This window comes from Methanosphaera sp. BMS, assembly GCF_003268005.1.
In the GTDB taxonomy this organism is placed as follows: Archaea; Methanobacteriota; Methanobacteria; order Methanobacteriales; family Methanobacteriaceae; genus Methanosphaera.
Genome location: NZ_CP014213.1, coordinates 922,740 through 980,410 on the forward strand (window position 1 = coordinate 922,740; position 57,671 = coordinate 980,410).

At 35.5% G+C, this 57,671-nt stretch carries 31 protein-coding genes (1 of these 31 only partly in view); 23 read left to right on the plus strand and 8 right to left on the minus strand.

Going from position 1 to position 57,671, the window contains the following annotated elements:
- Positions 1–227 precede the first annotated feature (227 nt).
- Complete coding sequence (locus AW729_RS03375) at positions 228–2,039, minus strand: DUF2070 family protein (RefSeq protein ID WP_112123775.1); 1,812 nt, start codon at positions 2,037–2,039, stop codon at positions 228–230.
- Positions 2,040–2,494: 455 nt separating this feature from the next.
- On the opposite strand from AW729_RS03375, the gene AW729_RS03380 reads away from it, so the two are divergent.
- From AW729_RS03380 to AW729_RS03425, 11 genes are all read left to right on the plus strand, one after another.
- Entirely contained in the window at positions 2,495–3,037 is a 543-nt protein-coding gene (locus tag AW729_RS03380; RefSeq protein ID WP_112123776.1) for a FumA C-terminus/TtdB family hydratase beta subunit, read from the plus strand.
- A complete protein-coding gene (locus AW729_RS03385; protein ID WP_112123777.1) occupies positions 3,034–3,675 on the plus strand; it encodes a hypothetical protein in 642 nt (213 codons plus the stop codon). The genes AW729_RS03380 and AW729_RS03385 overlap by 4 nt, the downstream gene beginning before the upstream one ends.
- A 152-nt stretch (positions 3,676–3,827) precedes the next feature.
- Positions 3,828–4,109 (plus strand): hypothetical protein, encoded by a 282-nt coding sequence (locus tag AW729_RS03390; protein ID WP_112123778.1) that lies wholly within the window; start codon positions 3,828–3,830, stop codon positions 4,107–4,109.
- Positions 4,102–4,296, plus strand: coding sequence for a hypothetical protein (locus AW729_RS03395; protein ID WP_112123779.1), 195 nt, complete (start codon positions 4,102–4,104; stop codon positions 4,294–4,296). The genes AW729_RS03390 and AW729_RS03395 overlap by 8 nt, the downstream gene beginning before the upstream one ends.
- Positions 4,297–5,062: 766 nt before the next feature.
- Positions 5,063–5,923 (plus strand): DUF3100 domain-containing protein, encoded by an 861-nt coding sequence (locus tag AW729_RS11490; protein ID WP_236951256.1) that lies wholly within the window; start codon positions 5,063–5,065, stop codon positions 5,921–5,923.
- Between the two features lie 3 nt (positions 5,924–5,926).
- Positions 5,927–6,394, plus strand: coding sequence for a hypothetical protein (locus AW729_RS11495; protein ID WP_236951257.1), 468 nt, complete (start codon positions 5,927–5,929; stop codon positions 6,392–6,394).
- A 117-nt stretch (positions 6,395–6,511) separates the two neighbouring features.
- On the plus strand, positions 6,512–7,315 hold the full coding sequence (locus AW729_RS03405; RefSeq protein ID WP_112123780.1) for a DUF3100 domain-containing protein: 804 nt from the start codon (positions 6,512–6,514) through the stop codon (positions 7,313–7,315).
- A gap of 150 nt (positions 7,316–7,465) precedes the next feature.
- Positions 7,466–11,446: an SAP domain-containing protein gene (locus tag AW729_RS03410; RefSeq protein WP_112123781.1), complete on the plus strand. Its 3,981-nt coding sequence runs from the start codon at positions 7,466–7,468 to the stop codon at positions 11,444–11,446.
- A 447-nt stretch (positions 11,447–11,893) separates the two neighbouring features.
- Complete coding sequence (gene thiM / locus AW729_RS03415) at positions 11,894–12,745, plus strand: hydroxyethylthiazole kinase (RefSeq protein ID WP_112123782.1); 852 nt, start codon at positions 11,894–11,896, stop codon at positions 12,743–12,745.
- Positions 12,746–12,799: 54 nt separating this feature from the next.
- Positions 12,800–13,426: a thiamine phosphate synthase gene (thiE, locus tag AW729_RS03420; protein ID WP_236951258.1), complete on the plus strand. Its 627-nt coding sequence runs from the start codon at positions 12,800–12,802 to the stop codon at positions 13,424–13,426.
- A 24-nt stretch (positions 13,427–13,450) separates the two neighbouring features.
- A complete protein-coding gene (locus AW729_RS03425) occupies positions 13,451–14,392 on the plus strand; it encodes an ADP-ribosylglycohydrolase family protein (protein WP_112123783.1) in 942 nt (313 codons plus the stop codon).
- Between the two features lie 508 nt (positions 14,393–14,900).
- On the opposite strand, the gene AW729_RS03430 is transcribed toward AW729_RS03425, so the two are convergent.
- Positions 14,901–16,352, minus strand: coding sequence for an ATP-binding protein (locus AW729_RS03430; RefSeq protein WP_162685764.1), 1,452 nt, complete (start codon positions 16,350–16,352; stop codon positions 14,901–14,903).
- Positions 16,353–17,000: 648 nt separating this feature from the next.
- Here AW729_RS03430 and AW729_RS03435 point away from each other — a divergent pair.
- From AW729_RS03435 to AW729_RS03445, 3 genes are read left to right on the plus strand one after another with little or no spacing between them, the layout of a single operon-like run.
- Positions 17,001–17,798, plus strand: a complete 798-nt coding sequence (locus AW729_RS03435) for a hypothetical protein (RefSeq protein ID WP_112123785.1) — start codon at positions 17,001–17,003, stop codon at positions 17,796–17,798.
- Positions 17,799–17,851: 53 nt separating this feature from the next.
- Positions 17,852–18,313 carry a ribonuclease domain-containing protein gene (locus tag AW729_RS03440; RefSeq protein WP_112123786.1) on the plus strand — a complete coding sequence of 154 codons (462 nt, stop codon included), beginning with the start codon at positions 17,852–17,854 and terminating at the stop codon, positions 18,311–18,313.
- A 16-nt stretch (positions 18,314–18,329) separates the two neighbouring features.
- Positions 18,330–18,575 carry a barstar family protein gene (locus AW729_RS03445; protein WP_112125223.1) on the plus strand — a complete coding sequence of 82 codons (246 nt, stop codon included), beginning with the start codon at positions 18,330–18,332 and terminating at the stop codon, positions 18,573–18,575.
- 281 nt (positions 18,576–18,856) lie between these two features.
- Here the strand turns inward: AW729_RS03445 and AW729_RS03450 are convergent, their stop codons facing one another.
- Entirely contained in the window at positions 18,857–19,393 is a 537-nt protein-coding gene (locus tag AW729_RS03450; protein ID WP_112123787.1) for a universal stress protein, read from the minus strand.
- A 119-nt stretch (positions 19,394–19,512) separates the two neighbouring features.
- Here AW729_RS03450 and AW729_RS03455 point away from each other — a divergent pair, with 119 nt between their 5' ends.
- The 4 genes from AW729_RS03455 (at position 19,513) to AW729_RS03470 (ending at position 30,807) form a co-directional block, all read left to right on the plus strand.
- Complete coding sequence (locus tag AW729_RS03455; RefSeq protein WP_112123788.1) at positions 19,513–19,908, plus strand: hypothetical protein; 396 nt, start codon at positions 19,513–19,515, stop codon at positions 19,906–19,908.
- Between the two features lie 395 nt (positions 19,909–20,303).
- Positions 20,304–28,925, plus strand: coding sequence for an Ig-like domain repeat protein (locus AW729_RS03460; protein WP_112123789.1), 8,622 nt, complete (start codon positions 20,304–20,306; stop codon positions 28,923–28,925).
- Positions 28,926–29,208: 283 nt separating this feature from the next.
- On the plus strand, positions 29,209–30,324 hold the full coding sequence (locus AW729_RS03465) for a zinc ribbon domain-containing protein (protein WP_112123790.1): 1,116 nt from the start codon (positions 29,209–29,211) through the stop codon (positions 30,322–30,324).
- Positions 30,325–30,618: 294 nt separating this feature from the next.
- Entirely contained in the window at positions 30,619–30,807 is a 189-nt protein-coding gene (locus tag AW729_RS03470) for a hypothetical protein (RefSeq protein WP_112123791.1), read from the plus strand.
- 263 nt (positions 30,808–31,070) lie between these two features.
- Here the strand turns inward: AW729_RS03470 and AW729_RS03475 are convergent, their stop codons facing one another.
- Positions 31,071–44,192: a carboxypeptidase regulatory-like domain-containing protein gene (locus tag AW729_RS03475; protein WP_112123792.1), complete on the minus strand. Its 13,122-nt coding sequence runs from the start codon at positions 44,190–44,192 to the stop codon at positions 31,071–31,073.
- 1,104 nt (positions 44,193–45,296) lie between these two features.
- Between AW729_RS03475 and AW729_RS03480 the strand changes: the two genes are divergently transcribed.
- On the plus strand, positions 45,297–46,682 hold the full coding sequence (locus tag AW729_RS03480; protein WP_112123793.1) for a methyltransferase MtaB domain-containing protein: 1,386 nt from the start codon (positions 45,297–45,299) through the stop codon (positions 46,680–46,682).
- 49 nt (positions 46,683–46,731) lie between these two features.
- A complete protein-coding gene (mtaC, locus tag AW729_RS03485; protein WP_112123794.1) occupies positions 46,732–47,565 on the plus strand; it encodes a methanol--corrinoid protein MtaC in 834 nt (277 codons plus the stop codon).
- 342 nt (positions 47,566–47,907) lie between these two features.
- Here mtaC and AW729_RS03490 read toward each other — a convergent pair whose 3' ends face one another.
- Both AW729_RS03490 and AW729_RS03495 read right to left on the minus strand, forming a co-directional pair.
- A complete protein-coding gene (locus AW729_RS03490) occupies positions 47,908–48,207 on the minus strand; it encodes a hypothetical protein (protein ID WP_112123795.1) in 300 nt (99 codons plus the stop codon).
- Between the two features lie 13 nt (positions 48,208–48,220).
- Positions 48,221–48,565 (minus strand): DUF2085 domain-containing protein, encoded by a 345-nt coding sequence (locus AW729_RS03495; protein WP_112123796.1) that lies wholly within the window; start codon positions 48,563–48,565, stop codon positions 48,221–48,223.
- Between the two features lie 123 nt (positions 48,566–48,688).
- Here AW729_RS03495 and AW729_RS03500 point away from each other — a divergent pair, with 123 nt between their 5' ends.
- The 3 genes from AW729_RS03500 (at position 48,689) to AW729_RS03510 (ending at position 52,275) form a co-directional block, all read left to right on the plus strand.
- Positions 48,689–50,008, plus strand: a complete 1,320-nt coding sequence (locus AW729_RS03500) for a glycosyltransferase family 2 protein (RefSeq protein WP_162685765.1) — start codon at positions 48,689–48,691, stop codon at positions 50,006–50,008.
- Between the two features lie 55 nt (positions 50,009–50,063).
- Positions 50,064–51,206, plus strand: coding sequence for an aldo/keto reductase (locus AW729_RS03505; RefSeq protein ID WP_112123798.1), 1,143 nt, complete (start codon positions 50,064–50,066; stop codon positions 51,204–51,206).
- A 214-nt stretch (positions 51,207–51,420) separates the two neighbouring features.
- Positions 51,421–52,275: a hypothetical protein gene (locus AW729_RS03510; protein WP_112123799.1), complete on the plus strand. Its 855-nt coding sequence runs from the start codon at positions 51,421–51,423 to the stop codon at positions 52,273–52,275.
- A 158-nt stretch (positions 52,276–52,433) separates the two neighbouring features.
- Here the strand turns inward: AW729_RS03510 and AW729_RS03515 are convergent, their stop codons facing one another.
- A complete protein-coding gene (locus AW729_RS03515; RefSeq protein WP_112123800.1) occupies positions 52,434–55,343 on the minus strand; it encodes a hypothetical protein in 2,910 nt (969 codons plus the stop codon).
- A gap of 224 nt (positions 55,344–55,567) precedes the next feature.
- Positions 55,568–57,671 carry the 3' portion of an Ig-like domain repeat protein gene (locus tag AW729_RS03520; protein ID WP_112123801.1) on the minus strand. The gene runs 512 nt beyond the window's last position, so only the last 2,104 of its 2,616 coding nucleotides appear in the window; the start codon falls outside the window, past its right edge — the gene reads right to left on this strand; the stop codon is at positions 55,568–55,570.

A 57,671-nucleotide genomic window follows, 5' to 3' on the forward strand; every position in this document is an offset into this window, starting at 1 on the left:
ATATCACCTATTATATGTATAAATATATTATTATGAAAAATTTCTAATATATTATTTTGTTAATTCTATTATATTTTTATTAGAATATATAATTATAGTATTTTAGTTTCGACAAAAAATAATCATAGGATATACTTATCAATTTCAGTATTAAGCAAAGAATAAAGAATAAAATTAAATTAAAGAACAATACTTTATTAAAAAAAAAATTAAATGGGGATTAAATTCTAGAATACCCAGAATACAGTTATTATAGCCGCGATGATAAATACCAATGGTGCCAATATCTTACTTACGGATAGTATGGATGAAATTGTATTTACAAGTTCTATTGACTTGTTTGGACCGAATGTTTTGATGTTTAATCTTTGTGTAGCTGATGCAACACTGACATCCTCCATGTCATCAAGTGCCTGTGGAATCAATTCCAGTATCGTGTCAATTAAAAGCTCTTTGTGTTTTGTACCGACTGTTAATCCTCCACCGGATATTGTGTTTACAAGGTGTGTGTCGGTAGTCATAACCTCTATCATGTCTATATCGGGATATTTGTCCTGAACGGCTTCTATGATTTCTTCACGTACTCCCTGTTTCATATTGTTTCCGTCAAAGACCACATAGAGCATCTTCTGGTCATCAACTTCGGTTATCATTATCTTGACACCGCAGTCTCCTATACCATCCTTGACGTCTATTTCATCAAGCAGGTCATATGCATATCCCATCCTTATAGGATACATGTCCTGTTTTTCAAGTTTCTTTATGGCCTCCTCGATTTGAACTACCCTGTAGTGACCCGGCATTAATCGATCGACGTTTCCTTCCAGACAGTTATGGCAGTCGACGACCACTACATTTTCTATACCGGTTACCTGTTTTGCCTGGTATTGCATTGCCAGACCTACTCCATAGTCTATATCATCCCCTGGTACCGGTGCAAATGTACTTAGGAGTACTACTCCATCATTGAAGAATTGTGCTCCTATCTTTGCATCCTCATATTGTACCCTCTGGAATTTACTTGCCTTATCGGAGTACTCCAAGTTTTCTAAGGCCAAGTTTACGGCATCGGTTATTTTATTTATCTCCTTGGCCGCAACTGGGTTGAAGTCATGTGTTGCCGCTCCATGCACCACTATTGAGAAGTCATCCAATTGCTGAGTGAGTATGCTTGGAAGGTTTCCTCCACCAAGTGAACCGACAGGCCCGGGGTGTACGTGTGGTGAGATGTAGTTTAACTTAACATTCCCATCCCTGTTTTTAAAGCTTATTAAGCTAACGGTTGTATCTATTGATTCACCCATGTTACTGAATACTTCTTCCATGGAGTTTGATCCTTCGGTTATGTGACCGATAAAGAGGCTTAATAGTTCAAGTCCATTTACTCCCAGGTTATTTCTCATAGGACTTTCAAGTATTGATACGAATGAGAAGATTGCAATTGCAAGTACTATTGCCCCTATTATAGCCTTAAGGTATAGACTTACTACAGAGTTCAGACTGGTTATCGCCATTGTTATGTAACTGATAAGTACAAACATACTTAAAATCAGTATCGGATGTATTAATCCTATTATAAGTCCCTGTATGAATTTTATATTGGATGTACTCCAGATGATAAGTGTCTCTATTGCAAATCCAAAGAGTATGCCTAATAACAATGAATTTACAAATATGTCCGTGTTGAATAGGAATCCGATTACGTCTCCTCCTACCAGTACAAGACATGTGATAAACATGCTTACAAAGGATAGGAAGAGTGCCTGTTTCTGCTTCATGTGTCTTTTCTTAAGAAGATTTACTGCAGAATGCACCAATCCTCCGGAAGCCATGGTGGTTAAACCTAATAGGAAGAATATCGTTGCTCCTCCACTTAAAAATGAATACACCACTTCCTCCATGTTTAATCCAATATCCAAACATCCCATTATTCCCCCGGCAAGGAAACTGAAGGTGAATATAAGAAATATTGAAATTTTAGATTCAGGTAGAGTAATCATGTATTTACTTAATTTCATCACTCTTTGTGTTACCGTCATAGTCTCATAGTTCCTATAAATTTTTTTAGATTATACAATTCATAAAATCTACATATAATATTATGTTTTACATTTGTTGATATTAATTATTATGGTGAGTGAAATTGTATGGGTCATCTGTAAAAATTAATTGTTTAGGGGCTATCCACAAAGCCCATATTTTTTAACATCTTTTTATTTAAAGGAGGGGTGAGGAAGGATTCTTTAATAATCTGTTATAATTGAAAGGGGATAAATATAATATTCCCCTTAAATGCAAGTTTAAATCGTATTTCATTAAAATTGTGATAATCTGATTAACAAGAATAAAGTGGGGTTTTTTATTATGAAAATTTGTGGCATCATTTTATGCCGATTAGTAGTGCATGTAATGGATAAAATACTATAATATGGTTATACATAAATAATTAATATATATTATATTTTTGTTTAAAAAAAATAAATGGGGAATTAATTTGGAATATGAATTAAATACACCATTAGATGATAGTGATATTAATAAATTAAAAGCTGGTGACACTGTATATCTGACAGGTAAGATATTTACTGCTCGTGATAGTGCTCACAAGAGAATTATAGAATCAAATGCTCCTATAGACTTAGAAGGTGTTGTTTTATTCCATGCCGGACCTATCATCAGGGAAAATGATGATGAATATGAAATTGTTGCCGTAGGTCCTACAACCAGTATGAGAATGAATCCATATGAAGCGGACGTACTTGATATGGGAGTCAAGGCCATAATAGGTAAGGGTGGAATGGATGAAAAAACCCATGAAGCTTTGGTACGTAACAATGCAGTATTCTTAACTGCCGTTGGTGGATGTGCAGCTTTATATGTAAGTAGCATTAACAAGGTTGACTGCGTATACTGGCTGGACTTGGGAATGCCGGAGGCCATATGGCAATTGGATGTGGAACGATTTGGTCCTTTAATAGTTACTATGGATTCCAATAACGTTAATTTATATAAAAAAGATAAAGAGGATTCAAAATGAATAGCAAAATACTTTCAATACTGTTAATTATATGTTCAGCGGCATTGATTGCTGGATTTTTCATTTTTACACCTACATATATTCAATCAAACGGTGATGTTAAACATTTTAGTGATAATGATATGTCCTTTGACATACCTAATACATGGACTGTATATGAATATGATGATCCTACCAAAACGCCGTTTTTATCAAGTAGACCATCATCACTCATAGTTGAACCGGCAAGTAAGTCAACCTACTCATATTATGACGGAAACATATCTGAGCTGGAACAAGATGGAGTCTTGAATACAAGTGCTACCAGTGCTACCGACGTTGCAATCGTTACATGTGAAATTACCAAAATGGATTCACTTCCAGAGGGCGTTACATTGGATAACGCTTATCAGTCTGACAGCATCTACGGCATTATGGAGTCATCAGGCAAGTTCAATCTGGACTCAGCTACTGTCATCCAGGTAGACGGTAAGGATGCACGTCAATTTGTATATACCGTTAGTTATACCAAGTATAAGGACACATGGATAAACGCCGACGGACATTACTATAGAATACTATGTCAAGCACCTACTACTTTCTTTGATGATGCCGGAAGTGTATTTGATAATATCATTAATACAATGAAGTTGAAATAAATCAACTTCCACTTTTTAATATTTTTTATTGATAAACTCTTTTTTAATTAAATATTATTTTTATATTTAAAATTATTACATTGCTTCTTTTTAACAAATATTATATAATACTGATTTTAATATATTATATAGAAATCGATTTTAGTGATAACATGTCAGATAGATTAGAGAATATTTTTATTAATTTTGCAAATTCACAGGAAGAATTGCTCAGTCAGATGAATTTAAGTAAGGAAGAATTCGTTGAGAACGCCAAGAAATGGTCGCAGACAGAGGATGGGAAACTTGAAATTCAGAAGTTTATATTGAATCAGGAAATTGATGATTTGAAAAGTGAAATTGCCGAGATTGAAAAGAATATTGCTAAAAAGGAAGAGTCTATCAAAGAAATTGATGCTGAATTAGCCAAGTTAAGTGGTGATAATAATGGTTGAAATGTCATTTAAAATGAAAGTTAAGCGTGAAGATCATGATGAAGAAAAACCTATGTATGTTGAAATTCCGGATTTAATTGTTGATGCATATTATCTTCGAGATGGTGATGAGGTAGAGTGGACTTACTTTGTTAACTGTAAGAATCAGAAGGAAGTTAAACTTAAAAGGGAATATACCGGTTTATAACCTTCTTTTTTCTCATTTTTTTGAATGTGTTGAAATTTTTTGTTTTGTGTTTTTTTAACTTTCTGATGTTGTGCCTTAATTATGTATTCTTGTTCACATTTTAGGAATAAGTACCCCTAACTGTTCACATATAGTGAACGAATTTTGCTATTTTTATTCATGTTTTAGGAACAAAAAGTCATTTAAAGACACTTTTTTGGAACATTTTTAAGTCTTTAAATTAGATAAAATACTTTAAAAAATTTTATTTTCAATAAAAACCATTTTTACTTTGTTATTTCTATTTTAAGTATTTTTCAATCACTTAATATTTATTTATCAAAAATGGATATTAAAGCATATTTATGGATTTTAAGTTATATTAATATGTCAATTTTCCACAAAAAACATGAACAATCATTTTTTACACATCACATCATTGATAAATCATATTACTTGAAATAATCAAGTATCTTCGGATAATTTTTTCAAAGATATTTTTCCAAATAAATTTTTTATTATTATTTTTGAAAATTTTTAGAAATATTCCAATAAATAATTAGTATATACCAAAAAAATTATAAATAATATAAAAATATAAATAAAATATAAACAATGTTTAAATTTACCGTGAAAAATAATGATTTAACATTTTTATATTAGAAATGATTATATAATATTAATTAAATTTTTAACATTTCAACATTGATGCAGTCATATGATTTTTATGGAAAGAATTGGTTATTAATTATTTATAAAATTGTATTACTGTATTGGAGATGCAATAATGGATATCAAAAACAAATATACTTCAGATACTGAAGATTTGATAAAATCCGTAAAGGATTACAAGTTACACTTAACTGTTTTGATAGCTGTAGTAATCTCAGAATACATCGGAATTATAACACTGGATTTGATGGGCATATCAATAATATTGATGCCACTGTTGTATTCATTAATACTTGCCGTGGCATTCTACCTGGCAAAGCCCGTTACATGGATAAAGGGAAAGCAATCCGAAAGATCCAGTGCCATAATGATGTTGCTGATAGGTCCACTTCTAGCAAAACTGGCAATAGCCAGTGGTCAAAACATTGGTATAATATTTAATGCAGGCCCGGCAATTCTTTTACAGGAAGTTGGAAACCTAGGTACTATCTTCGCAGCATTGCCTATTGCATTATTATTAGGATTTAAACGTGAATCAATTGGAATGACAAGTTCAATATGCCGTGAACCACAAATGGCAGTGGTAATAGACAAGTATGGTTTTACCTCTCCTGAAACAAGGGGATTTTTCACAGTATTCTTAATAGGTACTGTACTTGGAACACCATTTATCAGCCTATTAGTAAGCATACTTGCATATGTACTACCGTTACATCCGTTTGCCTTTGGAATGGCATGCGGTATAGGAAGTGCAAGTATGAATGCGGCGGCAGTGGCATCACTGTCAACCATATTCCCACAATATGCCACTCAAATGGAGGCATTCAGTGGAATGGCCAACCTGATTGCAATGGTTACAGGTATGTACGTATACATATTCGTTGCAATGCCACTCACGGAAGGATTATATAAAAGACTTGAACCACCAATAAATTCAATGTTAGAACGTAGAAAGGCCAAGAAGGAGAGTTGTTAGATATTGAATGACAAGATAACAATTAAAATACTAATCGAATGGATAGGTATACTGGTAATATTTTCCATCATATCCGCAATAGGTAATGTAATCGGATATCATTATCCCTTCATAGAATCCCTTATAGGAATGCTCATGCTATGCGGAATATCACTTGCCGGGCTTATCATCGAAAGATACGTGCCATGGGACATACCTTCAATCCTATACATCAGCCTTATAGGTTTAATACTGGCTTTACCGATATCACCAGTTTCCGGTACATTAATCTATTATACATCTCGTGTTGAATTGATATCATTGACAACCGTACTGCTTGCATATGCGGGTATTTCAATGGGTAAAGACCTGGGTGACTTCAAAAAGGTAGGAGTTAAGGGTGTTGTCGTAACATTCTTCGTAATATTCGGTACCTACGTAGGATCTGCATTGATTGCACAGGTTGTGTTAATGTTTACAGGAATGATTTAGATTTCGATTTAAATCATGCAAAACCTTTTTTTGTAATTCTAATTTTTTTTTGACTATAAATTATATTTGAGGAATAATTCCATATTAATAATATAACAATTAGATTGGCGTATTCATATGAATGATAAGATAACCAACATGAATATCAAGGATATTTTTAATTATAAACTACACATAACAGTCCTGATAATATTCCTGATATCTACATATATAGGAGTTATTAAATTTTCAATATTTAATACAATTACAATAATCATCCTACCACTCGTATTTTCACTTGCATTATCAATCATTGCATACACGTCAAAAGCCATAAAATGGATAGGCAAAAAAGAATCACAGACTGCCACCGCCATATTTATCATCATATTATGCCCACTAGTAGCAAAACTTGCCATTATAAGCGGGGCAAACATACATCTTCTATACCAGACAGGTCCGCTTATCATACTGGAGCAACTGGGAGATATAATGTGCGTTTTAATAGCACTACCCGTAGCAATACTATTGGGCTTTAAAAGAAAATCAATAGGCATGGCAAGCTCAATATGCAGAGAACCACAGATGGCGGTTATGGCAAACAAGTATAGTCTGGATTCCGAGGAAATGAAGGGTTTCATGATTGTATATCTATTTGGAATAGTGCTTGGAACTGTATTCATGAGCCTGATAGTCAACATATTATCATACATCATGCCATTACATCCATATGCATATGCAATTGGCTGTGGAATAGGAAGTACAAGCATGAACGTAGCCGGCCTATCGGCATTATGCGTAATGTATCCCGGTATCAGCAATCAACTGATAGCATTCAGTGCCATAGCAAATCTAATATCCGCACTTCTAAGCGTTTACATGTTCATGTTCATACTGCTGCCACTGGCAGAAAAACTTTATTCCATATTTGAAAAAAAATGATAATATACTCACTTCCTTTTAAAGTTCTTTTTTATAATAATATTTTGTTAGTGCAATGTTCAAAATAATGAAAAAATATTTAAAAAACTCAAAATATAAATATAGTATATATCCCAATACATTTTATTATATAAATGGGGAAATGATATCATGACTAAGACTAAAAAAACTTTAAAAGAGAATAAAAAAAGTCCCGAAGGTGAATCTAATAAACCTTCAAGTAATAAAGCATTAACAGCCGAAGAGGTATCTGAAAAATACACAGTCAAAGAATTAAAAGAGATTTTAAGAGAAAACAATTTAAAGGTTTCAGGTAAAAAACAAGAACTTGTTGAAAGAGTTTTACCTATCCTAAATGATGATTCAAACGATACAACCGATGAAGATGTCTCCAATAATCAAGAATTAACAGAAGAAGAAGATAACAAAAGCAAAGAAGTTAACGATGAGGCATTAAGTTCTTCACTTAATACATTTGGAATAAACTATGATAATTTAACCATTAAACATGACATCGTTAAGGTAGAAACCACCAACATAGATATTCAAGGAACTACCCAAAATGGATTATGCATGTCCGATTCTGAAATGTCAATAATAACCGATTCAGAGTCTTCCAATGTAAACTTGAAAATGAATCTTCCAGAAGTTTCTTACAGTAACTTCGAAAATACAACATTTACACTTAACAATCTGAATTTATCCATCTTACCTAGTTCAAATCCAAAAAGTCTTGAATTTTCAGCACTTGTAGATAATTTAGAGGTAATAACCGACAAACATTATGTGAATTTAGATAATCTTAATCTGTTTTCAAAAGCGTTCCCTGATAAAAATGCCATGCTTTTAGATGTTGACATAAGTAAATTCATATATCCAAACTTTAATGGTACAAGCTTTAACTTTGAAAATCTTGATTTCAATTTGGCAATAGGATTGGACGGAGAAAACCTTAACATATCAGTTAAACTACCTAAATTAAATCTTATAAGCAAAAATTACAAGGTTGACCTATCCGATTTAAATCTGAATATTGTAGTGCCTGATTTGGAATTATCAAATCTTGGTTTATCCATACTCATGTCAGATTTCCGTTACACAAACTATGATGATGTTAATATTGACATGGAGAATGTGGATGTATCACTTGAACCTATTTTAAATTCAAATCAGTTTGACGTACTTATTGATATGGATAACATTAATGCAACCGGGGTAACCTTCGAGGAAATGTTCCCAATGTTAAATATTGAGGATACAGACTTTGAAAATATTACTTCCGACTCAAAAACACCGGTTAACCTGATTGGTTGTATATCCCCTCTAGATATTTATAGAATGGACCTATCACGCATTGCCTCACTCTTGAATTCCGGATTTGACATTGACAGTTACACCCGTAGCTTGCCTGATTATGAAAGTACCATAAACGTTAGTTCTGAGGATGCAATAGATCTGGATGATTCAAGCTTTGATATAGCAGGTATATTTGAAAACTTCGATTATTCAAGTCTAAACTCAATTGTACTTAATCTATCCGGACTGATTGATGCAATAGGTATTGATTTAGGCGAACTGGGTATTGACCTGTCAGATTATGACTTATCCGCTATCAGCATATCCGATATTATTGATATAATGAATAACTCCGATTTCGACATGAGTCCTATCAATTCCATGTTAAAATTATTCTCCCTTGATGAGGATAATCTTGAAATGTCCGAAGTAATTTCCAGTTTCGACTCCGAAAAATTCGACATATCCACACTACTATCAAGCCTTAACATATCCGTCGATGATATCTCCAGTATCATAAACGCATTCAACAATTCAGACCTTGATTTAGCTAAAATATTTGAAAACTTCGACTACTCAAGTTTAGATGCAATTGTACTGGACTTAACAGGAGTAATTGATTCAGCAGGTATTGATTTAACACAGATAGGTACTGTTTTATACGAACTGGGTATTGACCTTTCAGACTATGACTTATCTGCTATCAGATTGTCAGAGATTATGGACATCATAAGTAACATTGACTTTGACATGAACTTGCTAACAAACCTGTTAAAATCATTCGGTATTGACCTGGATGAAATTGATTTATCAGGATTAATAGCAAGCTTCGATTCTGAAAACTTCGACATGTCCTCATTGCTGGCAAGTCTTAACATATCTACCGAGGACATCTCAGGAATAATGGATATATTCAACGATTCAGACCTTGATTTAGGTAAAATATTTGAAGACTTCGACTGGTCATGTCTGGATGCAATTGAACTGGACTTAACAGGACTTATCGATTCAATAGGCATAGATTTAACAGAGCTAGGTATTGACCTGTCAGATTATGACTTATCATCAATTAAAATATCCGATTTAGTAGGCATCTTTAGCAACTTTGACTTTGACATGAATTCCCTCTCATCCATGCTAAAATTAGCCGGCCTTGACGTTGAAAAACTTGACCTATCAGGATTAATAGCAAGTTTCGATTCTGAAAACTTCGACTTGTCCACCTTACTTGCAAGCCTTAATTTACCTGAGGATGGTTTATCAGGTATAATAGAACTATTCAATAATCCGGACATGAATTTAGGTGGCATATTTGAAAATTGTGATTATTCATGTTTAAATGCTATTGAACTGGACTTAACAGGACTGATTGATTCATCCGGTATGGATTTATCCACGTTAGATGTGGACCTGTCAGACTATGACTTATCATCAATCAGCTTATCCGACGTTATCGATATCATAAATAAATCCGATTATGATATGTCCGAGTGGGACTTATCCGATGTTGACTTTGAGGAACTTGACCTTTCCGGATTAATAGCCAATATTGACTCTGAAAACTTCGACCCATCCACATTACTGGCAAGCCTTAATTTACCGGCTGAGGATATCCCAGGTATCCTAGAATTGTTTAATAACCCTGACCTTGATTTAGGTGGCATATTTGAAAACTGCGACTATTCATGCCTAAACGCGATAAAACTAGATTTAACCAGACTGATTGATTCATCCGGTATAGATTTATCCACGTTAGATGTGGACCTGTCAGACTATGACTTATCATCAATCAGCCTAGCTGATGTTGTAGGCATCATGAGTAACTTAGACTTAGACATGAACTCCATTCCATCCATGCTAAAATTAACCGGCCTTGACGTTGAAAAACTTGACCTGTCAGGTTTAATAGCAAGTTTTGACACGGAAAACTTCGACCCATCCACATTACTGGAAAACCTCAACATATCTACCGACGACATCTCAGGCATAATAAAATTATTAACCAACCCTGACTTCGATTTAGGCAAAATATTTGAAAACTGCGACTACTCATGCCTGGATGCAATAAAACTAAACTTAACAGGACTAATCGATTCAATAGGCATAGATTTAACAGAGTTAGGTATTGACCTGTCAGACTATGACTTATCATCAATCAGTCTATCTGAGCTTGTAGACATCATAAATAGCTTAGACATAGACATGGACTTGTTAACAAGCCTACTAAAATCATTCGGTATAAACCTGGATGAAATTGACTTATCAGGATTAATAGCCACTTTCGATTCTGAAAACTTCGACTTGTCCGCATTACTGTCAAGCCTTAATTTACCTGTCGAGGATATTTCAAGCATCATTGATATGTTTACTAACTCTGACCTTGACTTAGAAGGCATATTTGAAAACTGCGACTACTCATGCCTTGATGCAATAAAACTGGATTTAACAGGAATAGTAGATTCAAACGACCTGGACTTATCATCATTAGGCATTGACCTGTCAGAATATGACTTATCATCAATCAGCCTATCCGAAGTTATTGATATCATAAATAATTCTGAATTTATCAAGTCCGCATCTTCAACCATGATAAAATTATTCAGTCTTGACTTTGATGACTTTGATTGGTCTGGATTAGTTGTCAGTTATGATTTAGACGAGCTTGACATATCCGCTTTATTGACTAGCCTGAACATACCTGGCGTTGATATTTCAGCTACTTTAGAAACGTTCAACAACAATGGTCTGGATTTAGTCGAACTTATTAATCAAATGTTAAGCATGTTCCTGGAAAAACCTGCACTTGAAGCTCCAGGTGCTGATGAAGCTGAATAAGAAAATAAGCGTAATATTTATCAGAGAAATAAATCTGAAAAAAGTATAAAAGAAAAAAAAGTGATAGTGGAATGATTTTCACTATCAACACTTACTTTTTTTTAAGGATTTGTTCATAATTGCCCATTTTCACCGTCTAAATGTATTCATTATTATATATCACCCACCATTTTCCAAATCTTTGTTTTTATTATTGTCCATTGAGATATCATTTTACAATCAACATATCCAATCAAAACCCCCTGATATCCATAATCACCATTCAATGCTATTACTATTTAGATGAATGAATAAACATATTTACATTAAAATATGTATATAATAAACAATTATCATTTATTGGATTAAATTTAACCCTTAGCTTAAACAATAACTATAATAAAACCAAAATTCAATATAATAACATAAAAACAACAATTCAATAAAAAAGATAAGGAGTGCTAATCAATGAATGAAGTAATAAACAACATATGTGATTGTGTTACAAAACTTAGAAAAGAAAGTCCGCTAGTTCACTGCATAACAAATACCGTAACGGTAAACGACTGTGCAAATGCAGTGCTGGCAGTAGGGGCATCCCCCATAATGGCAAATGAACCACTTGAAGCAGAAGAGATGGTCACAATCGTAAACTCCTTATTGATAAATATAGGAACATTAAACCAGAAACAGATAGAAGCCATGAAAATAGCAGCAGAAACGGCAGACAAACTTGAAAAGGCATACGTATTGGATCCTGTGGGAATAGGTGTAAGCAATATAAGAAATCAGACATCACTTGATTTGATAAAGTCAAATCCTACAATCATAAGGGGAAACCTATCAGAGATAAAAACACTTGCAAACCTGATAGGAATTCTAGAGGAATGTACACAGGCAAAAGGTGTGGATGTAGCAGACAGTGATGTCATAAACAATGATACCCTTGAATCCAATGCAATAATAGTCAAGAATATAGCAGAAAAGTTAAATACGACAATAGCAGTATCCGGTCCAATAGACATAATATCAGACGGCGTTGAGATATATGCAATAGAAAACGGCCATAGCATGATGAGCCGGATAACCGGCAGCGGATGTATGCTTGGCTGTATACTGGCAGCATACAATGCCATAACAACACCATTATATGCGGCTATAACCGCAACGGCCGTACTCGGAATAGCAGGTGAAATAGCAGCACAAACAACAAAGGTAAACAATAAAGGTACAGGTACATTCAGAAGCGAACTTTTAGATGAATTATCCAACATGGATGACCAGACCGTACAGGATTACATTAAAATCAGCAGATTATAATCCGGCATTATATTATAATAGAGTATTTTGAATAAATCTAAGGAGCAAATTTATATGATTGATTATAGTGTCTATCTGGTAACAGACCAGTTCAATTTAAATGAGGATGAGTTTTTAAATGTAATAGAAGAGGCCGTAAAGGGCAAAACCACGATGGTTCAACTAAGGGAAAAAGACTCCGATACACGTGAGTTTTATGAACTTGCATTAAAGGTCAAGGCCATAACCGACAAATACGACGTACCCCTTATAATAAATGACCGACTGGACATAGCACAGGCGGTAGGCTGTGCAGGTGTACATCTTGGCCAGAGTGACATGCCATGTACGGTGGCAAGAGAGATACTTGGCGATGATAAGATTATAGGAATAAGTGCCACCACATATGATGAGGCAATACAGGCCCAATCTGATGGGGCTGACTATCTTGGAGTAGGTGGAATATATCCTACCAATACAAAGAAAGATGCGGGCATATCAACACATGATGATCTATTGAAAATAAAAGAGGACATTAACATACCCACAGTTGCTATCGGTGGAATAAAAGAGGACAATGCGGGTGAAATAGTAAAAAGATATGGCTTTGATGGTGTGGCCGTCGTATCTGCCATAATGCTTAGTGAAAATCCTAAAAAGACATCAGAGAACTTCTCAAGAATAGTTAAAGAATTAGAATAAATCCAAAAAATTAAGGTAATATTTATGAAAATAGATGACATTAAAGCTGCAATAATGGGATCGGTTGTAGCCGACGCTCTCGGCGTTCCATATGAATTTCATCATAAGGAGGAGATGACTGCCAACCCTGCCGTCGGTATGACCGGTTATGGTACATACAATCAGGAGCCAGGCACATGGTCTGATGACTCATCACTTATGCTTGCATGTATGGACAGCCTACTTAACGGCCTGGACTATGAGGATATGATGAGAAAATTTGCATTATACTACTTTGAGGCAGCATATACCCCAGATAACCACCTATTTGATATTGGCAATACTACACGGGATGCAATCAACAACTATGCAAACGGCAGAAGTGCATTGGAATCAGGCTGTGACGGTCTGCGCTCAAACGGCAACGGGTCACTCATGAGGATAATGCCAATCATATTATACCTGTATGATAAGGACTTATCCGTTGATGAGAAAAAAGAGATAATATACAACGTATCCGCGTTAACCCATGCTCATATCATCAGTAAGGCATCATGTTATATCTATAACATCATAATAGAGGAGATACTCAAGTATAGGGATGAATTGGATTTCAAATCAATATTGGAGAATGCTATTAGCAGGTGTCATGACTATATTGAAAGCGTAAAGCTAACCAAAGAGCTTTACATGATATATGATGGAAGCATATTTTCATGGGATGATGAAGCCATCCGCGGCAAGGGCTATGTCGTAAATTCATTGAATATTGCAATACATACATGTTACACTACCGACAGCTATGAAGAATCCGTTCTCAAGGCAGTTAATATCGGCGGTGATACCGATACCAATGCAATCATAACAGCAGGACTCTCGGCATTATACTATGGCCATGAATCAATACCCACCGAATGGATTGACGTGATAAAAAGAAGGGAATACATCTATAAATTATGTGACAAATTCTATGAATCACTAGAATAATAGGTAATTAAGCCAATTAATCATAGTCGAGAAGATGATGCAATATCAGGGGATTTACTTTTTATTTTTACAGTTTGATTTTACGTGGAAAGTCTCTAACCAAATTATACAGTCATTTATGATTGGATTTCCACTTACTTTTTCTTATTATGTTACGTGCTGCATTTATACATATTCCCTTTTTATGATTCATATAATCCCCTATTTATTCATATTCCTATGAATTAATTAGAACTTGAAGAAAGATTATGAAATTATTACATTGATGATTATCATACTTTCAGTAAATACTATACTACTACAATAACACTACAAAATTAAGGGTAATAAGAAGCAATACCTGATGGGTCTTAAGAATTAATAATTAAACATAAAAATAACATAACTTCAAAAAATTATTAAGTATTACCCATATATAACAATATACAAAAATTAATATTGCAAAACACTATAATTAGGTTTTTAACTATATTGTGAAAAAATAGATAAATAATAGATTAATTAATTTCTATATAAATGAAAATGTTTTTGGTGGAACATAGATTATATCATCATTTTTCTCAATTTTATTTGTTTTATTAGAGATTATTATAGCATAAGGACTATCATATTTATTCATGAATTTCTTTACTTGCCTGTTATTTTTTTTACCAATTCCCACCTCTATTGGAATAGGTTGATGAAACTCTTTTTGTATGATAAAATCAGGTCCTCCACTAGTTTTATCATAGAATATGTTAAATATTTTATCCGGCTGGTAACTTAGCCTATTTTTTAAATTAAATAATAATGAAGCTACTAAATTTTCAAGTAATATGCCTTCATAATCCTGTTTTTTTGTTATGCTATGACCAAACTTCTTATTAATCCCATTTTTCAGACTTGGAGTTGCAATATAATACTTCCATGATCTTCTAGATTGAGTTTCAGATCCACCATATGCTTGATAATGAAACATTATACGTGTCTGTTCTAAAATGTTGAATATCCTATTAATAGTGCTTGTACTATTGTTTAAATTAGCTGCCACTTTATTTTGACTGATTTGACCTGGTTTTTGTGAAGATATCAAAACAAGTACCCTATATACATTATCCTGTGCATTTTTATTTAAATTATATTCAGGAGTAATATCTTGTGTAATTATCTTAGATACTATTGACCATAATTCTTCTGTCATATCAGTAAGATACTTTTTATTTAATACAGAACAAAAGCCACCATACTTAAAATAAGTTTCCCAATCATTTAGAACATAACCATCAATATTTATTAAATCTTGAAAAGTTTTAAACTCCTGTTTTTGTGCATTTTTCACATTACCCTCAAACAATAATTCAACCAAATCATTAGAAATAGGAGTACTATAATCATATTTTAGTTTCAAATGTTGAGTATAATTTAATGGTAAAATCTCATGCATCTTTAATCGTCTAGCAACATCTGCATTAAAATTCAGATGTAATGAAGATGATCCAGATAACATCATAAATATATTGAAAGTTTTATCATATATTAATTTAACATGTAAATCCCAATTTTTATCATAATGTGCTTCATCAATGAATATGAATAACTGTTTATCAAGCAATGCAGGCGTAGTATTATGGACCGTTTGCAAGTAATCTTCAATAACATCTTTTAAGTTAACTTCACCAAGAGCATTTATTTCATCACAAGAGATATATAATATATCACTAGAAGAAATATCTTTTTGCTTTAACAGATATTCATATGCCTGATATAATAAAGTGGTTTTTCCAACACCTCTAAGACCAGGTAAAATAAATAATCTTTCATCACTTTCATGTTGTAAATAATCATCAATTCTTCTTTTGATAATGTCAAATTCATGACGTTTATTATATTTTATACCATTAAATGAAAATAATTTGTTATTTAAAGATGAAGGAACTTCTGTTAATTGTTTATTAATATAATTAGATAGTGCATTATCCATAAAAATCACCATTAATATATAATATGTTTATAGTTATATAAAAATCATTCGCAAATACCGAACAAAAAATACATAAAATTATTCGCAAATACCGAACAAAAAACATATATTATTATTAGCAAATAGCAAACAATATACTATTAATTGAATTAAGAGAGTGTGCAACAATTCATTTTAAGGACTTTTAAACAAAAATTTGTTTGTACTGTTTATAATATCTAATATATCCCTGTTGACGTTTTGTTTAATATATTTGTTTATAAGAATACGATTTCTATGGCAAAATAATTGTCGCAAACCCTCATAATAGTTAAAAAAAAAGTATCAGTGGGAAATCAAATCACCCCCATGACTATAAATATAATTATAATTAATTGACAGTTTAAGTTTTACTATCTTCTAGGCGTTCATAGTCTGGTGATATTAAAGTAGCTGTGAAACATATTATATTAAATATAATGGGTGTTGGTTAAATGGGTCATGTTATCTTTTCGTGAATGTGATTGGATATTTTTATATTATTTGTCGTGAATTTTTTACTTCGTTATAGGTTGGAATAACGAAGATAAAAATAAAAATTTCTTTGTCATCAGCCTACAAGAAGTTAATTAATAATGATATACTAAAATAGTATCATGGAGATTAAATATGCAGAATAAATATCAAAGCTTTGAAAATCCGGATGATAACAAGAAATTTTATCTGGCGATAGATGAGGAGAATATTCCCAATACGATTCGGTTGAATGATTTTCTTAATGAAAAATATGATTCCCTTTATCAGACAATTGAATTGGATGACGAATTAGCAGACAGTGAAGATACGTTCTTTTTATTTAAGGAACTTGTATATGAAAAAGAGGTTATAGGATATATCGCTTACAATCTTTTAGATGAATTTGAAGACAATAACCTGCTGGTACTGGATAATTATTATCTGCCAAAAGACTATGACTACTCATTAATAATCGATGACATGATAGAAACAGGTTTCTGGATGGGCTTTCAGATAATTGTCAAGTATCCTGCGAGAAGATTCATCGAGGCACTCATAGACACGGAATTTGCATACCGTATAGATAATAAGCTCATATTCTCTGAAATAGCATTTATGACCGATACGGTATCGTTGGATACCAGTATCAATAAGCTAATCGATGAGGTGGACTTGTCAAAAGAATCAGGTTCATATACCATATCGTCACTCTATGATCTTGACTTGTGTGCTGTTGTCACTTTAACCAAAAAGCCGCAGCTAATATATACCAATCAAAAGTTAAATGATGAGAATATGGATGACTACTGTAGTATCAGCCTTGCCTTAAGGGAGGATGATGAAGAATACTCCTGTATTAACAAGAGAAGAAAAAACAAGCTGCTTAAAAATAGGAAGTACTTTGTTAATGTTGATGACATACTTTCAAAGTATGAACAGCGACACAACTAAGCACATATAGCATATTTACTCTATCAAATAAATTATTATAGGAAAGATGAGTTATGAACAAACAGTTATTATCCATCATAGCCGTATTGATAATGATAGCCATTGGAGTGTTATTTGGTTTTAATTCATTTGACACCTCGTCAAATGACACTAATGTTACTGCTAATAATACCCAGCTTAACATTACGGAAGATGGAGAGTATGTCAGTGTAGGGGAAGTAGCGGCATACATTAAAACATATCATAAGCTACCGAATAATTACATTACCAAAAAGGAAGCTCAGAAATTGGGCTGGACGGGCGGTCCTCTTAAAAGCTATGCTCCCGGAAAAAGTATTGGTGGAGACGTATTTACCAACAGGCAAGGTGTGCTGCCGCATAGCCAGAAAAAGTACATTGAATGTGATATTGACGCTAACGGTACCTCACGTGGAGCAAAAAGAATAGTGTATTCAACCAATGACTACAAGGTATATTATACCGATGATCATTACAATACATTTAAAGAAGTATAGAGATGAGGTTGTTAAATTGAAGATTATAACACTTGACGGAAAGAAAATTAATAAGAAATCCCATAGTTATCTCAAGAAGGTATTTGACTTTCCGGATTATTATGGTAAAAATCTTGATGCATTATATGATTGTTTGACAGATATTGGCGTTGAGACCGAGATTCACTTGATAAATAGTGAATATGTATCCCTGGATATGATTGACACCTTCTTTGATGCGTCAATTGAAAGTGATTATCTCACATTTGTATGTGATGATTAATCATATGCTCCTTTTTTTAAAATTTACCCGCTAATTTTACATATACCGTTAATATTTTAAATGGAAATAGATTATATAAAAGGCAATATCTATGTCTTTATCGATTTTTAAAAGAAAAACGTTTTGATGCTTAAAAAGAGCGTATTTTAATTTTTATCCGAAAGGTATTCGGTATAACCTTTACAATATATTTTGAATAAAATGAGTAGGAATTATTATAAGGATAAGAATTAATTATTATAATGATAAAAAAAATGGTTAAAAAAAAAGATTAATAATGTTTAATCCTCAAGTGGTGGAACAACAAGTACAGGTATTTTGGATTGTCTGATAATCTTTTCAGTAACACTTCCCAATAGGAATCTGTTAATCATGTGTTTACCACTAGTAGCTATTGCAATCACATCTGCTTCCTTAATTGTAGCTACCTTAAGTATTGTTTCGGATGGATGACCATCAACGGTTATTGTTGAAATTCTAATGTCATCAGTATATTCATCTTTTTCTTCAATTAATTTTCTGACTCTATTTACAATTCTATTACCTTCACTTTCAGCATCTACTTCCTCATCTTTTTCAAAGGACTGATCAGGAAGACTGGTTAATCTTTTAGAATCTGATACGTGCAATATGATTAATTCCGCTTTTTCTTTTGCTGCAATACTTAAAGCATAATCAATTGTTTGCTCAGAATTTACACTTCCATCTACCGGTAATAAAATTTTCCTAAACTTCATATATACTACTCCACACTTACTGGTTATATTATAGTTTGTAATAATTTTATTAAATAGTTTTCTTTTTAATTCTTTTTTCATGGGGACCACCTGTTTTATTAAAACTTCATCAAGGGTGAAATTATGAATTTAGTATAACCAAAAAATTTATAGTTGATGATGACAATATATACATCCATGAACAAAGGAAGTGAAAAAACTTGGACATAATAAATAGCATAAGTACTTATGTAATAATGTTATCTGTAGCATATAGCCTATTTGGAATGCCAAGAGCAATATCCGAGTACAGGGGACTGCAAAAAACCGAGGGAAACCCCGGACTGGGAATACCCAAACCAAACGAAAGATACAGACACGGCATAAACGAATGGATATTCATCATATCAACAGTCACCCTCCTACCACTGCTTGTATTTCTAGAACAGGCCATACAAAACAGTCTTGGATTAGCACCTGCCGCAATATTCACGTTTATAATAGCGGCAATTTGCCTTATATATTCAAGAAAAAAAGGAAAGGAAAATCAAGAAATAATAGAATCCATGACCAAAGAAGAAAGATACAGATACCCTGACGAAATAAAAGACAAATAACCTAAACACCACCCCCTCTTTTAAACAACATTTTTTTTAAGTGAAAAATCCAATGTGAATTATAGCAAAAAACACTTCAAATAATAAAAATCTTATAATACAAAAACCATACACCAAAATACCAATAATTCAATTATAAAATCACAAAACAATATAAAATTTTATAATTTTAAAAAATATATGAATATAAACTGCTTTTTTTTAAAAAAAAATACTAGTGGAAATAAAATCATTTATTTATAACTAATTTTCCAAAAATAATAAAAAATATATACTTATTACAAACATATTAAATATCATTCAATGATAATACCTATTCAACTATCATAACAATTTAAAAATAGTTAAGACAGGGTATTTTCATTGATGTAATTATAATTATAATGTGATTTAAAATGAATAAAAAGAATGTAAAAATTTTTACATTTATTTCATTAATCTTTGTAGCATTACTAATTATAGGAGGAGTCTCAGCGGCAGTTGATGACAGTCCAGCTGCAACAGTAGACGATGATACCATAACAGCCGATGCTGTAACAGCATCGAGTGATGTTCAAAGTAATAATGAGATAATAACGAACGAAGCAATTAAAGAAGAACGCTCTGTTAAAGGAGCACAACAACAATTGCCGGCAAATGACTACTCTGAGTTAAAGACGGCTGTAAATACAGCTAAAATGGATGATAATGACGCAAACTCATACGTCATCTCATTAAGTCAGAGCGGAACATACGAAGTGGATGCTCCAATCAAATGGACTTCAATGGGTAATCCGACGTTAACAATTGAAGGAAACGGTGCAACAATTACCGGAAACTCCAATCAGTTTTTCACGATTAACTCAGGAAGAACCTTGATAATTAACAATATAATCATTGATGGAACATCTGCTGACGACGGTGGAGCAATAAACAATAATGGAACAATTACATTAACGAATTCCATTATTAAAAACAGTATAGCAACAAATGGTGGAGCAATCTACTCAATCGGAACAGTTAACCTTGAAAACGTTACATTACAGGCAAACGAAGCCACTAAAAAAGGTGGAGCAATCTACTCAACCGGAACAGTTAACGCCAAAAACGTAACATTCAAAGACAACCTTGTAACAGATGGTAGTCACGGTGACAATGACGGTGGAGCTGGTATCTATACTACCGGTGCTATATACATAGAAGATTCCACATTTGACTCAAACATTGGTCAATATACAGATACATCTTCATCAAGTAACGGTGCTGACGGTGGAGCAATTCGTGTTAAGGATAGTATAAGTGATATGATAATAACTAATACAACTTTCACAAACAACAAAGGTAGACACGGTGGAGCATTATTAATCTGTGATGATGAAGGAAGAAACCAAGGTATAAAGAAAATTACCGGTTCAACATTTACCGGAAACCAGGCTATCTATGGTGGAGCTATAGAAGTATACAATGATCTAATCATTGAAGACTCTGTATTTGAAGAAAACTCCGTAAAAGGTATAGGTTCTGGTAATAGAAACCCATTAGGTGGAGCTATCTGTGTAAATGATTTAGTAGATAATGGAGCACCAGGTAGTTTATCTGTTAAAAACACTACCTTTGAAAAAAATACCGCTTCAACAACTTTCGAAGAGGGTACAACCAATTATGGTTCCGGTGGAGCTATATATAATAGCGGACCAGGAGCAACCATAGAAAACTGTACATTTACAGAAAATGAAGCATATGATGGTGGAGCAATAGAAGATGAAGCTACCTCCTCAACAATCAAAGATTCCGTATTTGAACAAAATACGGCAGTTGAAACTGGTGGTGCAATATTCACAATAAACAATGGTACTGGAACCACTGCAAATATAAACAATTGTACGTTTACAGAAAACTCTGCAAATAATGGTGGAGCCATAGCCACTATTGGAAATACCACGATGAATATTGATGAATGTTCATTTGACCAGAATACGGCTACCAGTAATGGTGGTGCATATTACTCAACTTGGGATACATATAATCTACCAAGATTATTCAAACATGCTTCAATAACAAACAGTAACTTTACTGACAATACTGCAAATGACTATCCTGCTATCTATGATAGTAATAGTGGTCCTTTCAATGGAGGATCTAGTTCAACAGTAATCGATAATTGTAAATTTGAAGATAATGTCGCTACATCAGCTAGCGGTTCAACAATATATACCCGATATGCTTCAACATCAATTACCAATTCCAATATATCAGACACAAATAATCGTGCTATTGCAAGTGTATGGAATAACGGTGTAGCAAATATGGAAAATGACATCGTTAATGGTTTAGACGTAGATTCAATGAATAATGGTAACCTTGAAGTATCCGTATCCAATTATGCAGAGTTAGTAGCTATCACTGATGTACTTAATAATCAGTATAATAGTGCTGACCCAGTATACATAAACTTTACAGGTGATGCAGTATATACTGAAACTGAACCGATAGCATATGAGAACATCAATTGTCCAGTAACATTTATCGGTAACGGTAAGACAATAGACGCTAACGGCATGCAATTTGTTACAATAGGTGAAGGAAAATCACTTACAATACGAAATTTAACAATCAAGAATGCACAGGCAGATAATGGAGCAGCAGTATTAAACTATGGTTCATTAACAGTTAATAGCGATTCAGTATTTGAAGATAATAGTGCATTATACAATGGTGGAGCAATTTACAGTACTGGTAATTTAACAATTACTAAAACAAACTTCACTAATAACGAAGTTACCACACACCAAGGTGCAGGTCAAAAGGATTATGGTGGAGGAGCAATCTGTTCATTAGGTAAATTATCCGTGCAAACCTCCAATTTCGTTGAAAATACCGCTGCACACAATGATGTAGAACCTAACGGTGACGGTGGAGTAGCTGGAGCTATACTTGTACTAAACACTACACAGGAAGTTTCAATCACAACATCCAACTTCACCAAAAACGACGGACGTCACGGTGGAGCAATAACAATAAACAACAATGACAAAGAAAACACCAAAAAAGTTACAATCAACAAAAACAACTTCGTTGAAAACACGGCTTTATACGGAGCAGCAATAGATACTTATCAACAAGCAAACATAACCAACAACAACTTCACTAAAAATACTGTTACAGGTCAAGGTAGTGGAGATAGAGTACCTATGGGTGCAGCTATCTGTGCAAACCAAGGAGACTACGAATATACATTAACACTCATTAACAACACCTTCAAAGAAAATGAAGCACAAGATAATGGTTGTGGCGGTGTAATGTTAACAATGCCAGATAGTACAATAGTATCATCCAACAACGTATACGAAAACAACAAAGCATACGATACCGGTGTAGCATGTATACAAGGCAGTGCAACATTCACCAACGATACATTCACAGGAAACGAAGGTACAGGATATACTGGAGTATTCACACAAGCAGGTGATGAACTAACCATTACAGGATGTACATTTGAAAACAATGAAGGTAACGGATACGGTGACATAGCATATGCATATGAGGGTTATGAGGTAACAATAACCGATTCAACTATCATTACCGAAAACGAATTCGGTGACCTGATGTCACCTGCCAATTCAGATGACTTTGAAGGTACAAACGTAAAAGTAAACGGTGTAACATTCGCATACACAGACTTTAAAGATCCTATTGTATTCGATGTAGCCGATTACCAGGAACTTGTAGATTTAGTAGCATTAATTAAATCCGAACAGATAGCATTCAATGTAGTTGCCAACCTAACCGGTACTACATATACTGAAACAGAACCTATCGTACTGGATGACACGTTCCCAGCAGAAAGTTTCACAATTGAAGGAAACGGTAAAACCATTGACGCTAGTGGAATGCAATTCTTAACAGTAGGCGAAGGTCAAACAGTAACAATCAATAACCTAACAGTTGCTAATGCTCAGGCTGACAATGGTGCGGCAATCATAAACCATGGTGACTTAACAATTAATGATGCTGTATTCGAAGACAACCAGGCATTATACAGAGGTGGAGCAATCTTAACTGATGGTACACTAACAGTCAACAGAACAAAATTCACCAACAACCAAGTAACCACACACCAAGGTGCCGGAAGCAAAGACTACGGTGGAGGAGCAATCTGTGCATTCGGAGAACTAACAGTAGATGAATCCGTATTCACCGCAAACGTCGCAGCACACAACGACGTAGAACCTAACGGTGACGGTGGAGTAGCAGGAGCAATACTAATACTAAACAACTCCGAAGACATAACCATCACAAACTCAAACTTCACACAAAACACAGGACGTCACGGTGGAGCAATCACCATAAACGACAACCTACACAGAGATGAAGGAACCGTAACAATAGATTCCAACAACTTCGACAACAACGACGCACTATACGGTGCAGCTATAGACACCTTCCACTCAGCCATCATAACCAACAACAACTTCACAAACAACTGGATAGATGGTCAAGGAAGTGGAGACAGAGTACCTATGGGAGCTGCAATCTGTATAAACAATGGTGGAGACCCAGACTACACCATAACACTAGAAAACAACATATTCCGTGGAAACGAAGCAAAAGACAATGGATGTGCCGGTGCAGTATTCACAATGCCAGACACTACATTAAACTCAGCAAACAACGTATACGAAAACAACAAAGCATACGATACAGGTGTAGCAACCATACAAGGTATTGCAACATTCACCAACGATACATTCACAGGAAACGAAGGTACAGGATATACTGGAGTATTCACACAGGCCGGTGACGATTTAACCATTACAGAATGTACATTCGAAAACAATGAAGGTAACGGATACGGTGACATCGTATATGCATATGCTGGTTATGATGTAACAATTACTGATTCAACCATAAACGGTGATGACACAGAATTTGTTGCCGGTTCAGGTAGTGTTACAGCTACCGGTAACACGGTTAATGATGTTGTAGTTGCTGAAGGATTAGTATTAACTGCTATTGATGACTTGACCATTACAGAAGTAATTAACGGTGAAAACATTACTGTTGTTGTAAAGGCAACTAGTGATGACTCAATTGTCACTACTGGTACTGTTGATTTATATGTCGGTGACACACTAATCTCAAGTGACTGTGCTGCTGATGCTGCCGGATTTAACGTAACAGTTAACACCAACCTATACGGTGATAATGAAGTTACAATCAAATACTATGATGACAGTGGTGTATATGTAAGCAGCGAAAAAACGATTGACTTAACAATCGATATGATACCTGCAACAATAGACATTACCACTCCTGTAGATGTTATAGCAACTGATGCTACTGTAATTCCATTTACGGTAACAAGCGGTGATGAAGTACTCAATCATGGTACTGTAACTGTTAAAGTGGTTAATGAGAATGGTGAACCATTAGTAGGTACGCCTGATCAAACAATTGACCTTGCAATAGACAACCCAGAATTTACTGTAACACTTTATGAAGGTACATACTACTACAACCTATCATATGCTGATGACGACTATGTAGCAGACAATGTTACAATTGAAGTTATTGCAAGTAAATTAGACGCATATGTTGCAGCTGATGATGAAGAAGGATACTTCGATGAAGACATTACAGTCACAGTATACATTACTGATGAAGATGATGAAGCTGTTACACAGGGTACATTATCCTTTGTTGATGAAGACGGCAATGATGTGATTGATCCTATAACTATTACTGGTGAGCAAACAACTGCTACGTTCAACTATCCACTAGCAGGTCAGTATGACATTACCATAAAATATGAGGATGGTAAATATAAAGCAGCTGATTGGGACTTAACAATTACCGTATTCAGCAAAGAAGCAGAAATCAACACGACAAATGCAATAGATGTCTATGCTGGTGAAGATATAACTATCACGGCTAATGTATTATGTGATGATGAACCAATTACCGTCGGTAAACTGGTATTATACAAGGATGATGAAGTTGTGGATGAATGCGAACTAACAACAGGCACAGCTACATTCAACATACCTGCATATACCGAGGCTACTCAGGAGACATATGTCCTTAAATATGAGGGTAACGGCAACTATGAGGTAGAAGATGATGCAACAGTAGTCATAACAGTCACACAGTTACCTGCTACAATTAACGTCAACCCTACTACCATCAATACGATTGCAACCGATGCAACCAGTATTCCATTTACAGTAACAAGTGGCGATGAAGTATTAACCGTAGGTACTGTAAGGCTTAAAGCCGTTAACATCCTTGGTCAAGCAATAGTCGGTACACCTGATCAGGTAATTGACCTGTCAACACAAGAGCCGGTATTTACCGTAACGGTCTTTGAAGGTACGTACTACTACAACCTATCATATGAAAATGTTAAATATGTAACTGATAACGTAACAGTAACCGTTGTTGCAAGTAAAGTACAAGCTACAATCGTGGCCGATGATGTAATCAACGGTTATATCGATGAAGACACTCCTATAGTCATCAAAATAGAAGATGGTGAAGGAAACGCTGTAACCCAGGGTACGATTACACTTCTCAAGGAAGGCATGCCATTAAATTCATATGAGGTTACAGGTGAAAACACGACTATCAAGTTAGTCTATCGGGATGTAGCTACTGAAACAATAACTCTCAGATATGAGGATGGAAAATACACTGCAAGCGACAAGGACGTAACCATTAACATACACAAGGTACCAACCACAACAAGCGTTGAAGACCAAAATGTAAAGGTTGACGACACGGTAACACTTACTGCAACAGTACTTGACAAGGACAACAACCCAGTTACAACAGGTACCATATACTTCAAGGATGAAGATGGAAACATTGTACACACAGTTATCCTAAACAATGGAGAAGAACCTGTATATTCATACACGGCAAGTGATGCCATAACTCAAACATACACCATTTTATACAGGGGAAGTTCCAAATATGTCAACAGCACTGCTACAGCAACCGTAACGGTAACTAAATATGATACCACTCTAACGGTTAACAGTCCGACAGTAAACGTTGACGATACCGTAACAATCACGGCTACACTAGTGGATGAAAACAACAACCCGGTAACAGCTGGAAAAGTACAGTTCAAAGACGGTGAAGGAAACATTGTATATACTGCAAACCTTGCAAACGGTGACGAACTGGTATACTCATACACTTCAAGCCTAGAAGGAGTTGAAGATATTACAGTAAGCTACCTTGGTACATATAAATATGAAAACGATACGGCTGTTGCAACCGTAACAACCAACAAGATAGAGGTTACAATCAACACCGATAAGGATGAATATTCAGACCTCTTCGGCGTAGACATACCAATAACCATAACCATAACAGATGGTCAGGGCAATGCCATTACACAGGGTACAATAACCATCTACGAGGATGATGCTGTGGTCAACACCACTACAATTACAGGTGAATCAACCACGTTCACATTCAACTATCCACAGGCAGGTACACATAATTTGGTAATCAAGTATGATAACTACAAATACTCTGCAGAGGATAAGGAAGTTGTTGTAGATGCAGAAGCTAGAGAAGCAACAATCATAACCAGCGATGTTGACGCATTCGTAGGAGATGATGTTGTGATTACTGCAACTGTTGAATCCGATGGAGTGGAAGTAACCGAAGGTAAAATAAGATTCATTAACTCTGACGGCGATGTACTGGCTGAATGTGACCTATCCAATGGTCCTGCTACATACGACTTCGGCGTAATTACAGAAGTATTTGATGATGAGATAAGCGTTGAATATGTAAGTGACAACTACTACGCTGATGATGAAACCATTATTGTGGAAGTAATCAAACAGATGGCAGACGTTGTATTAACCACTAGTGACGTGGCTATAGCTACCCCAATTACTGTAACGGCTAATGTAACCTATGAGGATGAACCTATCAACCAGGGTCAAATCATATTTACCGATGCTAATGGAAACGTAATCGACACGGTTAACGTAGTGGACGGTATTGCAACAATCACTGTTCAATACGATGATGTAGGTACCTACACCATTAACGCCGAATTTGTCGACTCAGCATATGAGGGTGAAGAAAACATTGACATTACAATCAACAAGATACCAGTTACACTAGCCATCAGCGAGGATCAGACTATTGCAGTTGGAGATACGGCTACAATCACAGCTACGGTCACAAGTGAAGATGGCTTTGTAAATGCAGGTAAGGTAATATTTACTAAAGGTACGACCAAACTTGCAGAAGTTAACGTAGTGGATGGTGTTGCCAGCTTTGACTACACACCAACAACATCAGGTAGTGTGGACATTACAGCCAAATACGTACCGGATGACATCTACTCAATAGATGAGGACACGGCTACATGTACAGTAACGGCTGATAAAGTAAATACCACCACAACACTTGATGATGTGACCTTAACTGCCGGTAAAACTGTTACATTAACAGCTCGCATAACCGCTAGTGATAACTCAATTGTATCAGCAGGTAAAGTTGCATTTAAAGTAAACGGTAAAACACTTAAGGATGCAAACGGCAAAGTCATCTATGCCAAAGTTGTTGACGGCGTTGCCACATATGAATATGAAGTCCCATCAGACTTAGTCGGTAAGAACGTGACAATAGAAGCTGTATACAGTGGTTCAAGTAAATATCTTAAATCCAACGATAAACCAGCTGAGCCAAAAACTGTTTTAAGTGGTGTTGCAGATATTGAAATTACCAGTGCCGCTACAGTTACAAAAGGTGAAAACGCTACGTTTACCGTTAAGGTTACCGACAATGGTGCAAACGTCAATGGAGGTAAAGTAGTTCTTAAAATCAATGGTAAAACATTGAAAGACACTAACGGTAAGGTAATCTATGCAAATGTTGTTGACGGTATTGCAAGTGTTGAATACTTAATACCTGAAAGCATGAAATCCAAAGATTACACGTTAAGTGCTGTATTTACAAGCAGCAACTATGAGCGTTGTGAAACCAACCAAACCATTACGGTACAATAAAATTCGAACTTATGACCTTGGAGGATTTATATGATTAAATCTTCCACCACTATTTTTTTTTGCATATTAACTTTTAATATCCATACATTTTACATTACTGTTTTAAAGTAAAAATCCTTTGAAATTTATTTATTATTCATAATTTCTTGATAAACACCATTAGTGTTATGGGTGTAATATCCATTTTAAAAGTAGAGTTAAATAGTATAAATTAGATATATTTTATTATATGTAAAAATGATTTAATCATTTATCTAAAATGAGTATAAGGAGGGATTAATCCTTGCACAAATGCAACAATTGTGGTCATATGAACCCCGACTACATCAATGTATGTCTTGAATGCGGCTGTGACTTGGACACGCTTGTGCCACGCCAGTTTAATGATGATGTTGATGAATCAGAGGAGGAATATGAGCTTACACAAGAGGAATTAAACAAACTTAGAAGCAAAAACAAACTCCCATATGATAGCGTTGCGAGTGACGATAAGTTACCCGATAATGTCATCCTGGATGATGACGCCCATGATGACTGTGACTGTGGAGTAGATCATGAAGCAACATATCAAAAGGAAGAGTTGAAAGGTAGTGATGATGCACATTATACGGTTGATCACTATAATGACAATTATTATGCAAGAAATGCCTATGAACAGGAGGTACTTCCCGTTAACCTGAACGGTCATAAGAGTTACTACTCTTATCTTCAGAGCCTGAAGGATGAAGTGCCTGAAATTGGGAAAAACTTCATTACAAAAAGAATTGATAAAAAGTCAGCCATAGCAATATTTGTATTACTTCTTGCACTTGTAGCTATCATCACCCCTGTAATAGCCCAGAGTGAATATAATTCATATGAAAGAACCCAGTTTAACACTTTCAGTACTGTGGCATTGAATAATGAGTTAGCCTCCAATCAGTTATTGGCACAGATTGCAACCAGTAATCAGACGCCTGAGGATAAGGTGACACAGTTAAACAATCTAAGTACAACGCTTGATTCATCCATTAAGAATACCGAGCAATTCAATAACTTCACATTTAACTCTACACGACATGAATTCCTTGAGTTACAGATAGAGGCACTTAAGATTGACAAGAAAAATATTGACATGTATCAGGAGTTATATCAGATACAGGCCGATTACATGAACAATAAGATTAGTGACGCGGAGGTTCAGGAAAGAATCAGCAAACTGCCTGATCCATCAGCGGATTTATCAAAAATGGAGGATATCCATGTGAGACTCTATGATATTATCGATAAGGATCCTATCATAAAGTCCGACTTTAACAATAACAGGGTTACTCCTATCTATCAGACATTGGCTTCAAACGTAAATGCTACAAATAACACTACGGCAAATAACACTACAACAAACAATAGCACCAATTAAAATTATTCATCCCCTCCTTAACAATTTTTTTTTAAGTTACAATTAAAATAATTATGAAATGCTATTTTTTAACTTATTACATGTAGATGTACATATCCAATAATTATAGAATCATATAATACAATTGATATTATTTAATATAGATGCCGTTATATTAATTTAAATAGATTCAATATGAATATAATTGATTATTATTTGATGATTATGATAAGTAGAATCATTTGAATAAATGTATTGAAAAAATAGTTCAATATATCAATTATAAAGCATGAACTTTAAAAGGTTTTTAAGATAATGATACATAATGTTACCTGCAAAGAGGACATGAAAAAAATACGAAGACACGACAACAATAATACATTCAGCACAATACCCCATTATGCATGGGTATCTGATGATAAAAAGAGCGAAAACCCAAAACTAAAAACGACAACCGGCAATAAAAATAATAGACAAACCAAAATAAAAAGATACGGACAATAAGAATAAGATTGTTTTAAAGGCAATTTGCTTAGAAAAATTTAAAGCTATTTTTACAAATTCCTAAATTCAAAAATCCATAAAATAAACTATTTTTACAAATAAATTACAAATAAAAGTAGATAATAATAATTATTTCATATAAATAATTAACAATTAAAATCAGATAATTTAAACTCAAAAACTAGATTTTTCAATCTATCTTTCACGACAATAATATCACATATTTTTTTAAAAAAATAAAAAAAGAGAAAAAAGGGGTAATTTTATTCAACAATTAAAGCGTTGGTCATACGTACTTCGTTGTAACGGTTGTTAAGACCTGCTACATAGTAGAGTTCATATACTCCAGGTTTGAGGAATGAAGTGTCAATTTCACAATCGACAATACCATTCTTAGCAACGGCTAATTGAGTTTTACCGCCAACTTTAAGTGCTATATCAGTGTTATATACACAAAGTTCACCTTTAGCATCACGTAATGTTGCTTTGATGTGAGCTTTACCATCTTTAGCATATACAAGTGATGTGTTGAAGTATACATCTGAACGTACAATGGTTAAGATAGTACTGTTTTCAGTTCTGTCATATAACTTGTTACTTAATACAACACTCATGTTAAGGTCTTTAGCACTCATACCAGGACGTATATCATATACTATACTTGCAGTACCGTTTACAACGTTAGCTACGATAGCTTTACCAGATGCATCCTTAATGGTTTCACCGTTAACTTTGAAGATTACTTGTCCACCGTTTACTGCTTCACCATTATCGGTTACAAATGCTGTTAATACGATTTGGTCTCCACCTCTAGCAATCTTATCAGTTATTAGTACAACTTGTGCTTTACGTGGAGCGATATTAGCTTTGGTAGTGTTTTCACTAGCGTTGTAAGTGTTGTCACCTAAGTATCTGATGGTTAGTGTACTGTTTCCTTTCCATGCTTGGGTAGCATTTACTTCTGCAGTTACTGTACCGTCAACTACTCTGACTTTTAGCTGGGTACCGTTTGCATCTTTAACTGTTTGACCGTTAATCTTGAAGACTACGTTTCCGCTTTGTACAGGGTTACCGTTTTCATCAGTTACTTTTGCAGTGATTGTAACCATGTCATTCATTTGACCGGTTATTGGGTCGGCCTTAATGACTACGTTTTGTTTGGTAATGTTAGCTTTTACGCTTCCGGTTGATGCTGTGTAGTTATCTGATCCAAGGAATTGTGCTTTGATAGTTCCATTGAATTGTTCAGGATAACTGGTTACAATACTAGCTTTACCGTTAGTTACGTTAGCAAGTCCTAAGACATTGTTGTTACTATCGGTGAAGTATACTGCACCGGATTTTATAGCATTACCTTTAGCATCGTTAACTGTTGCGGTAATTGTTACATTGTTAAGTGCTTTACCTGTTACTTTAGCTACGGTAGTTTTTGTACCTAATTTGTTTACGGTTACTGTAGCGTTTGCAACATTACTTGCATCATATTTAGCATCACCAGCAAATACGGCAGTTACTTCTTCTTTACCTACATCTGCAGCGGTACTGGTTACATTGAATATACCGGCACTGTTGGTTGTAGCTGTGAGTACTTTACCATCTACATTAATTGATACTTTAGCGTTAGCGATTGCTTTGTTGTCAGCACCTTTTAATGTTCCGTTAATGGTGTATTTATCTCCAACAGTTACTGTTTTAGGTGCGGATACGGTTAATGTAGTAGCCACTTTGGATACGGTAATTGAATCTTTAACTGTTTTTGCATTTGTAGTGTTAGTTGCAGGTACTGTTACTGTTACAGGGTTGTCACCAGCTGTTGTTGGTGTTACAGGTATACTGAATTTACCATCTTTATCTGTTGTACCGTTGTATGTTTTGTCACCGACTTTTACGGTTACAGGAGCGTTAGCTACTGGTTTACCTTCTTCATCGGTTACACTACCAGTTACAGGAACTGATTTACCTACTTCTGCACCAGTTACAGGATCTACTGTTACGGTAGGATCTTGTTTGGTTACTTTAGCAGTTGTGTTTGCTTTAGCTGCATTAGTGTTATTGGTTGCACCGACATTTACATTTACAGGTAATGTTCCGGATTTAGTTGGTGTTACAGGTATACTGAATTTACCATCCTTATCGGTTGTACCAGTGTATGTTTTACCATCAACTGTTACGTTTACAGGAGCGTTAGCTACTGGTTTACCTTCTTCATCGGTTACGCTACCAGTTACAGGAACTGATTTACCAGCTTCTGCACCGTTAATCGGATTAACTGTTACGGTAGGATCTTGTTTGGTTACTTTAGCAGTTGTGTTTGCTTTAGCAGCTTTGGTTTGGTTAGTTGCTCCGACATTTACGTTTACAGGTAATGATCCAGATTTAGTAGGTGTTACAGGTATGTTGTAGTTACCATCCTCATCTGTTGTACCAGTGTATGTTTTACCATCAACTGTTACGTTTACAGGTGCACCGGCTACTGGGTTACCTTGTTCATCGGTTACTTTACCAGTTACAGGAACTTCTTTACCAACTTTTGCATCAGTTATAGGATCAACTGTTGCTTTAGCGTCTTGCTGTCCTACGTTAGCTGTGGAAGTTTTGTTTGCTGGTTTGGTTGTAGCAGTCTGACCGACACTTACTTGTACTGGCTGACTACCGGATGTTTCTGGTGTTACAGGAATAGTGAATTTACCGTCTTCACCAGTGTTTCCAGTGTATGTTTTGTCACCGACTTTTACGGTTACAGGAGCACCGGCTACTGGGTTACCGTCTTCATCAGTTACTTTACCAGTTACATTTGTAGGTTTGCCTGCTTCAGCATTCTTAATAGGATCAACTGTTAAGTTTGCATCTTGTTTACCAACATTTGCAGTTGTAGTTTTGTTTGCTGGTTTGGTGTTATCAGTTTCGCCAACACTTACATCTACAGGTGTATTTCCAGATTTTTCCGGTGTTACAGGTATACTAAATTTACCATTTTTATCTGTTGTGCCTGTGTAGGTTTGATCGCCAACTTTAACTGTTACAGGAGCGTTAGCTACTGGTTTACCAGTTTCATCGGTTACTTTACCTGTTACAGGAGTTTCTTTACCTGCTTCTAATTTGTTGACTGGGTCAACTGTTATGTTAGCATCTTGTTTTTCTACATCTACTGGGATGGTTTCTTCTGCTGGAGCGTATCCATCATTTGCAGGTACGCTTACAGTTACTTCATCAACGTTAGCATCTTCAGGTGTTACAGGTATACTGAATTTACCGTCATCACCAGTTGTACCGTTTACAACTTTATCTCCAACTTTTACGCTTACAGGAACACCAGCTAATGGGTTACCTTCTTCATCGGTTACTTTACCGGTTACGTTGGTTGGTTTACCGACTTCGATTTCATCAATATGGTCTACTGTAAGGTTGGTTGTTGCTTCATCGATGATTGCAACTACTGTGTAGTCACTTGTGGAATCAGCATAAGTGTCTTCACTTGTGAATTTGACTGTTACGTCTTTTCTACCACTATCATTGAATACAGTTGTAATTGTAGCAGTTCCGTCTTCGACAGTAGCTGTTCCTATTACATTACCGTCATATGAGAATTCTACTGTACCTTTACCAACTTTGTTACCGTTTTCATCAACGACGTTAACACTTAATTCAACCTCATCAAAGACTTTAGCTTCTTGAATACTGTTGTCGTTTGATTCGATTGCAGTGTTGAGGTTTCTGAATGTGATAGTAGTTGTGTTTTCAGCATAGTTGTACAAGTCATCCTGTGCACGTGATACATTTAATGTGAATGTACCGTTTATGTCGGATGTTACTGCGTATTCTCCATGGGTACCGGTAATAGGTAATTCTTCTGTTGGTTTGTCACCGAAGGTGTAGTTTAATGCATCTACTTTTACAATTGTACCATTGTCACTTGTAATTATAACAAATGTGACAGTGTCATTGATTTTTATATCACCGGATGGTTTTATAATTTCAATGGTTAGGTTTTGTCTTAATATAGCATCAACTGTTAAATCAACTGAATCTTCATCATAATTGTCAGTAGCGACAGCTACAACAGTTATGTCATTTGTACCGTTTACAAGTTTATCAGCAACGTCATATGTGAATTTACCATCAGCGTCTGTTGTGGTTTGACCTACTTCTTCACCGTTTACGATTATTGAAATTGGAGCATCAGCTATAGGTGCTTGAGTATCCATATCAACTAATGTACCGGTAATTGGAGCATCATCTTCACCGATGAATACTGTTTCGGTTGGACCTTCAGCAGTAACCTCTACGAGGAATTTGTCGATTGTAAAGGTTTGAGGTTCTGATTTGGTATCATCATTTACAATAGCAACTACTTCATAGTCACCAGCGGTAGTGCCTGGGAATTCATATTTGAATTTACCTTCGTCATCTACCGGTACGGTTACTTCTTCACCATTGATTGTAAGAGTAATCTCATCAATGTCTAATGGATCGTAGCTACTGGTTACTGTACCTGTTATGTTTACGGTTGTATTGTAGTCATATACAGGTTCTAGTTCATCAAGTGTTACATCATATTCAACTGAAACAATTTCAGCATCTCCTGATTCACTTGCTGATTTATATACCACATCTTCAGTTTCATTACCAGGATATGATACTGTTACTGTAACAGGACCAATTGTATTTGGATTGATTGGTATTACGAAGTTACCTTCATCATCAGTTACGCCTTCAAAGACTTCTTCATAGCCGTCTTCATTTTCAACTGTTACGGTAATTGTCTGATTAGCTAATCCGTTTCCATCCTCATCTAGTAATTTACCTGTTATGTCAGCTTCTTTACCTTCATATAATTCATCAGGTATTGAAACATCTACAAGTTTAGTAGTGACTTCTGGTTTAATTACTTCTAATGTTGTTTTATTATAGATAATATTAATTTCACCAGCAACATCAACTTCAGCTTCGGTGTATACATTGAACTCTCCTAGAGTTTCTGGCGTGAATGTTATTTCAAGAACACCATCAACAACAGTTTGAGCCTCAGAGTTATATACTTCTTCACCTTCTTCATCATAGATAATTATTGTGATTACTGCATCTGGTATTACTACACCAGTTTCAGGATTTATGATTGTTGCTGTGACTGTTACTTCATAACCAAGTTCAGCTGGATTTGGATCTACTTCAAGTTGTACTATTGGTTCTACCAATGCACCAACACTGAAGTGTCTTTCTTCAACATCGGATGCAAGGTATGTACCATTTCCTTCGAAGAATACTGTTACATTTACTGTAGCAGCATCATTTACTTCAAGATCATCAAGCACCCAATCTCCAGTTTCTTCGTCAACGTTAATTTGACCTTCGATTGTTTCATTTGAACCGTCAGCGTAGACAACTACTATTGTATAGTTTATCCATAATCCTTCAACAGGTATTACGTTACCTTCTGAATCAAGTAATTGACCTTCAATAACAATTGTTGCAGGTGCCTCTAGTACTGTATCGTTTTCGATTTCGGCAGGATCACCGGAAATCCATACATGCAATACGGTATCTGTAGGTACTTCTTCAGGTGCTAATAGTTCTACTGTTCCATCAGCTTCTGCTGCGGTATAGTCTTCATTACCTTCGAATGATAATTCAACTGTAGCTTCACCAACTAGACCGTCAGTTCCGACAGTTGTAGTTATGATTCCATCAATTGGAGTTATATATTCCTCGAATACTTCTCCATTAGGTAGGGTAACTTTTACGTATACCTGGACATCACTTACAGGAACAAATTCGTCATCTTCATCATAATAACCGACTTCTGCATTAATTTCAATAGGTTCACCATTGTCTAATGGAGTGTCTGGTTCGTAAATGATTTGTAATGATTTTTGTTCTTTTGCTATGATTTCAGTTGTTGTTTCATCTGAGGATTCTTTATATACATCATTTCCGGCAAATTCTGCGGTTATTGTTGCAATACCTTCAACATTTGCAGGGAATGTGACTGTGAATGAACCTTCATCGTCAGTTACATTTGTTCTTGAAACTGTTAATCCATCAGCAAATTTAATTGTTACTGTTACATCTTCACCAGCAATAGGTGCTTGTTCATCATCATCAACGTATAATACACCGTTTATTTCGATTTCTGAACCTACTACATATGTATCATCAACATCTACTGCTATGGCTGATAGCTCTTTAGGTGCTGTAATTAGCACTTCATCGGTAGCTGTGTATCCATTATAGTGATTGTTACCTTCGTAGATTAATTCAACTACTGCAGTACCCACTTTACCAGTGGTATCATATTCATAGTAAATACTACCATCGGTTAAATCACTGTTTACAGTTACTTCTGTTAATAGTTCATTTCCTAGTGTGATTTTAACTATTACAGGTTCACCACATATGACTGCGTCATCATCATCTTCTTCATGTAATATTGCAGAGATGATTAATGTGTCACCAGATTCAATAGGACCATCTAATACTAAGTCAATGTAAGTATCCACTGTTTCTTCAACGATTTCAGTTGCTGCGTCTGTTGTTGCTTCGTTGTATGTATCATTTTCTTCAATTGTTGCTACAATTGTTACAGGACCAACAACAAGATTATCTTTAGGTATGACGATTGTAAATGATCCATCTTCGGCAGTTACATTTGAAAGTTCAACTGTACTGTCGTCACTGAATGTTACTACAACATTTACAGTTGCACCAGCTGCAGGAGTACTGTCATCATCATCAACAAATACTTCACCGGTTAACTCGACATCATCCGTAATTGGATAGCTGTCATCAGGATCTAATGCGATAATTACATCTAGTCTAGGTGGTAAGATTTCCACTTCTTGAGTTGCACTAGCAGAATCATAGGTTACACCATTAATATATTCAATTACTACTATAGCGTCACCTTCTAAACCAGTGGTATCAAAGCTTGTAGCGATATTACCATCATCAGCTGTTTCTACTGTTTTTTGTAATGTTACATCGCCAATTGTAAGATATACGTCTACTGTAGCACCAGCGATAGGTGTTTCATCATCATCAACAACATGTAAGTAAGCATCTATAACTAATTCGTCACCGCTTACTACTGTATCGTCAAGTTCAAAGTCGATAGCAGTTTCTGCAGGAACTATTTCAGTTGCTGCATCGGTAGTTGATTCATTGTATGTATCATTTTCTTCGATTGTAGCTGTGATTGCTACAGGACCTACTACAAGATTTTCCTGTGGAATAGTTACTGTGAAGTATCCTTCATCATCTGTTTCGCCTGAAAGTTCAACTGTACTGTCGTCACTGAATGTAACTACAACATTTACAGTAGCACCTTCAATAGGTGTTTCATCATCATCATCAGCATATACTAGACCGGATAATTCTACCGGAGCATTAGCTTGGTATTTTTCATCAGGTTCTAATAGGATGATTGGCTGAGTTCTTGCAGGTTTGATTACTACATCAGCAGTAGCTGTGGTTGCCTGGAAGTAATTGTTACCTTCATAGATTAATTCAACTACTGCAGTACCTTCATAACCTGTTGTATCGAATTCATAGTAAATTCTACCTTCATCTAAATCAGATGGTACGGTTTGAGTTACTAATACTTCATTTCCTAATGTGATTTTAACGATTACATCTTCACCACAAATAGGACTTTCATCATCCTCTACTGTATGTAATATAGCATCAACGATTAATGTTTCACCAGAGTATATTGGAGTTTCTGGTATGTAGTCAATAGCTGTTTCTACAGGAACTATTTCGATTGTAGCAGTTTCTTCTGCATCGTTGTATAATTCACTATCTTCGATAGTTGCTACTATGCTTACAGGACCTACTACTAACTGTTCTTGTGGTACTGTAACGGTTAAGTCACCGTTTTCATCAGTAACGTTTGAAAGCGTTACTTCACTATCATCACTGAATTTTATTACAACTGTTACTTCTTGATTTACTACTGCTTCATCATCTTCATCGAAGACGTTTACAGGTATTTCAAGAGCTTCGTTAACTGGGTATTTATCATCGACTGGGATGATAATTGTTACGTCTTTTCTTGCTGGTTTGATTAATACGTCACCGTCAGCTTCTGATTCAGTATAGTCGTCATTTCCTTCAAAAGTTAATTCAACCACTGCTGTACCTTCTGTTTCAGGTGTGAATACGTATGATAATCTACCATTAGCATCTGTTGTGTTTTGATCGTCAATGACTACTTGATCGTTTATGGTTACTTTGACTTTTACAACTGCATTTGCAATTGGTGTTTCGTCATCATCATCAGCATGTAATAATGCATCGATTATTAAGTCATCACCGAGGAATATTTCATCCTGTTCTGGGTAGTAGTCGATTACTGAGTCAACTAATTGTTTTTCAACAGTACTTGGTTCTTCAGCTGAGGTTGCTTTGTAATCATCATTACCATCAAATACGGCAGATATTGTTATATCTCCTAGTTTTGTTGGTGTGAATGGAATAGTGAATGAACCATCGGATTCTGTTACAGCTGTGAATGTTTCTGTTGAATCATCATCATATGTTACAGTTACAGTTATGTCTGCACCTGCTATGGCGTCATCGGTTTCATCATCGAATAATGATCCGCCAATGGTTGATTCTACTCCAAGGTAATATGGAGTGTCAACTGCCAATATCATATTTGATAATGCTTTGTTTGTTATTGTAGTTTCATCATCAGCAGTTGCTTCTGTATAGTTATCTGCACCGGCGTAGGAGACTACTATTGTAGCTGTTCCAACATAATCTGTGGTGTCAAATACTTCATCGAAGTAACCTTCATCGTCTGTTGTAGTTTGTATTGTATCAACTACTTCACCGTTAATGGTTACTGTGATGGTTAATGGAGCGTTTGCTAATGCTTGTTCTTCATCGTCATCATCAATGTATACAACATATCCCTGTAATGGTAATTCTTCAGGTGAGTCTATTGTATCTTCAGTATTAAAGTATATGCTTGTATCGTATACTTTTGCTACAACTACTGTATCATCAGATGTACTTGCTTCGTTGTAGTCGTCAGTCTGTTGTGATGAGACTGTTACTGTTAATGGACCTGCAACTGTTGCTGGGTATGTGAATTCAAATTCACCATCAGCGTTGGTGGTTGTAGTTCCAATTACTTCATCATTGATGGTTAATGTTAACTCTAAATCTGCGACTGCTTCATCGTCATCAGCATTTGTTACGAAACCGTTGATGCTTATTTCATCACCGACTTCATATTCATCGTCTAATTCGAAGAATATATCAATGTCGCTTCTTTGTGTTACGGTTGCAACATCATCGTCTGTAGCTGTTTCATAGTCAACATCTTCAAATGTTACAGTTACTGTTCTGTCTCCGAGATCTTCTTCTGTTGTTGGAATTTCATAGGAGAATTCACCGTTTTCATCTGTTTCTGTTGTGTATATGTCATTTCTATTATCGATTGTAATAGTTACAGGTACATATGGGATTGCTACAGGATTAGCTGAATCGGTTACGTTTGTTAGTGTACCAGTTACTAGAATTGAATCAGGTAATATTGCATCTGCTGCTTCAACGGTTATTTCAGCAGTTGATTTTGCAATGATTTCTGTTTCAAAGTCTTCTGAAGCGGATAAGTAATCATCGGTTTCAGTAGTTGTTATTGTAACTGTTGCTGGACCTTTTGCATCTTTTGCAGGGATTACAGCATTTATTGCACCATCTATAGCTGTTGTATCTACAACAACTGGGTCTGCAACATCAGTATATGTTACTGTGATTGTTACAGGGATTTCTCCACTAGCTAATGTATCACTGTCTTCTTCATATAGATATGCTTCTACAGGAATTACTTCATCATAGTAATAGTAATCATCTATAGGATATTCTATAGTGAGTTCGAGTTTTGGATTGGTGATTGTTGCTTCATCTGTAGCTTCACTTCCGGCATATTCACTGGTTTGTTCGAATGTAGCAACGACTGTTACTGGTCCTTCTACAGAATTTTCGAATTTTACATTGAATGTACCGTCATCAGCGGTTGTAGCTGTAGCTTCAGCAGTGGTTCCATCATTATATGTTACTTCTACGTTAATTGTTGCACCAGCAAAGTCTTCTTCATCTTCGCCTTTGGTTAAGTAACCTGAGACTTCAAATCCTTCACGGACTGTTCCGTCATCAGCGGTTATGAATAAGTCTGTTGGTATTAATATTGTAGTTTGAGCTATATCGGATGATGTTTTGTAGTCATCATCTCCAGCAAATGTTGCTGTGATGTCAACTAATCCATAGTTGTTGTTTGATGGAATTGTTGCTGTGAATGAACCGTCATCTTCAGTTGTTACAGTAGTTTGACCGATTATTTCATCACCGATTTTTGCAACAACTGTTACAGGTTTACCTGCTAAGGCTGCTGTTGTACCTTCATCTTCATCAACAACAGATTCAAGTATACCAGGGACAATAATGTCACCTTCGGTGTATTGATCTACACCACTTATGTCTATGAATGTATCTTTAGGTTCATCTTCGGTAATTACTGCAGGTTCATCAGCTGTAGCTGTAGCACCAGCGTATTCATCTGTTTCTTCGAATTCAGCTGTTAATGCTACTTGGCCTGTAAAGTCTTCAAAGTCAACTGGTCTGGTAAATGAGTATGTACCATCATCTTCAGTTGTAGCTGTGAATGTTACAGGTGCATCTTCATGACCGGCATATACTGCAGTAATTGTTATGGTAGCACCAGCGATTCCAGCATCATCTTCTGTTGGAGCTGTTAGGATATGTGGTTTATTGGTAGTTCCAGTAACACCAGTTGTACCTGTAGCACCATCAGTATTTACTTCTAGGAATCCACTACCCTGTAATCCTTCACTGTATTGTGTTGTGTCACCGGTAATGAATAAGGTTGTAGATTTTATTACAATTGTAGTTGTGGTTGCATCTTCAGCTGCGTTGTAAGCTCCTTCTTCTCCAGCATAACTAACTGTTATTGTTGCTGAACCATAGTTGGAGTTTGTAGGAACTTCTGCATGGAATATACCATTTTCGTCTGTTGTTGCTTCAACAGCCTCAAGGTTTGTACCATTGATTGCTACGTTTACTGTTACGATTTTATCAGCTAAAGCAAATTCTTCACCATCATCAACGTATACTAAGATACCGTCAACAATTACCTTATCAACACATCTGGCATCTACAGCATCAAGGTTGATGGCAGTATCCTTAGGTTGATCTTCAGTTATTGTTGCCGTATCATAATTTTCGGCACCGGCATATTGACCGTCTGCCTCGTATGTTGCGGTTACTGTTACTTCACCTACATATTTGGCTTCTTCGGAGAATGTTACGGTACCATCAGATTCGGTTGTTACAGTGAATGTCTGTGGATCATCTTCATGACCAGCATATACTGCGGTTATACTTATTGTAGCACCGGCAATTTCTGTGTCATCATCATCCATTGCGTTTAATGATACGAATCCGTTTAATCCGTCACTTATTTCACCATCGTCAACTTCGATGAATAAGTTGGTTTCTGTTCTGTCTAATACTTCTAAAGTGATTGAAGTATCATTCATACCAGTATAATTTCCACCGTTATCAACATCTGCGACAATTTCCACGTCTACTGTGTATGTACCAGCGGTATCCTGGGTGAAATCAAATGAGAATTTACCTTCATCATCGGTTGAAACAGCTAAATCGATAGGTGTACCATCAATTTCAACGTTTAAACTATGACTTTTTACAGGATTTCCAAGTTCATCCGTTACTGTACCGTTTAATGTTACGATATCGTTTACATAGATATCATCTGTTGGTACAGGAATGACGATATTTACATTTAATGTATCAATACTAAATGAAGTATCATCACTTTGTGTGCTGACATCATCTGTGTATGCATAGTATGGGTAAGTAGCGACAACTTCTGGAGTGAATGTGTAAGATACTTTACCTTCACTGTCAGTAGTTTCAGTAGCTACGTCAACACCGTTGACATTGATTTTTACTGTTACTCCTTCCTTAGCCACATCATCTTCCTTATAAGTAGCCGTAATGGTTACAGTTGTACCTACAGGATATTGTGCATATTCTTCATCAGGTACTGGAGTAAGTTCTGTTTCAATGGTTTTGACAGGTTCTGGTGCATTTACCTCAAATTCTTCAGGATCTGAGACTGCTTCGTTGAATTTGCTATCAGCAGCTAATGTTGCTGTGACTGTTGCAGTACCGAGAACATTCTGTGGTGTGAATGCAATTTCGAAGTCACCGTCTACATTTGTAGTAGCAGTACCTAAGTTGTCAATAGTTGTACCATCAGAATAGGTTACAACTACACTTACTACTCCACCACTTAAATCATCAGCTTCAGCATCTAATGTACCTGAAATAGTTGAAGCTTCTCCAGCTGTGTAATCATCATCAGGTGTTACAAATACTGTAGCATCGATTTTTTGTGATGCATCTGATACTGTGATGGTTTTTGTTTCAGTTACTAAAGCTTCTGGAGCACCTAATGATTCGATTTCAGAATATATTTGATATTGACCTGATATAGCTGAGGTAATAGTTTGTGAAACTTCAGCACTTGTTGAGGTTAATACTACATACTCATCTGATAATTCATCACCATTTGGATCGGTTATCTTCCATGAATAATTTGGAGAATAACTAAGATAACTTTCAGGAACTGTGAAAACAAATGTTACATCTACATCATCACCAACACTTGCTGTTTCAGGTGCTGTGATTGTAATTGTAGGAACATTTGAAGGTTCTGTAGCAGTTACTGTTATATAATAATAATCAGAATTGATTTCATCATAATTATCTTCATCTAATACCATTGCATATACAACATATTGACCTGCTTCTGCATCAGAGTCTATTGATAATGTAGTTGTGAATGTATTAGCGGTTACTGTACCGTCTTTCCAATCCATATTGTCTCCACTATCTAAGTCAACGTTAGGAGGATAAAGATAGACTGTGATTTCACATCCTTCATAAGCATCAATAGTAGTAACTGTTACTTCAAATGAATCTCCAGCTTCTGCTGTTTGAGGTACAACAAGATCCATTCCAGTATCTGAGTCAACGCCTTTTAGTGTTTTATCAGTTGTTTTTTCGACTGTCTTGTTTGATGTTACATCCGCCTTATCTGTAACATCGTTCTCTGTGGATGTAGTTTGTGTTACATCCTTCTGTATAATATTCTTATTATTGTCGTATTTAGTATCGACGTTTGCCTGGATTGCTGCTGTGCTTGAAGAGGCGTCTTCAATGGTAGTTGCTGATGAGTCATCAGCATCTACTGCTGCTACAGCAGAGATTCCAACCAATGTTATCAATACTATTGAGAATAATAAAAATATCTTAGTTTTATCTTTCAACATACTTTTATTCATCTCAAATTTGAGTTTTCCATATTTATATTATTATGAAATTTTTTTGAATAAAATCAAATACAATCAACTTTTTATTCGTGAAAATAAGCCGTTAGATTGAATTAAAATTACATATTGATATCAATATAAATATGTGATTATATTTATGTATACTAAAATATTAATAAGTATTGGTAAATTATTTTTGATTGGATTGTTAATAGTAAGTATACTATGAAAAATATTATTCTAATCATGTGATAAAAGTAAGTTTTTTTATCTGTGGGAACGGATTTGAGAGTTGTATTAGACTGTGGTTTTTGTTTTTGTCTTTTTTGTCGTCTCAAGTGTTTATATTATTTTTTTGATTTTTTGGTTTTTATATTTGTATTTTTTCATGATTTTTTGTCGACGATTTTTTTTTAGTTGTTGTTTTTTGTTTCATTTTGATGTTTTTTTATAAATTTAGGTTATGCTAAAATTTTTTTGTGTTTTTCTACATATATATTATATATAGAGTTATTGTGTGGTTTTGTAAATTATAGCAGTAATATATATAATGATTTAAGCCAATCGTTTACCCGGTATATATATTAGTGACTTTTTTTTCTTAATAATTGTTTAGTCATGTTTATTAATTTGCTAAGTTTTGTTGTGAGGTTGGGCTTTTTTAATAATTTTTCATGGAGTTATCATAACAATTTCCATTTTTGTTTTTTTGGTTTATCCGAATGGGTTATTTTTTTTTCAAAGTAGAATAATTTGTGCAATATTTTCTAATAAATATTAATTATATTTTTCTTTAACGTTATTTAAAAACAGATTAATTTTTATTATTAATTATTAAGAAATAATAATTTTTTAATATTCCCCTTAAAATAGGGTAATTTTAAAAAAATATTGGGTCATATATTCAAATATGGTAAAATATTGAGTAATACTATTTTATATTTTTATACCAATTATTATTAAAATAATGAAAAATTAAATTTTCCGTAATAGAAATAAAGTAAATTTATAGTAGTTGGGGGTATATATATAAATAACCAAATGGGCTATATTATTATGTATGTGGGTATAAAAATTAAATAAAATTTTTAGTGGTGAAATTATATGTCAAGAAACGTATTTACAAAAATGGTAACAGAATCAGCAGACGACATGTTATTTGGAGAAACCAAAAACCCTGTAAAACTCGGTTTAGACCAAGAAGCAGGTAACGGATTAGTTTATCCAAACATCAAAGTTGCTCCAGCTGAAGGATCAGAAACAAGTATTGATGGATTAGTAGCAACCTGTAAAAACATTGCATTTGCAGCTTGTCAACGTGCAGCAGATATCGGATTACCTGCAATTCAAATAGAACAAGAACACGTACAACAACAATCCATTAGTAAAGAAGCATCTGCAAGAACAACAGCAACCCAATGGGAACAACTCGAACAGTTACACGACAAATTCGGTACAAGAGTATCCTTAATGAGTACTGTAGCAGATATGAGGGAAGAAGAAAACGGATTAAGAGGATCCGACTATGACGTAGCTATGGATGAATCATTCGAAGCATGTGCAGAAAATGGTGCATCAATGTTATGTTGTGAAACCGTTGGTGGAAAAGTTGTATCAGACTACGGTATTTCAAGAGGAGACGCAAGAGCTATACTCTACGGTATAGGTGTACTCGGTTCCAACGATATGGAATACATGTGGACTAAAATTGTAGACATCGCAAAAAGAAACAACATTACTCCTGGTGGAGACACAAACTGTGCACAAGCTAACACAGCAATGTTCTTAGCTGGTGGATTATTAGGTAAAAACGTATCACACACAATCGCAGCTATCGCTAGATCAATTGCAGGAGCAAGAAGTTTAGTAGCTATCGAATGTGGTGCAACCGGACCTACAAAAGACTGTGGATACGAAAACCCTATTGTAAAATCAATTGCATCTGTACCAGTATGTGCAGAAGGTAAAAACGCTACCTGTGCTCACGCAGACTTAATGGGTAACTTAACCGCAGCTGTTTGTGACGTATGGAGTAACGAATCTGTATATAACAGAGAAGAAATGGGTGGACCAACCCCTGGTGTATGGTTACAATCCTTAGGTTACGAATGTGCTTTAATGAACACAGCAAAACAAATCGGAACCGCAAAACAATTAAGAGACTCATACGTATTAGCTGATAAATACCGAGACCCTCAAGGTGTAATTCTCGCATACGACAACGCTTACAAAATCGGTCAAGCTATCGTAGCAGACGGTGAAGACAACTACCTCAGAGCACGTGCAGCAGCACTCAAAGCTATGGAATGTATTAACGAAGCTGTAGATCAAAAACGTATCTTATTAACAAGATTCGAAAGAGACACTCTCGATTCTACACAAAAAACATACGAACAATTACCTGATGATTCAGATAAATTCTTAAAAGCTTCCATTAAACGTTACGGAAGAAAAGTAAAAGACCACGACATAACTCAATACGATTTATAGGTCTAAAAATAAGGAAAAATTTAAATCAATATAAAGGATGTGTGTATAAATGGCAAGCCCATTAGAAAAATATTATGAAAAATTTGAAGATTATGAAAAAATAGCAATCAGATACAATGTAAAAATCGAAGGTCCAGCTCTCAAACCTGAAGACGACCCAGAAGTAGTTGAAATCTTACCTAAAGATGAAGGAGATTACAGAACCATTGCACTCGACGTATTATACGGAGACAAAGACAAAGCAGACGCAGACGTAACTGCAGCTTTAGACAACGGTGCTGACCCAATCGACTTAATCAACAACGCTTTAATGAAAGGTATGGACGGAGTAAGTGCTTTATACACCAAAGGTGAATTCTTCTTACCTGACTTAATGTTAGCAGGAGACGCAATGATGTCTGGAGTAGCTATCGCAGAAGCAAAACTCGGACACAAAGCAGACACCAAAGCAAACGTAGTATGTTGTGCTGTAGAAGGTGACCCTCACGACATCGGTAAAAACTTAATTTGTATGTTCTTAAACGCAAACGGATACAACGCAGTAGACCTTGGTCGTGACGTACCTCACGCAGACGTAGTAAAAGCAGCAGTTGAAAACGACGCAGCATTCGTAACCGCTACAGCTTTAATGACAACAACCATGACAGCATTCGGTAAAATCATGGCTATCATGCAAGAACAAGGTGTAGAAACTCCTATTGGATGTGGTGGAGGAGCTGTACGTCGTGACTTCGTAGAAGAAACACCTCAAACATTCTACGGTGTAGAAGCTTACCACACTCCTAAATTAGCAGATGCTATTGTAGAAGACGGTAAAACTTGGGAAGACATCAGAAACGAATACTCTGACATTGTCGGTGAATACGTAGCTGCATACTCCTAAGTATAATATTTACTTAAAAAAAAGATATAACCGTGAGATATTTCATATATCTCACGACCCTATACTTGATCTTTCAAGATATTATCTTATACCAAAAGAACATGAGAATATTGGATTATTCTCATCACTAATATACTAATTTAAACTAAGACACTCACCAGTCTTAGTTTATTTTTTTTTTAAAAAATCTTTAATTCATTATCATTATGAAAACTCATTTTAACCATAATTTTCCTTTAAACAGAATTTTCCATATCCCATAGACTATCATTATATTTTACAAAATTAACTCGTTTTTAAAAAAAAGTTCTTCAAAGGGGGGCTTAAAAAAAGGGTGAGTCTTTAATCATTAATCAATACATAATGACTCATGCACCGGAATACATTGCCGTGACCGTCACAGTACTCATCACCTGCGTACATGTGAAAATACCTGAGAGTCGAACCGGACAGTTTCATTCGTGACTCGAAGTTAATCAGTTCATCGCCATTCCTGTCAACTAGCAGTACGTCATAGACATCAAGTGCATTTATCCGGCAGATGCTGTAGTATATGTCATCAGACTCCAGTATGCATTCCTCAAGTACAACATCATGTGAGGAGTAGATATCGTTTATCTCATCAATACTTTTTACTTCCATTTTTCTAATATTATCACCACATATTCATCAGTAAATGTTCAACGAGTATCCTCATAAATCTGGCAAGCAGTACAACGCCCACTCCACCAAGCAGTCCCGTTATAAAACGCAACGTATTGTTGCTTTCTCTAATAGCCAAATATTGTGTAAATCCATCTATGATATACGGCAGCTGCAATAAGAAAGACATATATAACAGATTCCAGTCATATCTAACAGGCACTATAAATGAATAAACGGCAAATAATGCCGCACCGACAATAAGACCTGTACATCTGCTGCATACCGGAAACTGATGGCCCCTATAAAAAAAGGATCTCTCCGGTCGCCGGTGACATAAATATTTAAATACATCCATAAGTATAGTTATATGATTCTAGACTTATATAAATTTTTAAACAAAATAGATATGATTAAACGGACAAAATATATAATTAGATAATAGAATAATATCCAAAATGATAAAATGAGGGAAAAGGAAATGAAGATTTATTCAATCAGCCGTATAAAAAATGAGATGGACATCATAGAGACTTTCATAAGATATAATTCAAATATCACAGACGGAATGATTATACTTGACAACAACAGCAGTGATGATACCAGGAATATATTGGACGCACTTAAAGGGGAATATCCCAACCTGCATGTATATGACAATCACTTTGAAAGTCATCATGACATAACACTTGAAATCAATTACCTGCTTGACTTGGCGGTAAATGAGTATGAGGCGGATATGATAATGCCTTTGGATGCAGATGAATTCATCACCACGGATGGTGCAGTTAATCCCAGAGATGAAATTCAAAGTCTTGACAACCTTGACGATTCATATTACAGCTACTACTGGAAGACATACCTGCCGATATATGATGAATTCTCACTTGAAAATCTACGCTATATACGTGACGGGTCACTTGAAGAGCATGAAAAAGTTATCATTCCCTCAAATCTATATAAAAGCTGCGACATCAGGATTAATCCCGGATCCCATAGTCTAAGCGATAAGGACAATAAGCCTGTGGATAAGATTAAACTGGAATCATTACGTCTGGGTCATGTTCCCATAAGAAGCAAATCACAATGCATATCCAAGATTGCAAATGGGTGGCTTAACAATCGTAGCCGTAACCTCTTCAATACAAAAAACAGTTGGCATCAAAAACGCATATTTGACAGGATTATCGAGTGCAATGCAAATCTATCCGATGATGATTTGGTGGAGATTGCCGTGTCATTTTCTTCAAAGGCAGAATATGATGATGTGGATGATGTGATAGTCGAGGACAAATTTAACTATTCATTCTGTGAAAACATGAAAAATAAGTATACGCCTGATAATATTAATGAGTTTTCAAATATCTTAAAGAATATGGAAGAGTTATCCTATAATTACAGTAGGCTATCCAAAATACATGAAAGTATAATGTCTGATATAGATGAAGCATGTGATAAATACACTACTCGTAAATATGTCGACCTCTTGGAAAACACTATACTTGAGTACAAAAGACAAAACTATGATAACCTCTACAGGGAAAATAAAAAAGTCAACGAACTTAACAACAGGATACGGCAGATGCAGGAAAAACTAACACAATACCAGGATACCATCGATACAAAAAACAGGCAGATAGATGAATATGATGAGATAATAAAAAACAAGAACGACAAGCTAAAGCTTTACCAGAAAACCATAGACAACAAGAACAACAAGATAAACGCTTACATAAAAACCGTCGAGAAACGTGAAAAGGTAATAGAAAACCTTGAAGAAAAGCTAAAACAATATAATTAGCATTAAAGACATATATTATAGTAACACATTAACGTTTTATAATAGGAGTTTGAAAATGGAGTTTAGAAGCATAGCCGACACCGGCATAGAGGTAGGAGTAATAGGATTTGGAGCCGAGTGGATGGTGGACAAATCACAGGATGAAGTAAACAAACTGGTCACTTACTGTATGGACAATGACGTGAACCTTCTTGACTGCTGGATGTCCGATCCAAGCGTACGTTCAAAGCTGGGCAAAGCGATAAAGGACAACCGGGACAAATGGTACATACAGGGACATATCGGCTCAACATGGCAGAACAAGCAATACGTAAGAACGCGTGAGATGGACAAGGTCATACCGGCATTCGAGGATTTGCTTGAAAGACTCGGCACCGACTACATAGACTTGGGAATGATTCACTACGTGGATGAAGTGGCCGAGTATGAAAGGATAACAAACAATGAATTCATGGACTACGTATACAAACTAAAGGAGGACAACATCATCCACCATATAGGCCTCAGTACCCATAATCCGGAGGTTGCAATGAAGGCATGTGACAACCCGGACATAGTGCTCGTCATGTTCAGCATAAACCCCGCCTTTGACATGATGCCTGCTACCGAATCAATCGATGACTACTTTGAGCTTGATAATTACGGCAATCTTTATGGAATACAGGCAGAAAGACAGGAACTTTATGAAAAGGCCATGAAGACAAATACCGCACTGACGGTTATGAAGCCATATGCAGGTGGAAGACTACTTAAACAGGAGGAAAGTCCCTTCGGCGTGGCATTAACGCCAGTACAGTGTCTTGAATACATACTCACCCGTCCGTCAGCAAAGAGCGTACTGGTAGGAGTCAATGACATTACCGAATTAGATGGTGCATTGGAGTACCTGTCGGCAAGCGATGAGGACAGAAATTACTCAAGGATACTGACCACTGCCCCTAAAAGTTCATACCTGGGTCAGTGTACATACTGCGGTCACTGTGCACCGTGCAGTGCAAATATTGACATTAAAACAGTCAATAAGTTCTATGACCTGGCAGTAACACACGACTCCATACCTGACAGCATCCGTGACCACTACAACCAGCTGGAATATAAGGCAGACAGCTGTACGAAGTGTGGAATGTGTATGGATAGATGTCCATTCAAGGTGGATATAATTGACATGATGGACAAGACTCGTAAACTATTTGAATGATGTTGAAAAAATAATCCCCCACCTAAATATTTACATAAGTTTTCACGGCGTGTATTATTTTCATTAATCCATCTATCCCCCAAATTTTTTTTGATTAGCCTAATTTCATAAGTTAATAATTGATTAACCCACTATAAAAGCCGAGAATTATTAAATTATATATAACCGGATTAACATATTATAGATTAACCTATATAAAATTGATGTGTCTTTAATGAATGAAGAAAAAATAGAAAAAGAGTTTAGAAAATTAGTTAACAAGGAAAATATGAATATCCTCTATAAAAACAAGTTTTCGGTAAAGGATTATGAAAAAATCCTGGACAACATCTACACCTCCGGAGTTATCCACCTGAAACTAAAGGAATCTGACACGGCACTGGATAAAATCAAAAAGATTGCAAGCCAGTATGCCCAGATTGTAATAGATGACAATACAGACCTTCAGGGCTACTACATACACAATAAACTATTTATCAAGGACACATTACCGGACAGCCTTCAGATAACAACGATAATACATGAACTGGCTCATCAATTATATGCGGAGATATTTGAACAGATAATAAAACAGACCCTCAATGTGCATGATGAATACATAATCCAATCATTCATCATGTTTATGCTAAACAATTCAATAGAAAACCGTGCCGCAACGGAGTACATATCCTATATCATAGAGGGAAGATTCACGCCGTTGGAGTGTCAGAATTTCATACCCTTCCTGCAGCTTTTGATGCAACTGGAAATTGACGTGGACCATTCAAAGCAGTACTTCATATATGGTCATGAGGTATCCCATCACATACAGGACATCCTGGATAAAATCATTACCCCCGACATCAAGGACGAGATTAAAAAACAATTTGAAATAGATGACATTGAAAAGTACAATCAGCAGCTGAAATTCGAGTACTGCGATGAAAGATTCAGTACAGAGGAGACAATAGAGATAATGAACGAGATGATACTCTTTATCTATGACTACTTTTTAAACGGTGACGGTAAGATAACAGAACTATTGGAAAACTACGAATTGATTACCGGCAAAAAAAGGATTACCCTGTAAAAATCCCACTTAAACTACTTTTTTTTTGTAAAAATTCTATATGGCATGAAATTAAATAAAATCAATATTAATCAGAATGTTACGTGACGATTAATTAAATAAAATGAATACGTGAATGCCCATTCACAAATAAAAAAAATAGTGGAAAATGGGTTAAATCATGCATTAACCCTTATTGTGGTATTATATCTGCTTCCAAGATATGCCACCCTGTCACCAGTTACCAGCATGACGTTAATGGTTGTCATGTTAACGTACTTATCAGGCAACTTAAATGACAGATTGACTGTACCGTTTACAATGTCAAAGAATACTGACTTAGCGTTTTGCTGCAGTGTCTGACCGTTGATTTTTACGGCTATTGTATTAACACCCAATACGTTATGGTTATGGCTGTCAAGAAGTCTGGCATTAATGGTTAAATTACCGTTTTTCTTAGCCGTCATACTTGTTATGTTAAAGTGTGTCTGTGTCTTTGTAAGGTTGAAGTATGTCTTGTTTTCGGCACGCTTATAGTTTCTATGGGAATATACCGCCGTAAGCTTAAATGACCTTGCACTCCAACCGTCAGGTATTGTAAATTCGAGTGTTGCCCTGTTGTTTTTAACGTTTACCATTATGGTATTGTTCTTGTCATCCTTTATCGTCAAACCGTTTACCTTAAATATCACCACTCCATCGTTGATGGTTACACTATCCTTAAGTGTTGCAGTGAATGTTATCTTCTCATCCATCCTCGTTACTAGTGGAGTTGTGGTGACAGTTAACTGGGCAGTTCTAAGGGCAACTGCGAGGTTTGCCTTTGTTGTTGAAGGATTGTAGTTGGCGTTTTCAAGGTAGTCCGCCTGCAATTTTATGTTTGAGTTTCTCCAGTGATTCAATGATTTGAAGCTTATCGTCGCCAGTCCATCTTTAACCTGAATGTTGCCGCTTTTGGTATTCATGTCAGTGATAATGGTATCGTTGTACTTGAAGTTTACAACACCACTTTTTACCGCTTTATTGTCCAGGTCAAGTACTGATGCTTTTATGGTTACAATATCCCCTACCGCTACCTTTGTATCGTTTACGGTTATTATGGTATTTGTCTTGTTGTTGGTTTTGCCGGGTATGGTGAATGTTGCTGTTGTGGAGTTAACCGCCTGTTGGGTTGTGTTACCCGCGTACTTTATTATGAGTCTAGTCTTACCAGCAGGTAAGTCAAGTGGCTGGTTGATTCGTCCGTTATTGTCCGTTTTTAATTGCAGTGTCTTCTGTGGATGTATGACTGATACTTCCACGTTTCTTAGTGGCTGTTTGGTTATAAGATCCGTTAATGTCAGATTCAATACCGCCCTGCTTGATACGGTTATGTGGCTTGACATGTTTGTAGGTCTTTTTGTTATGTTTATCGGCACTACTGTCGTGAAGTTCTGGTATTTGTCACTTCCATTATAGCTTACCTGTATATTGTTTGTTCCTACATTCAATCCGGGACTCATCTGTATTTGTCCATTTTTATCTGTTTTGTATTTTGTCTGTCTGTTGTTTATTTTCACTTCCACAATGGCATTTGCTATTGGATTTTTCGTCTTCTGATTGGTTAGTGTTAACAGGATTGAGTCATTGAGGTATATGTTACTTTTTACTGTAACGTTCAGGTTTACCGGTTGTTTAGGCTGTGGTACGTTTACTGTTATGTTTTTTGTCACGTTTGTCAGGTTTTCGTTTCCATTGTATTGTAATATGTATTTCTGATTTGCCACGTCAAGCGGTATTGCCAGTTGTATCTGTCCATTTGCATCTGTCCTTTTGGTTGTTTTCGTATTGTTTGGAAGGGTTACTATGATATCCTGGTTTGGAATTGTCCTGTTGAATATCAGGTCCCTGAGAATGGCCCTTAATTGGAAGTTGTTGGAGTTGTTCACAAGCGTGTAGTTAAGGTCACTTACACGTTTAATAACTGTGAAGTTGATTGTTTCTGTCCTGTTGTTGTATGTATCGTTTCCCTTGAAGGTTATGTTTGCATAGTGTTTTGCTACCTTTTCATCCACCTTGAATGCTGCTATTCCATTCTTGTCGGTTTTTATGTTGTATGTTTTTCCGTCTGCCACCTTGAATGTCAAAGGTGTGTTTGCTAGAATCCTGCTGTTATTATAATCGGTAAGCTTGATTGATATTGAAGTATTTCCAACATATAAACTGTTTAATGTAACGTTGTATTGAACTATTCTTTTTGGTGTTGGTATATATAGGTTGGTTGATGCATTTGCCGGGTTGTACTTGTAGTTACCGTCGAATGTTATGTTAACATAGTTATCTCCCGCATTCAAGTCCAAATGTAAGAATGCATTGGCGTTCTTGTCAGTCTTAACCGTAAATGACCTGCCATCGGACAGCTTTATGTTGATGTTGGCATTTGCTATGGCATTTAATGTATTTGCATCCCTTAGTTTAACCGATATGTTTGCCGATCCGGATTCTTGTTTGACTATATTTACGCTCATGTTAACATTGCTCTTGAATACCTCCAATACCAGATCATAGCTGTATGAATTGTATGTGGCATTTCCGGCATAGTCTATTTTAACCGTGTTGTTACCGCTTGGAAGATTTACTGATAGTCTTGAATAACCGGATGAATTGGTCCTTGTTGATATGACGCTACTGTCGGGAAGTTTTATCTTAAGGTTGGATGACGGTACTGGCGTGTTGTTTTTAGCGTTGATAACTGCCACGTCAAATGTGGTGTTGCCGACCAGGTTATTTCTTACTATAATGTTATAGGTTACCGATGTCTTTGATGCCTGTTTAATGTTTTTAGCACTTTGACTTGTCTTATTGGGTGTTTGCTTTAGATTATCTGCCGCCTTATTTTCGTCGTTTTCCAAGTTTTTCCCAATATCTGATTCTTGAGTTTTAACTATTTCTTTCTGACTTGCATTTACGTTTAGATTACTGTCTGTATCTGCTAATTTATCAGCGGCAATTGAGGATTCATCCATATCATGAGCCGATACAAGATTCAATCCAAGAAATACCGCTAGGACAAACAGCAATATGCAAATATTTCTATATTTAATATTCATAAAAAACCTCTGATAATTTATTTGATTAAATAAATCTTAATATAGATACATTTATTTTTTAAGCTATAAAATACTTTTTAAAATAAGTTAATGATAATAATCACATGCCCTTAGGCAAATAAGATTAATAAAAACAATATGGACAATTAATAAAACATTGAAAAAAATGGTAATCATAGGATAAAAATGAGCATTTTTATCCAATGACTTAAAAATAGGATATTTTATATGATTGTAAGTTTTTGTTCAGCCGTTAATCGTTCAGAACCTGTAGTTACAGCAGTTAATGTGTATTCATTTGCCTTCATGCCTTCAGGAATGACATACTCGATAGTTGCAATTCCATCGGTCACTTTAGCATAGATTACCTTACCGTCAGCATCCTTGAGTGTTTTACCGTTGAGCTTACATACAACTCTTGAAACATCTCCGGTAACTTTTATTGTAAAGGTTACAGTCTGTCCTACACTTGCACTTACAGGTTCGTTTTCAAATTCAATAGAGGATTCTTCCGCATCAACGTATAATGTTGAAGTGCCTTCTGTTTTGGCAATTCCTGATGAACCACTGTAGATGGCAGTTACTGTTAAGTTTTTGCCTGCAAAGTCATCAGAAACGAGATAATCGGCTTGAGCCACTCCGTCGGTTACCTTAGCATAGATGACTTTACCCTGAGTATCTTTGACGGTTTTACCGTTTATTTTAAATGTTACTTTACCTTTTGTGATGGCATTTCCCAGTACGTCTTCAACGTTAGCGGTTAATGTTACTGTTTCACCTGCATTGGCGGTTATGTCATCCATTGTTATAACGGCCCCATATGCCACTACGTCAATGATACTTTGAGTACTGCCCGGTGCGTAGTCGGATGAGGTTGGGATGAATTCAACACTTACATCCAATGAACCTAATTCTGTTGGTGTTAAATCATAGCTGGCACTGGATCCGGTGGCTATGAGTACTTCCTGGCCATTGATAGTGAATAGGAATGTTCCTGTTACTTCTTGTTTATCAGCACCCACTGCATTGGCGGTAATTGTACCTTCCATGTCCTTAACCAGTAGATTTGGTGTTAATTCGACATTAGTGGCAATATAGTTTGATTCTATGACGTTATCTGTACTGTCCTCGTCACATACTACGGCATCATTTCCAAATAATTCCTCAGATACGAAGACATTGTATTTGATTACATTGTTTTTTGAGTTAATCAAGTCTACACAAGCACCGGATATTGTATCAGCATCTGTATTTGTAATGTTTGAGTTTTCAACATCCTCCAGTATGAAGTTGTCATTGTTTGACGTGAATACGCCATTATCTATCAGTGAGTTGGTCATACCCTTGAAGATCACATTAGGACCGTTTGCCACATCATAATTCAATTCATTTGATATACGTGTGTTGTTTCCGTTTGATGAGTATACACCTGTTGTTGTAGGCTGTACTGTATCCCATGAATCGAGATTTGTTTCGTTCGTCTGTCCAATGATATTTAATGTGTTGTTGTATAGATATACGTTATCGGTTAGGGATAATCCGACACCTATAGCATATGTACCCGTGACGTTTATGGTGTTTGATGTTATGTTAATGTTTTTGAAGGTTATGGCAAAATAATCTGAACCGGCAATCTGCATACCATAGGCATTTACTGCTTCAACTGCCATATCGTTGTTTGATATTCTGAAGTTTGATGCTTCGGGAGCTCCCCAAATATTTGCCAGCACCCCGTATGCTGTGTTGTCGGCCTTAAGATAGATTTTGTTGTATTGTATTGTATTATCTGTCATTGGCACCTGTAGTATGTTTAAGCCATAGCTGTAGTATGAACTTGTTATGTTTAGTGTATTGTTGGTTAAATTGTTTTTGTTGGCGTTTACTCCAAGGTTTAATCCATATAGGTATCCGCTTCCTACTGCCTTAAGGTTGTTATTTGTTACAAGATTGTCTTCTGCCTTGCCCAGCACACCACTTACCGTTATCAGGTCACTTGATCCGTCAAAGCCAACTCTGGTATCGGTGTATGTAATGTTATTGTATTGTACAATATTGTTGTTTGACAGGACTGCTATACCTATTACCGGTGATAGATTTGGATTTACATTATAGTCTACAGGAGCTGATGGGCCTGTAATGTCTATCAGGTTATTTTCCACCAGGTTGTTGTTACCGGTTATGTATACTTCACGTGCAAGTGCATTCGTGAATGTTTTGGTAATTTTAGAGTTTTTTAGTGTGTTGCCGTCGGTATTGAAGATTACTGTATTGTTAAGCTTTCTATTGACGAAGCTAATGTTATCAATTATAACTTTTGCCTGATCAAAT

Coding starts and splice junctions, on each gene's coding strand:
- AW729_RS03375 (WP_112123775.1), bottom strand. CDS start 2,039: ATGACGGTAACACAAAGAGTGATGAAATTAAGTAAATACATGATTACT.
- AW729_RS03385 (WP_112123777.1), top strand. CDS start 3,034: ATGAATAGCAAAATACTTTCAATACTGTTAATTATATGTTCAGCGGCA.
- AW729_RS03390 (WP_112123778.1), top strand. CDS start 3,828: ATGTCAGATAGATTAGAGAATATTTTTATTAATTTTGCAAATTCACAG.
- AW729_RS03395 (WP_112123779.1), top strand. CDS start 4,102: ATGGTTGAAATGTCATTTAAAATGAAAGTTAAGCGTGAAGATCATGAT.
- AW729_RS11490 (WP_236951256.1), top strand. CDS start 5,063: ATGGATATCAAAAACAAATATACTTCAGATACTGAAGATTTGATAAAA.
- AW729_RS03405 (WP_112123780.1), top strand. CDS start 6,512: ATGAATGATAAGATAACCAACATGAATATCAAGGATATTTTTAATTAT.
- AW729_RS03410 (WP_112123781.1), top strand. CDS start 7,466: ATGACTAAGACTAAAAAAACTTTAAAAGAGAATAAAAAAAGTCCCGAA.
- thiM (WP_112123782.1), top strand. CDS start 11,894: ATGAATGAAGTAATAAACAACATATGTGATTGTGTTACAAAACTTAGA.
- thiE (WP_236951258.1), top strand. CDS start 12,800: ATGATTGATTATAGTGTCTATCTGGTAACAGACCAGTTCAATTTAAAT.
- AW729_RS03425 (WP_112123783.1), top strand. CDS start 13,451: ATGAAAATAGATGACATTAAAGCTGCAATAATGGGATCGGTTGTAGCC.
- AW729_RS03430 (WP_162685764.1), bottom strand. CDS start 16,352: ATGGATAATGCACTATCTAATTATATTAATAAACAATTAACAGAAGTT.
- AW729_RS03435 (WP_112123785.1), top strand. CDS start 17,001: ATGCAGAATAAATATCAAAGCTTTGAAAATCCGGATGATAACAAGAAA.
- AW729_RS03440 (WP_112123786.1), top strand. CDS start 17,852: ATGAACAAACAGTTATTATCCATCATAGCCGTATTGATAATGATAGCC.
- AW729_RS03450 (WP_112123787.1), bottom strand. CDS start 19,393: ATGAAAAAAGAATTAAAAAGAAAACTATTTAATAAAATTATTACAAAC.
- AW729_RS03460 (WP_112123789.1), top strand. CDS start 20,304: ATGAATAAAAAGAATGTAAAAATTTTTACATTTATTTCATTAATCTTT.
- AW729_RS03470 (WP_112123791.1), top strand. CDS start 30,619: ATGATACATAATGTTACCTGCAAAGAGGACATGAAAAAAATACGAAGA.
- AW729_RS03475 (WP_112123792.1), bottom strand. CDS start 44,192: ATGTTGAAAGATAAAACTAAGATATTTTTATTATTCTCAATAGTATTG.
- AW729_RS03480 (WP_112123793.1), top strand. CDS start 45,297: ATGTCAAGAAACGTATTTACAAAAATGGTAACAGAATCAGCAGACGAC.
- mtaC (WP_112123794.1), top strand. CDS start 46,732: ATGGCAAGCCCATTAGAAAAATATTATGAAAAATTTGAAGATTATGAA.
- AW729_RS03490 (WP_112123795.1), bottom strand. CDS start 48,207: ATGGAAGTAAAAAGTATTGATGAGATAAACGATATCTACTCCTCACAT.
- AW729_RS03495 (WP_112123796.1), bottom strand. CDS start 48,565: ATGGATGTATTTAAATATTTATGTCACCGGCGACCGGAGAGATCCTTT.
- AW729_RS03500 (WP_162685765.1), top strand. CDS start 48,689: ATGAAGATTTATTCAATCAGCCGTATAAAAAATGAGATGGACATCATA.
- AW729_RS03505 (WP_112123798.1), top strand. CDS start 50,064: ATGGAGTTTAGAAGCATAGCCGACACCGGCATAGAGGTAGGAGTAATA.
- AW729_RS03510 (WP_112123799.1), top strand. CDS start 51,421: ATGAATGAAGAAAAAATAGAAAAAGAGTTTAGAAAATTAGTTAACAAG.
- AW729_RS03515 (WP_112123800.1), bottom strand. CDS start 55,343: ATGAATATTAAATATAGAAATATTTGCATATTGCTGTTTGTCCTAGCG.